This is a genomic window from Marinobacter sp. SS8-8 (genome assembly GCF_030540945.1).
GTDB lineage: Bacteria > Pseudomonadota > Gammaproteobacteria > Pseudomonadales > Oleiphilaceae > Marinobacter.
In genome coordinates this window covers 55,427-101,009 of record NZ_JASSVN010000015.1, presented here as the reverse complement: position 1 = coordinate 101,009, position 45,583 = coordinate 55,427, and the positions used below count along the sequence as shown (strand labels likewise).

General features: G+C 59.2%; 42 protein-coding genes (1 of these 42 only partly in view). 25 read left to right on the top strand and 17 right to left on the bottom strand.

Features of this window, described 5'->3' with window-relative positions:
• Positions 1-382 precede the first annotated feature (382 nt).
• Positions 383-1,207, bottom strand: coding sequence for an IclR family transcriptional regulator (locus QPL96_RS14875; RefSeq protein ID WP_303288094.1), 825 nt, complete (start codon positions 1,205-1,207; stop codon positions 383-385).
• Between the two features lie 342 nt (positions 1,208-1,549).
• Between QPL96_RS14875 and QPL96_RS14870 the strand changes: the two genes are divergently transcribed.
• A complete protein-coding gene (locus tag QPL96_RS14870; protein ID WP_303288093.1) occupies positions 1,550-2,719 on the top strand; it encodes an acyl-CoA dehydrogenase in 1,170 nt (389 codons plus the stop codon).
• Here QPL96_RS14870 and QPL96_RS14865 read toward each other — a convergent pair.
• From QPL96_RS14865 to QPL96_RS14850, 4 genes are all read right to left on the bottom strand, one after another.
• On the bottom strand, positions 2,704-2,967 hold the full coding sequence (locus QPL96_RS14865; RefSeq protein ID WP_303288092.1) for a hypothetical protein: 264 nt from the start codon (positions 2,965-2,967) through the stop codon (positions 2,704-2,706). The genes QPL96_RS14870 and QPL96_RS14865 overlap by 16 nt on opposite strands.
• A gap of 144 nt (positions 2,968-3,111) precedes the next feature.
• Positions 3,112-3,711: a hypothetical protein gene (locus QPL96_RS14860; RefSeq protein ID WP_303288091.1), complete on the bottom strand. Its 600-nt coding sequence runs from the start codon at positions 3,709-3,711 to the stop codon at positions 3,112-3,114.
• Positions 3,712-3,794: 83 nt separating this feature from the next.
• Positions 3,795-4,121, bottom strand: coding sequence for a hypothetical protein (locus QPL96_RS14855; RefSeq protein WP_303288090.1), 327 nt, complete (start codon positions 4,119-4,121; stop codon positions 3,795-3,797).
• 294 nt (positions 4,122-4,415) lie between these two features.
• Positions 4,416-5,813 (bottom strand): sodium-dependent transporter, encoded by a 1,398-nt coding sequence (locus tag QPL96_RS14850; protein WP_303288089.1) that lies wholly within the window; start codon positions 5,811-5,813, stop codon positions 4,416-4,418.
• A gap of 269 nt (positions 5,814-6,082) precedes the next feature.
• Here QPL96_RS14850 and QPL96_RS14845 point away from each other — a divergent pair, with 269 nt between their 5' ends.
• Complete coding sequence (locus QPL96_RS14845) at positions 6,083-7,504, top strand: MATE family efflux transporter (RefSeq protein ID WP_303288088.1); 1,422 nt, start codon at positions 6,083-6,085, stop codon at positions 7,502-7,504.
• On the opposite strand, the gene QPL96_RS14840 is transcribed toward QPL96_RS14845, so the two are convergent.
• Positions 7,468-8,478, bottom strand: a complete 1,011-nt coding sequence (locus QPL96_RS14840) for a GGDEF domain-containing protein (protein ID WP_303288087.1) — start codon at positions 8,476-8,478, stop codon at positions 7,468-7,470. The two genes, QPL96_RS14845 and QPL96_RS14840, sit on opposite strands and share 37 nt — an antisense overlap.
• A gap of 268 nt (positions 8,479-8,746) precedes the next feature.
• On the opposite strand from QPL96_RS14840, the gene QPL96_RS14835 reads away from it, so the two are divergent.
• Positions 8,747-9,871, top strand: a complete 1,125-nt coding sequence (locus QPL96_RS14835) for an HD-GYP domain-containing protein (RefSeq protein ID WP_303288086.1) — start codon at positions 8,747-8,749, stop codon at positions 9,869-9,871.
• Here QPL96_RS14835 and fghA read toward each other — a convergent pair.
• Both fghA and QPL96_RS14825 read right to left on the bottom strand, forming a co-directional pair.
• Complete coding sequence (gene fghA, locus QPL96_RS14830; RefSeq protein ID WP_303288085.1) at positions 9,866-10,708, bottom strand: S-formylglutathione hydrolase; 843 nt, start codon at positions 10,706-10,708, stop codon at positions 9,866-9,868. The genes QPL96_RS14835 and fghA overlap by 6 nt on opposite strands.
• Positions 10,709-10,751: 43 nt before the next feature.
• Positions 10,752-11,183, bottom strand: a complete 432-nt coding sequence (locus QPL96_RS14825) for a CBS domain-containing protein (RefSeq protein ID WP_303288084.1) — start codon at positions 11,181-11,183, stop codon at positions 10,752-10,754.
• Between the two features lie 184 nt (positions 11,184-11,367).
• Between QPL96_RS14825 and QPL96_RS14820 the strand changes: the two genes are divergently transcribed.
• Both QPL96_RS14820 and QPL96_RS14815 read left to right on the top strand, forming a co-directional pair.
• Complete coding sequence (locus tag QPL96_RS14820) at positions 11,368-12,729, top strand: sodium:alanine symporter family protein (RefSeq protein WP_303288083.1); 1,362 nt, start codon at positions 11,368-11,370, stop codon at positions 12,727-12,729.
• Between the two features lie 124 nt (positions 12,730-12,853).
• On the top strand, positions 12,854-13,507 hold the full coding sequence (locus QPL96_RS14815) for a peroxiredoxin (RefSeq protein ID WP_303288082.1): 654 nt from the start codon (positions 12,854-12,856) through the stop codon (positions 13,505-13,507).
• Positions 13,508-13,595: 88 nt separating this feature from the next.
• Here QPL96_RS14815 and QPL96_RS14810 read toward each other — a convergent pair whose 3' ends face one another.
• From QPL96_RS14810 to QPL96_RS14800, 3 genes are all read right to left on the bottom strand, one after another.
• Positions 13,596-14,378, bottom strand: coding sequence for a MetQ/NlpA family ABC transporter substrate-binding protein (locus QPL96_RS14810; protein WP_303288081.1), 783 nt, complete (start codon positions 14,376-14,378; stop codon positions 13,596-13,598).
• A 178-nt stretch (positions 14,379-14,556) separates the two neighbouring features.
• A complete protein-coding gene (locus tag QPL96_RS14805) occupies positions 14,557-15,222 on the bottom strand; it encodes a methionine ABC transporter permease (protein WP_303288080.1) in 666 nt (221 codons plus the stop codon).
• On the bottom strand, positions 15,222-16,229 hold the full coding sequence (locus QPL96_RS14800; RefSeq protein ID WP_303288079.1) for a methionine ABC transporter ATP-binding protein: 1,008 nt from the start codon (positions 16,227-16,229) through the stop codon (positions 15,222-15,224). The genes QPL96_RS14805 and QPL96_RS14800 overlap by 1 nt, the downstream gene beginning before the upstream one ends.
• Before the next feature lie 203 nt (positions 16,230-16,432).
• On the opposite strand from QPL96_RS14800, the gene QPL96_RS14795 reads away from it, so the two are divergent.
• Positions 16,433-17,851 (top strand): HDOD domain-containing protein, encoded by a 1,419-nt coding sequence (locus QPL96_RS14795; protein WP_303288078.1) that lies wholly within the window; start codon positions 16,433-16,435, stop codon positions 17,849-17,851.
• A 37-nt stretch (positions 17,852-17,888) separates the two neighbouring features.
• On the opposite strand, the gene QPL96_RS14790 is transcribed toward QPL96_RS14795, so the two are convergent.
• Positions 17,889-18,515: a hypothetical protein gene (locus QPL96_RS14790; RefSeq protein ID WP_303288077.1), complete on the bottom strand. Its 627-nt coding sequence runs from the start codon at positions 18,513-18,515 to the stop codon at positions 17,889-17,891.
• A 129-nt stretch (positions 18,516-18,644) separates the two neighbouring features.
• Entirely contained in the window at positions 18,645-20,132 is a 1,488-nt protein-coding gene (locus QPL96_RS14785) for an amidase (protein WP_303288076.1), read from the bottom strand.
• Between the two features lie 52 nt (positions 20,133-20,184).
• Here QPL96_RS14785 and QPL96_RS14780 point away from each other — a divergent pair, with 52 nt between their 5' ends.
• The gene (locus QPL96_RS14780) at positions 20,185-21,312 is read left to right on the top strand and encodes a hypothetical protein (RefSeq protein ID WP_303288075.1); all 1,128 of its coding nucleotides are present in this window, start codon (positions 20,185-20,187) and stop codon (positions 21,310-21,312) included.
• Positions 21,303-22,067 carry a sulfite exporter TauE/SafE family protein gene (locus QPL96_RS14775; RefSeq protein ID WP_303288074.1) on the top strand — a complete coding sequence of 255 codons (765 nt, stop codon included), beginning with the start codon at positions 21,303-21,305 and terminating at the stop codon, positions 22,065-22,067. The genes QPL96_RS14780 and QPL96_RS14775 overlap by 10 nt, the downstream gene beginning before the upstream one ends.
• Here QPL96_RS14775 and QPL96_RS14770 read toward each other — a convergent pair.
• The gene (locus QPL96_RS14770) at positions 22,050-24,398 is read right to left on the bottom strand and encodes a GGDEF domain-containing protein (protein ID WP_303288073.1); all 2,349 of its coding nucleotides are present in this window, start codon (positions 24,396-24,398) and stop codon (positions 22,050-22,052) included. The two genes, QPL96_RS14775 and QPL96_RS14770, sit on opposite strands and share 18 nt — an antisense overlap.
• Positions 24,399-24,594: 196 nt before the next feature.
• Here QPL96_RS14770 and QPL96_RS14765 point away from each other — a divergent pair, with 196 nt between their 5' ends.
• The 8 genes from QPL96_RS14765 to QPL96_RS14730 all read left to right on the top strand — a co-directional run bounded on the left by QPL96_RS14765 (position 24,595) and on the right by QPL96_RS14730 (position 31,021).
• Positions 24,595-25,383 carry a MotA/TolQ/ExbB proton channel family protein gene (locus QPL96_RS14765; RefSeq protein WP_303288072.1) on the top strand — a complete coding sequence of 263 codons (789 nt, stop codon included), beginning with the start codon at positions 24,595-24,597 and terminating at the stop codon, positions 25,381-25,383.
• Positions 25,370-25,765 (top strand): biopolymer transporter ExbD, encoded by a 396-nt coding sequence (locus tag QPL96_RS14760; RefSeq protein WP_303288071.1) that lies wholly within the window; start codon positions 25,370-25,372, stop codon positions 25,763-25,765. The genes QPL96_RS14765 and QPL96_RS14760 overlap by 14 nt, the downstream gene beginning before the upstream one ends.
• A complete protein-coding gene (locus tag QPL96_RS14755; protein ID WP_303288070.1) occupies positions 25,762-26,172 on the top strand; it encodes a biopolymer transporter ExbD in 411 nt (136 codons plus the stop codon). Before QPL96_RS14760 ends, QPL96_RS14755 begins: the two co-directional genes overlap by 4 nt.
• The gene (locus tag QPL96_RS14750; RefSeq protein WP_303288069.1) at positions 26,169-26,882 is read left to right on the top strand and encodes an energy transducer TonB; all 714 of its coding nucleotides are present in this window, start codon (positions 26,169-26,171) and stop codon (positions 26,880-26,882) included. Before QPL96_RS14755 ends, QPL96_RS14750 begins: the two co-directional genes overlap by 4 nt.
• Before the next feature lie 340 nt (positions 26,883-27,222).
• Positions 27,223-28,071: a formate/nitrite transporter family protein gene (locus tag QPL96_RS14745; RefSeq protein ID WP_117619109.1), complete on the top strand. Its 849-nt coding sequence runs from the start codon at positions 27,223-27,225 to the stop codon at positions 28,069-28,071.
• 77 nt (positions 28,072-28,148) lie between these two features.
• Complete coding sequence (locus tag QPL96_RS14740; RefSeq protein WP_303288068.1) at positions 28,149-29,876, top strand: bifunctional protein-serine/threonine kinase/phosphatase; 1,728 nt, start codon at positions 28,149-28,151, stop codon at positions 29,874-29,876.
• 337 nt (positions 29,877-30,213) lie between these two features.
• The gene (locus tag QPL96_RS14735; RefSeq protein WP_303288067.1) at positions 30,214-30,564 is read left to right on the top strand and encodes a hypothetical protein; all 351 of its coding nucleotides are present in this window, start codon (positions 30,214-30,216) and stop codon (positions 30,562-30,564) included.
• Positions 30,565-30,583: 19 nt separating this feature from the next.
• On the top strand, positions 30,584-31,021 hold the full coding sequence (locus QPL96_RS14730) for a hypothetical protein (protein WP_303288066.1): 438 nt from the start codon (positions 30,584-30,586) through the stop codon (positions 31,019-31,021).
• Between the two features lie 214 nt (positions 31,022-31,235).
• On the opposite strand, the gene QPL96_RS14725 is transcribed toward QPL96_RS14730, so the two are convergent.
• On the bottom strand, positions 31,236-31,508 hold the full coding sequence (locus QPL96_RS14725) for a CopG family transcriptional regulator (protein ID WP_303288065.1): 273 nt from the start codon (positions 31,506-31,508) through the stop codon (positions 31,236-31,238).
• Between the two features lie 454 nt (positions 31,509-31,962).
• On the opposite strand from QPL96_RS14725, the gene QPL96_RS14720 reads away from it, so the two are divergent.
• The 4 genes from QPL96_RS14720 (at position 31,963) to QPL96_RS14705 (ending at position 34,892) form a co-directional block, all read left to right on the top strand.
• Positions 31,963-32,481, top strand: a complete 519-nt coding sequence (locus QPL96_RS14720) for an Hcp family type VI secretion system effector (RefSeq protein WP_288944555.1) — start codon at positions 31,963-31,965, stop codon at positions 32,479-32,481.
• Positions 32,482-32,535: 54 nt separating this feature from the next.
• Positions 32,536-32,883, top strand: a complete 348-nt coding sequence (locus QPL96_RS14715) for a hypothetical protein (RefSeq protein WP_303288064.1) — start codon at positions 32,536-32,538, stop codon at positions 32,881-32,883.
• Positions 32,884-33,416: 533 nt separating this feature from the next.
• The gene (locus tag QPL96_RS14710; RefSeq protein ID WP_303288063.1) at positions 33,417-33,863 is read left to right on the top strand and encodes a hypothetical protein; all 447 of its coding nucleotides are present in this window, start codon (positions 33,417-33,419) and stop codon (positions 33,861-33,863) included.
• 363 nt (positions 33,864-34,226) lie between these two features.
• On the top strand, positions 34,227-34,892 hold the full coding sequence (locus QPL96_RS14705; protein ID WP_303288097.1) for a hypothetical protein: 666 nt from the start codon (positions 34,227-34,229) through the stop codon (positions 34,890-34,892).
• Here the strand turns inward: QPL96_RS14705 and QPL96_RS14700 are convergent.
• Positions 34,876-37,521: a nitrate reductase gene (locus tag QPL96_RS14700; protein WP_303288062.1), complete on the bottom strand. Its 2,646-nt coding sequence runs from the start codon at positions 37,519-37,521 to the stop codon at positions 34,876-34,878. The two genes, QPL96_RS14705 and QPL96_RS14700, sit on opposite strands and share 17 nt — an antisense overlap.
• Positions 37,522-38,015: 494 nt before the next feature.
• On the opposite strand from QPL96_RS14700, the gene QPL96_RS14695 reads away from it, so the two are divergent.
• The 3 genes from QPL96_RS14695 (at position 38,016) to QPL96_RS14685 (ending at position 41,454) form a co-directional block, all read left to right on the top strand.
• Positions 38,016-39,398 (top strand): CmpA/NrtA family ABC transporter substrate-binding protein, encoded by a 1,383-nt coding sequence (locus QPL96_RS14695; RefSeq protein WP_303288061.1) that lies wholly within the window; start codon positions 38,016-38,018, stop codon positions 39,396-39,398.
• A gap of 27 nt (positions 39,399-39,425) precedes the next feature.
• The gene (locus QPL96_RS14690; RefSeq protein WP_303288060.1) at positions 39,426-40,433 is read left to right on the top strand and encodes an ABC transporter permease; all 1,008 of its coding nucleotides are present in this window, start codon (positions 39,426-39,428) and stop codon (positions 40,431-40,433) included.
• 154 nt (positions 40,434-40,587) lie between these two features.
• On the top strand, positions 40,588-41,454 hold the full coding sequence (locus QPL96_RS14685) for an ABC transporter ATP-binding protein (RefSeq protein ID WP_303288059.1): 867 nt from the start codon (positions 40,588-40,590) through the stop codon (positions 41,452-41,454).
• Between the two features lie 10 nt (positions 41,455-41,464).
• On the opposite strand, the gene QPL96_RS14680 is transcribed toward QPL96_RS14685, so the two are convergent.
• Positions 41,465-42,760 carry a nitrate- and nitrite sensing domain-containing protein gene (locus QPL96_RS14680; protein ID WP_303288058.1) on the bottom strand — a complete coding sequence of 432 codons (1,296 nt, stop codon included), beginning with the start codon at positions 42,758-42,760 and terminating at the stop codon, positions 41,465-41,467.
• A 395-nt stretch (positions 42,761-43,155) separates the two neighbouring features.
• Here QPL96_RS14680 and QPL96_RS14675 point away from each other — a divergent pair, with 395 nt between their 5' ends.
• Both QPL96_RS14675 and nirB read left to right on the top strand, forming a co-directional pair.
• Positions 43,156-44,388, top strand: a complete 1,233-nt coding sequence (locus QPL96_RS14675) for an NAD(P)/FAD-dependent oxidoreductase (protein WP_303288057.1) — start codon at positions 43,156-43,158, stop codon at positions 44,386-44,388.
• A 48-nt stretch (positions 44,389-44,436) separates the two neighbouring features.
• On the top strand, positions 44,437-45,583 hold the start of the coding sequence (gene nirB / locus QPL96_RS14670) for a nitrite reductase large subunit NirB (protein ID WP_303288056.1). Its footprint extends 1,361 nt past the window's final position; only the first 1,147 of its 2,508 coding nucleotides appear in the window; the start codon lies at positions 44,437-44,439; its stop codon lies beyond the right edge, outside the window.

Here is a 45,583-nt window from a genome sequence, read left to right as displayed (position 1 = left end):
CGGGTTGACAGGCGACTTGAGCGCCCCTTTACCGCAACGTCCCGGGCGCGGCCGAAATTCCCGGGATTTGAGAAAAAACCTTGTCAAGCACTTTTTGAGAAAAAGTGAGCTGAATAGTTACATATGGTTTTAACTAGCGAAACATTCGTACGATTTAATACAAGTTCCATTACCGTTTCAACCACCCATGAAACTACAGGACTAAGAAACCGCAGGGTTTCCTCTGCGGTTTCTTGGCTAGGAGTCCGTCGGAAGGCGGCGGGAAGGTTCTTCCGGAACACGCTGTGAATACATCCCCGTATGCTCGGCTCCGCCATTCATGGCTCCGCACGGTTTCGGAAGAACCTTCCCGCTGCCTTCCTTCGATACTTAGCAGTTACTCTCAGACGCCCAGGGATTCGATATCGCCTGCCAGCATTACCAACTGGTGGGCAATCGAGTCGCGGAGCTTTTCAGCCGGTACCAGGTAGGACGGCGCGGCACAGGTCAGGGCCATGATGGTGCCGTCCTGCAGGTGAATGGGTACGCCGGCGGAGTTGATGTTCCGGTCCCACTCGCCGGCGGACAGGCAGAAACCGTGTTCCTTGTAATCCTTCATGGCCTGATCGAGGCCTGCCTTTTTCTCCGCCCAGTCGTCACCGTATTTGGCAGCCATGGCATCGTCGATGACGAGGCGGGCCTTGTCGCTGATCGCGCAGTAGTAGGCACGTCCGGCGGAGGTGATGGCCATGGGCAGCTTCAGGCCGATGTCCATGCGCAACAGGGAGGCTTCAGGTGGCAACCGGTTTTCCACGTAGATCATGTGCAATCGGTCCCGGCAGGTGAGACCGACCGACATGTTGGTCTGGCGGGCAAACTCATCCATGTACGGCTTGGCCAGTTGGCGTACCTTGAGGTTGGAAACATAGGCATAGCCCAGCGCCAGCACCCCGGAACTCAGCTGGTATTTTTCCAACTGGGTGTTGTAGCTGAGGTAACCGAGCTTGGTGAGGGTGTAGGTCATCCGTGATATCGTCGGCTTGGGCAGCCCCGTGATGCGAGCAATGTCCTGGTTGCCCAGAATAACCGGTCCCTGGCTGAAGGCGCGGAGCACATCCAGGCCACGGGACAGGGCTTCGACGAACTTGCGGTCTTTCTCCGGCTTCACCGGTTCACCGTCACTGGATGCCACTTTCAGTTCCGGTGAACTCTGCTTTGTTCCTGCCATAATGGGACGTCCTCCAGCCGCGTCGCCTGCTCCGGTGCCCGGGGAATTAATCAGATGAATAACCAAAGATGCATTATTTTAATTGCTGAAGAATTCAAGTACCAGAAAGTCTTTTAAAAATCCGTACCGAATATGAAACTCACTACACCTATATTTAAAAATAAAAATCGCAGGGCGGTATCTGGCACCGCTTGTATTTCCATGATACCCGGATTAGTCTTTTAAAAATAAATCACAAAACTGTGTTTCGCTTAACGAAACTATGCTAGTGCGCAATTAGCACAGCTTGCTCGGGAATCCCCATGATCGAGTTTCCCGATAATCGCTTTCAGGAGAATACAAATGGCTTCCGCACCCTGGAATGATCTGTTGGGTTTCGACACGCAACTGGACAATACCGAGCGTCAGGTCCGCGACAGCATCCGCAGCTTCTGCGAGCAGCGGCTGATGCCTGGCATCGTCGAGGCCAACCGGCATGAGAAGTTCGACCGGAACATCTTCAACGAGATGGGCGAGCTGGGCATGCTGGGCGCCACCCTGCCGGAAGAGTATGGTGGCCCGGGCCTGAACCACGTCTGCTACGGCCTGATTGCCCGGGAAGTGGAACGGGTGGATTCCGCCTACCGTTCGGCACTGAGCGTACAGTCCTCTCTGGTGATGCACCCCATCCATGCCTTCGGCCAGGAAGCCCTGAAAAAACGCGCCCTGCCAAAACTGGCGTCCGGTGAGATGGTGGGCTGTTTCGGCCTGACCGAGCCCAACCATGGCTCCGACCCCGGTGGCATGGAAACCCGCGCCAAAAAGGTCGACGGCGGTTACCTGCTGAGTGGCTCGAAAACCTGGATTACCAACTCCCCGATCGCGGACATCTGCGTGGTCTGGGCCAAGCTCGACGGCAAGGTCAACGGCTTTGTGATCGAACGCGAAGGCGCAGAAGGTCTGGGCACGCCGAAGATCGAGGGCAAATTCTCCCTGCGGGCGTCTGAGACCGGCTCCATCTTTATGGACGACGTGTTTGTGCCGGACGAAAACAGGCTGGAGGTTGAAGGTTTGAAGGGTCCGTTCAGTTGCCTGAACAAGGCCCGTTTCGGCATTAGCTGGGGCTCACTGGGTGCGGCCGAATTCTGCTGGCACGCCGCCCGCAACTACACCCTGGAGCGCAAGCAGTTCGGCAGGCCCCTGGCCGCCAATCAGTTGATCCAGAAAAAACTGGTGGATATGCAAACCGAGATCACCCTCGGCCTGCAAGCGGTACTGCAGCTGGGGCGTATGATGGATGACGAAACCGCCACTCCGGATGCGATCTCACTGCTAAAACGCAATAACTGCGGCAAGGCCCTGGACATCGCCCGGGTTGCCCGGGACATGCACGGCGGTAATGGCATTGCCGATGAGTACCACGTGATCCGCCACGCCATGAATCTGGAGGCGGTGAACACCTACGAGGGCACCCACGATGTGCACGCCCTGATTCTTGGCCGGGGCCAGACAGGGATTCAGGCATTCAACTGATTTGCCCGGCATGCTGATGGTGACATGGCCTTTCTTGGTATCACTCGCACGGCCACCCCCCCCTTGCCGCCAGCCTGGTGTTCATCACCTTCCGAGGCCAGGTGGATTTCCTCGGGCACGCCATCCACGGTCATGCAGGAGCGCCGGCGCATTTTCAGCAGAATGGGTGAGCAATGAGACCAGGCCCAGTGCCAGACTGATAACGAGGCGCAGCACCTGAACCCGGCAATTTTGGTGGCGCCCTGCATGGGCGTCCTTTTGAGGTGACTAACGTCGTAGTGGGTGTCACGCGATTACCGCTTCGGTTCAATACGGTTTTTTGGGCGTTAAACATCGAATTTTACGATTTATGACAGCTTCGGCACCGCATGGGCACCGAAGCCGTTGCCGATCTAGAAACTTCCTTTTACCACATGGACAATTTCGTAGAACTTGGTTGCCCGGCGCTCCAGATCGATGGCCAGGTCAAGCCGCTGCACCAACTCCCGGGCACATACCAGGCCTCTGAGATAGGAACGGGATGGCTGTCGCCGGTCATCATCCAGCACCAACAGGTACTCCTCACGGACCTCACGGAAGGTGCTAACCAGATCTCCGACCGTTGCCGCCCTCAAATCACGGTAATGAATGGCCGGCAAATCGCTGATGGAGCGCATGATATCTCGCACCCGCAAGTCCTTTAGGGCAACACCCTGTCGGTTGGCCACACTCATCGGCTTCTCGCCGTTCACATCCTCGATGGCCAGAATTCCGAGGCAGTCACCCGCCTGGTTTTCCACGACCTTGAAGGGAGTGTCGGCCAGCTTCATCCAGAGTCTCGCCTCGGAGACGGACATATCGGAATTCAGCTCCGACAGCCTCCGCTCGGAAAAGTCGGTGAGCAGGTGAACGGCCGAATCTTCGCTACCGATGTGCGACAGCGGCTTGGCGGTCGGTAACGCGCCGGTGCGCGCCAGATCCCGCACTGGCAATGCATTGAATACACTGTTCATGATAAACCTCGTGAATCTGAATTCAGGTTGGAACGCCCTGCGCAGGCAGGAGCAATCCTGTGTTTGTGAGACTGTTGCCAGAATCAGGCGAGGCGGGGTGGCCCTTGAGGCAGTACCGGGTAGCTCAGCAGCCTCAATGGCGGCCGAATGAAATCAAGGCTGGCGGAGAAGACGGCCCGAAACTCCCCTTCCGGGAACAGAAGAGACGACGTGATGAGGGCGGAAGTATCCGGCGACGAGGAATCCCCGGCCCCATCAACCGAAATCAGTGTCGGGGTAAAGTGATCATCAATCTGGGGGTCAATTGCCGGGTGGGACGTTCCGTTGAGGAACAACACAAGCAGACCGGTGACCAGCAGTGCCAGGAGGCTGAGCTTCAGGCTGCTTCTGTTGATGGAACAACTCGGCATATGGAGGGTCTGCTGTCGTTATTTGAACGGATCGCCTGCTACAAACATAGAGCCTTTCTGGCCCAATGCAAGGTCTGTTTAAGGTTACAAATGCGCAATGGGTCACAGCTGCCGGCGGATATTGCCGCCAAGGTAAAGGAGTTCCGTCACCCGTGCAAAGAAGACCTCAACGCTACGCAGCCCCGCTTCAGGTAAGCTGGCAGTTGAGCGAGGAATAACGTTCAGGATTCCCTGAATAACAAATAGCCCGGCGAGAAAGCTCGCCGGGCTATTTTTCGCCAGCTTTTCCTGTAGTCACGCCATCAGGTTGTAAACGAATACGACAGCAACCGCGATGGGTGTGACAAACCGGATCAGGTTGTACCACAGCGTGAAGGCACCGCCTTCCAGGGCCAGATCGGTTTTAAGCGACTCCTTCGCCACAAACCAGCCGACGAATAGCGCCGTCAGCAGGCCGGAAAGCGGCAGCAGCACGTTGGCGGTAAAGAAATCCAGCAGATCGAAGATGGTCTTGCCCTCAAACCGCTCGAACATGGCCAGCGGAGTGACATCGGCCCAGACGTTGAGCGACAGAATCGAGGCAATACCCAGCGCCCAGCAGAGCACGCCCACCAGGATGGCACTGCCCGTGCGGGCCAGGTTGGTCTTTTCCTCCACCCACTCAACCACCGGCTCCAGCAGGGAAATGCCGGAGGTCCAGGCCGCGAACAGCAGCAGTATGAAGAACAGGGTGCCGAACAGGCCGCCCAGGGGCATGTTGCCGAAGGCCAGCGGCAGGGTCTGGAAGATCAGGCCGGGGCCGGCACCCGCTTCCAGGCCATTGGCAAACACCACCGGAAAGATAGCCAGGCCAGCCAGCAGTGCCACCACGGTATCCATGAGGGCGACACTGACCGCTGTGCGGCCGATGGAAACATCGCTGCCAAGATAGGACCCGTAGGCCATCATGATGGCCATACCCAGGCTCAGGGTGAAGAAGGCATGGCCCAGGGCGATCAGAATCCCGTTAATCGTCAGGGCACCAAAATCCGGCGTGAAAAGGAAGCTGACAGCTTCGCCAAAATGGCCAGTGGTGGCCGCATAGCCAACCACCAGCAGCAGCAGAATAAACAGGGCCGGCATCAGGATAGTGACAGCCCGCTCCAGGCCACCTTTCAGTCCCCGGGAAACCACCAGGATAACCAGCGCCATGAAGATGGTATGCCACAAAAGCAACTGGCCGGGACTGGCCAGCAGGCCGCCAAACAGCTCGCCGATGGAGTCCGCGGTGCCACCGGTAAAGTCGCCCATGGCGGCGTGGCCGACATACGAAGCGGACCAGCCACCAATCACCGAATAGAAAGAGAGGATAACGAACGCGGCAATCATCCCGATGATCGCGGAGATCCGCCAGCCCGGGGAGCTGAGGTTGCGTTCGGCGACCAGGCGCATGCTGGTAATGGGATTGTGCCGGCCGTTCCGGCCGATGAACACTTCCGCCATCATGATGGGAATACCGATAACCGCGATGCACAGCAGATAAACCAGCACAAAGGCGCCACCGCCATTCTCGCCGGTGACATACGGGAATTTCCAGATGTTGCCAAGACCAACGGCAGAACCGGTTGCCGCCAGAATAAACGCCAGCCGGGAGGACCAGAGACCACGAGCGGCCCCTGCATCGTTACCCGAAACCGAGTCGGACTGAGTCATGTTGTGTTCCTGTGCTTTTGGCTGAGGAAGGTTATTAACAGGGCACAGCCGGGGCTGTTGTTGCAGGATTTTGCCAGCACTGGCGCTGCGATGCCAGCGCTGGCGGCAGGGCCAATGAACAAGGCGCGTACTTTAACGGTTTTGGGAGAAGCGGGCAGCAGGACAAACCCCGATGCCCTGACATGGGCCAAATCGGGTAGGATGCTCGGTCTGTGCGGCGCTGCCGGCGCGCATCCAGGAATCTGAAGGAACACGGGACCCCACGCCCTATGGATGAACGACACCAGCCATTACCGGAAGCACGTCAGACGCTGTTCGCCCGGACACTCACGGAATGGCGGACCCTGGCCATTCTCGGTGGGCCAATCCTGATCGCCCAGGTTGCCCAGATGGCCAATGGCGTGATTGATACGGTGATGGCCGGGCACGCCAGTGCCAAAGATCTGGCGGCCGTTGGCATCGGCAGCAGCCTGTGGATGCCGCTGTTTCTGTTCTTTATGGGCATGCTGGGCGCGCTGCAACCCATTATTTCCGGCTACAACGGCGCCCGGGCCTTCGGGAAGATCATGCCGGCCACCTGGCAGGGCCTGTACCTGGCGGGGGCCGGGTCCGTCATCATGATCCTGTTGCTCACCCACGTGCACCCGGTGCTGGCGATTCTGAACCTGGAAGCCAACACCGCACGTATTACCCAGGGCTATCTGGACGCCTTCGCCTGGGGTGTACCGGCGTTGCTGCTGATCACGGCACTGAGGGGGCTCACCGATGGTCTGGGTCATACCCGGGTAATCATGGCGTTCTCCGTGCTCAGCACGCTGATCAACCTGCCCATGAATTACATTTTCATTTACGGCAAGCTTGGGCTGCCAGCCATGGGAGGCATCGGCTGCGGCTGGGCTACTTCCATCTCCAATGGCGTCGCGGCCCTTGCGTTGCTGGTGTATCTGAACCGCAGCCGTGTCTATCGGCATTTCCATCTGATGTCAGACTGGGTGAAGCCGGATTTGCCGGGCATTCGGTATATCCTGGGAATCGGTGTACCCATCGGCTTCACTATTTTTGTCGAGGCCAGCATGTTTTCGGTGATCGCCCTGTTTCTGGCCCCCCTTGGGCCGGTGGTCGTGGCGGGACATCAGATTGCCCTGAACGTTGTGTCGCTGTTATTCATGCTGCCGCTCAGTATCGGTATGGCACTGACGCTCAGGGTCAGTTTTCTGGTGGGTGCCGGGGCACCGGACACAGCACGCCTGATTTCCCGCAGCTCCCTGATACTGGCTGCGGCGACGGCGCTGGTCTTCGCGCTGATGCTATGGGCTTTCTCCCGCGAGATCTCGGCACTCTACACCCGTGATACCGACGTTCGGGACGTGACCGTCAGGCTGCTGATGTTCGCATCGATATTCCAGATTGCCGATGTCATTCAGGTAACCTGCATCAGCGCATTACGGGGTTACAAGGATACCCGGATTCCAATGTTCATCATGCTGTTTTCATTCTGGGGACTGGGCCTCCCACTGGGCTACCTGCTGACCTTCACGGACTGGCTGGTACCGGCGATGGGGGCGGCCGGCTTCTGGGTCGGGCTGACCGGCGGGCTGGCTTCTGCCGGCATCCTGCTTGGATGGAGACTCTTCCTCTATGCGCCCGGCGGTGGTCAGGTCGTGGCCGTGACCAGTTCCGGTGATGAGTGACCATCCGCAAACACGAACTGGTCACGGCCGGTGTCCTTGGCCTCATAAAGCGCGGCATCCGCCCGGGCCAGCCAGCTGTCCACGCCCTCACCATGTTCGAGCAGCGCCACACCAAATGAGACAGTGACCGTACCTCCCGGATGCTTCAGATACTTGCGCAAGATCTGCTGCAGATTGCTCATCACCGCCTTCAGACTTACGCCGTCAACCCCGGGCAACAGCAGCACAAACTCCTCACCACCATAGCGGAACAGCTGGTCCGACTTGCGGGTGCTCTGCTGCAGCAAAGCGACGAGATCGATAAGGACATTGTCACCCACCCCATGGCCGTGCTCGTCGTTGATCTTCTTGAAATGATCGATATCCAGAAGAACCACCGCATAGGGCAGCCCGGTGCGTTCAGAGTTTGCCACCGCCAGGTCCAGTTCCTGATCCATCGAGCGACGGTTCTTGATTCCGGTCAGGGGATCAACCGTCGCCAGATGCTCAAGCCGCTGCCGCTGATCACGATTCCGGTGCGCAAACACGTAGGCACAGGCGCTGACCACAAACGCTGTGGCGGAAAAAGACCACATCTGGATATCAGACCGGAAGGCGCCGCCATGCACCATCAGGGCCACCACGGAGGCAACGTTAAGGACAACGGCCACCCTGGGATTGACAAGAAAGAAAGTAGTGACCAGGGCAGGGTACAGCCAGAACAATCCAGGCTCTCCCACCAGGATCCCCACAACCACCGCACCACCGCAGGCAGTGCTCGCCACTACCAGCCCGCTTCTGCGCGTATCACCCGTTACCCAGGCGTAGACCAGCGCTGAACCGATAGTAAGGAGGATGGCTGTGTCAACCAGCCCCGCCAGCAGATTGCCCTGCAGAAAACGCATCACGGCGAAGGGGGTCACTCCCAGAAATGCGCTTACGCCGAGCAGGGTAATAATCGACAACCTGAAATCGGTCTTGAGGCGCTGGAGCATACAGAGTGATCGTCCGACAATAAGAGTTATTCAGGGGTCCAGAGTAGCGCAAGTCATGTGAGCGGTGGTTGTTTCGCAACGATTCTTTACATATTCTCTCTCTATTTCCACAAATTGAGAGTGAACGCTCAGCTTCCAAGCCCCCAAACCCTGTCAAATCAGGTAAAACCCGGGAATAGAGCAACAACCCTTACCGTCCTGAGTGGAGAGAAGCTGTTATTCAGGGTTACACTCGACCCATGATGAACCTGCACCCGAGACACCTGTTTTGATCGAGCTTGTCCGAATTGCTCCCGGCGCCCTCACCATTGGCCGGCCGTTACCGTGGAACGTCTACGACGCCGACGGCAATGTGTTGTTGCGCCAGGGCTATGTGATTCAGACCAACTCCCAGTTGGAGCAGTTGTTCGAGCGGGGCCGGTTCAGACCCCGCAAGATTAAACGTCCGCAGGAGGAAATCGTCGAGGACAACCGGGAACGCAACCCCTTCGCGGACTACCCGGACCTGCTGCATACCCTGGAAGCCACACTGAATGCCATTACCGGGGCCGACCCTTCCGCACAAAAGCGTCTGCTTGGCCTGGCACGAATGATTGAACGCACTTGTACCGAGTCACCTGACGCAAGTCTGGCGCTGATCCATCTATACTCCATCGGTCCGGTTATTCGTGAACAGATTCTGTTTCACGCAATCCTTTGCCAGTTCATTGGCCGGCAGTTCGGGCTGGAAGAAAAGCGCATCGGTGTTCTCACAACCGCGGCACTCACCGCAAACCTTGCGCTCGTTCCGATAGCAGACAAACTTAACGCGTCAAGCAAAGTACTCAGCAATGAGCAGCGAGGTGTCATCCGCAAGCACCCGGAGCGCAGCATTCAGGCCCTCAGGTCGGCGGGCATTAACAACAAACTGCTGCTGACCATCATTGCCCAGCACCATGAACAGGCCGACGGCAGTGGCTACCCGGAGGGGCTCAGCGGCACCGACGTCCGGCCAGAGGCGGAAATTCTGGCCCTGGCCGAGCGCTATACCGCCATGATTACCAAGCGCGCCTACCGCGACCGGATGGATGTCGCAAACGCCCGAAAACTCATTGCCAATCTGGCCGACGGGAAATTCCGGCCGGCGATACCGAAAGCTCTGTTGCAGGTTCTTGGCGAATTCCCGCCGGGCATTCTGGTGCGCCTCGAAAACAATGAGGTGGGCGTAGTCACCGGGCGACCAGTGAGGGCAAGAGGGCCTTTCGTCAAGGCGATCTTCGGCCCCCGGGGCAACCGTTATGCCGGAACTTTCGAACGCGATACCAGCCTTCCGGAATTCAACATCCGGGCGCTCGAGCAGCCCGAGATCATGCCATCCATAGACTTCGGCCTGGTCTGGGGCCTGAACTCATAAACCCAGCGCATCGGCGTGGTGGTCCAGGTGATCATCAATAAACGAGGCAATAAAAAAATAACTGTGGTCGTAACCCCGATGCATACGCAAATTGATGTGATGGTGAAACTTCTCGCAGGCATCAGCCAGGGCATCAGGGTTAAGCTGACTACCGAGGAACTCGTCCGCGGTGCCCTGATCCACCAGTAATGGCAGACGCTCCCGGGCCGTCGGGATCAGTAGGGTCGCATCCCATTCCTCCCAGTTGCGGGTATTGTCGCCGAGGTACCCTGCGAAAGCTTTCTGCCCCCAGGGGCATTCGGTCGGGTTGGCAATGGGCGCGAAGGCCGACACCGACGAATAGCGGCCCGGGTTTTTCAGGGCACAGATCAACGCGCCGTGACCTCCCATGGAATGGCCACTGATCGCCCGGCTATCGGTTACCGGCAATTCACTCTCGATCAACTGCGGCAACTCCTTAACGACGTAGTCGTACATCCGGTAATGGGGTGCCCAGGGCTGCCGGGTGGCGTTGATGTAAAAGCCGGCCCCGGTTCCAAAATCATAACTGTCATCCTCGCCGGGCAGGTTTAGCCCACGGGGGCTTGTATCGGGGCAAACGATTGCCATGCCCAGCTTCGCGGCCCGCTTCTGGGCACCGGCTTTTTGCATGAAGTTCTGGTCGGTGCAGGTCAGCCCGGAGAGCCAGTACAGGACCGGCACTTTTTCCCGGTTCGAGCCCACGGCCGCTGGCGGCAGATACACCGCGAATTCCATGTTGCATCCGAGGGTAGCGGAGGCATGCCGGTAACGGCGATGCTCCCCTTCGAAACTGACGTTCGTGGATAAGAGTTCCATAGCGTCCTCGACCTTTGACCTCGACCTTTGAGAGGGCTGTGGATCAGTCCTCGGCGCTGGCGTATTTGGGCAGCTCAAGCCCGAAACCGGTGCGCGCCAGTTCTGCCAGGATGGCTGTACGCGTAACAATACCAATGAGTTTGTCGTGATCCACAACAGCGTACACCTTTGGCTTGCCTGCACCGAGGTTCTGGGCGAGATCCACAACCGCCATCTCCGGCGAAACTGTCAGCGGCTTCCGGAACATGACATCGTCCACGATCGGCTCCCCCTCGCTGTGATAGCTGCTCACCAGCAGGGCATGAATGCAATCCTGCTCGGACACAAACCCAAGCACATGGCGGTGCTCATCAACCACCGGCAAACCGGTTACATGATTGTGCAGCAGGGTTTTCACGACTTTGGTGAGCGGCACACCACACCGGATCGGCTCGATGTGATTCCACATAACATCTGAAACTTTGAGTGAACGCATGGACACAACCCCTCCTGTTTTTGTGGATGCTCGCCTCTGCTATGAGCATAGGCAATCACACCCGAATCAACCACTTTTAGCCATCGATCAGTTTACACGGGAATATAACTGACTAAACTCAGTCGGTTATACCCTCTTTGGGCCAAACAGTAAATCCAATACATGGCACGCACAGGGAGAACCCATGGAAACCATTGGACAATTTGTCAAAGATGTAAACGGACTGGTCTGGGGTCCCCCCATGCTGGTTCTGATTCTGGGGGTCGGGCTGTTCCTCAGCCTGGGCCTCAGATTGATGCCGGTGCTCAAACTTGGCGCCGGTTTCAAACTGATGTGGAGTGGCCGCACCGCCGCGGGCGCTGAGTCCGAAGGCGAAATCCCTCCTTTCCAGGCCCTGATGACGGCTCTGTCCGCCACTGTCGGCACCGGTAATATCGCGGGTGTTGCCACGGCCGTATTCCTCGGTGGGCCGGGCGCCCTGTTCTGGATGTGGCTCACGGCCCTGGTCGGCATGGCCACAAAATATTCCGAGGCGGTCCTCGCGGTCCGTTTCCGGGAGGTAGACGAACGCGGCGCCCACGTCGGTGGGCCCATGTACTACATCCGCAACGGACTGGGTCGCAAATGGACCTGGCTCGGCGTCCTGTTTGCCATTTTTGCCGCCATTGCCGGATTCGGTATCGGTAATACGGTACAGGCCAACTCGGTGGCCGATGTGATGCAGACAAGTTTTGGTCTGCCGCACTGGGTAACCGGTCTGATCCTGATGGTTCTCGTCGGCATGGTGCTGATCGGCGGTATCCGCCGGATCGGCCACGTCGCCAGTACCCTGGTGCCATTGATGGCGGTTTCCTACCTGATCGCTGGGCTGGTGGTTCTGGCCATCAATGCCGCGGACATTCCCGCGGCATTTGCCCTGGTGCTCGGGCACGCCTTCAGCCCCATTGCCGCAGAAGGCGGCTTTGCCGGTGCTGCCGTCTGGGCGGCAATCCGGTTCGGTGTTGCCCGGGGCATTTTCTCCAACGAAGCGGGGCTGGGGTCCGCACCCATTGCCCACGCCGCCGCGCAAACCAGAAATCCCGTCAATCAGGGCATGGTGGCCATGCTCGGCACCTTCATCGACACCATTATTATCTGCACCATTACCGGCCTGGTCATCATCACCTCCGGTATCTGGACGTCCGGGGAGTCCGGCGCAGCCCTCACTTCCATGGCTTTCGAGGGCGCGCTGCCCGGTGTCGGCAACTACCTTGTGGCCATTACGCTTGCGGTTTTCGCCTTCACCACCATTCTCGGCTGGTCGTTCTATGGTGAGCGCAGTGTCGAATTCCTGTTCGGCGTGAGGGCCATCATGCCCTACCGGGTCGCCTGGATTCTCGCCATACCGGTGGGGGCCACCGTAAACCTGGGATTTGTCTGGCTGCTGGCAGACACGTTGAATGCCATGATGGCACTGCCAAACCTGATCGCCTTGTTGTTGCTCAGTCCGGTGGTATTCAAGCTGACCCGGGAGCACTTTGAAAAAGAGAAGGCAATGGGGCCCTGAGCCCCTTGTAATTGTCTCACCCGGCACCAAGGTCTGTCTTATTACACCCGGAATGCAATCCCGGTCACTGTTAAGCCGGAATGGCAAACGAAATCGTCACAACCATGATCACAGGAGAGTAAACATGTCTTTACGTCTCGGAGACACTGCACCGGATTTTGAGCAGGAGTCCAGTGAAGGAAAAATTTCGTTTTATGACTGGCTGGGCGACAGCTGGGGCGTTCTGTTCTCGCACCCGGCCGACTTCACGCCCGTGTGCACCACTGAGCTGGGCCTGACCGCCAAACTCAAGGACGAGTTTGCCAAACGCAACGTCAAAGCCATCGCCCTGAGCGTGGATCCGGTGGACTCCCACAAGGAGTGGATCAAGGACATCAACGAAACCCAGGGCTGCGCGGTGAACTTCCCGATCATCGCAGATCAGGATCGCAAAGTGTCCGAGCTGTACGACATGATTCATCCCAATGCCGACAGCAGCCTGACCGTACGCTCCCTGTTCGTGATTGATCCGGACAAGAAGGTTCGGCTGATGATCACCTACCCCGCCAGCACCGGCCGTAACTTTAACGAAGTGCTGCGGGTTATCGACTCGCTGCAACTGACCGATGAACATAAGGTTGCCACCCCGGGTAACTGGGAACATGGCGGCGATGTGGTCATCGTGCCGTCCCTGCAGGATGAGGAAGAGATCAAAGAGCGCTTCCCGAAAGGCTACAAGGCCGTGAAGTCCTACCTGCGGATGACACCGGATCCGAAAGTGAACTGGAGCGGTGATTGATCGGATGACTGAAATTGCATGAAATCGGGGTCAGATGAAAGCTTTCATCTGACCCCGGGCTTCCGGGCTTCTCCGACCTTCCCGGTTATCAGAATGCCGGAACCACGGCACCTTCGTACTGTTCCATGATGAATTCTCGAACAGCCTCAGAGTTCAGCGCGGCCGCAAGCTTCTGCATTGCGTCGCTGTCCCTGTTGTCCGGACGGGCAACCAGGATGTTCACATAGGGTGACTCGGAACCTTCAATCACCAGCGCATCGTCAGACGGGTTAAGGCCCGCTTCCAGCGCGTAGTTGGTGTTAATCAGTGCCAGGTCAACCTGGTCCAGGATGCGCGGCAAAGTGGCGGCCTCAAGCTCTTTGAAATCGAGATCTTTCGGGTTCTCGGCAATATCACGAGGGGTTGCTGTAATCTTGCTGGCATCCTCAAGCCTGATCAGGCCGGCCTTCTGCAGAAGCAGCAGTGCACGGCCACCGTTGGTGGGGTCGTTCGGAATAGCGACCACAGCGCCCTCTTTGAGGTCATCCAGCGAATCAATCTTGCTGGAGTAGGCGCCGAACGGCTCAACGTGAACGCCGGTCACGGTCACCAGACTGGTACCACGACCGGCATTGAACTCATCCAGATACGGCTGGTGCTGGAAGAAGTTCGCATCCATCCGCTTCTGGTCCACCTGGATGTTCGGCTGGATGTAGTCGGTGAATACCTTAACGTCCAGTTCCACACCCTGTTCAGCCAGCTGCGGCTTCACAAATTCCAGGATCTCCGCGTGGGGTACGGGAGTTGCGGCTACAGACAGCTCCCCGGCAGCAACTGCGCCAGAGAAAGTAGCGGCCGCAGCCAGTGCTGCGAATGTTTTCTTCAGATTCATACGTCTGTTCTCCTTTGAGAAATTACGAACAATGAAATCAGTCCGGGAGTACGGCCCACGGCCGGAAACCCCTTCCGAAAAACGCCCGTAAATACATCCAAGTAGGGCTCGGTCGCCATCCCTGGCGCTCCACGTTTTCGGAAGGGGTTTCCGACCGCGTGCCTATATCTGGCTGTACCTATTTGCGGCTGAAATACAAAACCAGACGGTCGCCGACCATCTGCAGGACCTGGACGAAAATGACCAATAGGGCCACAGTAATGACCATAACATCGGTCTGGAATCGTTGGTAACCGAAGCGGATGGCCAGGTCACCAAGGCCGCCGCCGCCGATGACACCAGACATGGCGGCGTAAGATACCAACGTGATGGCGGTCACCGTAATGCCCGCGATAATGCCAGGAAGCGCCTCTGGCAGCAGGGCGCCGAAGATGATCTGGCGCACATTGGCGCCCATGGCCTGGGTGGCTTCGATGATGCCCCGGTCCACCTCCCGAAGGGACGTTTCCACCAGCCGGGCAAAGAACGGCGCACCACCGGCCACCAGCGGCGGAATCGCACCGGCAACGCCGAGAGACGTTCCGATCAACATGACGGTGAAGGGAATCATCACGATCAACAGGATGATAAAAGGCACTGAGCGCAGCACGTTCACCACGAACGACAGCACCGCGTAGGCAACGGGCTGCTCCAGCAACTGGCGCTTGCCAAACAGGAACAACAGCACACCGGTGGGCAGGCCAATCAGCACGCTGAACAACAGCGACACGCCGACCATGACCAGGGTATCCCAGCTGGCCCAGCCGATCTCACTCCAGTCTACATTGCTCAACAGGGCTTCCATCAGCGCAGCACCTCCACATGAACGTCGGCGGCATCCAGCGCCTGCATGGCAACGCGCAGGTCACCGCCCACCAGGGACAGTGTAAGCTGGCCATAAGGGGTGTCCTTGATGTGGTCAATACGCCCGGACAGAATGCTGAAATCCACGCCGGATTCCCGGGCCACGCTGCCCAGTAAGGGCTTGTAGGTTGATTCACCCTTGAACGTCAGCCGCAGGATCCGGCCATCGGCCTTGCTCAGGTCCTGCCGCAGTTCGTCCCGGTCAACACTTTCACTCTCGAACACAAAATCCCGGGTGGTCGGGTGCCTGGGATGCAGGAATACCTCGCTGACCGGTCCCATTTCCACCACCTGGCCGGCGTCCATTACCGCTACCCGGTCGCAGACACGGCGGACCACGTCCATTTCGTGGGTGATCAGTACAATGGTCAGGCCCAGTTCCCGGTTGATATCCGCCAGCAGCTTCAGGACCGACTGGGTGGTTTGCGGGTCCAGGGCGCTGGTAGCTTCGTCGCAGAGCAGGATCGTGGGCCGGCAAGCCAGAGCCCGGGCAATGCCTACCCGCTGTTTCTGGCCACCGGAGAGCTGTGACGGGTATTTGCTGGCATGGTCAGTGAGGCTGACGCGGGCCAGCAATTCCCGGACCCGCTCCCGGATGTCCGTTTTCGGGTAGATGCCCGCCAGCTTCATGGGGAAGGCAATGTTGTCGGCCACGGTTTTCGAAGACAGCAGGTTAAAATGCTGGAAAATCATTCCGACTTTACGGCGGAAGGCCCGCAGTTCGGCGGCGTCATAATCGGTAATATTCTCATCGTCGATCAGAATGCGGCCGCCGGTGGGTGGTTCCAGCAGGTTGATCAGACGCACCAGCGTCGATTTGCCCGCGCCGGAGTGGCCAACGATGCCGAATACCTCGCCGGTTTCTATGGTCATATCGGTGGGGTGTAGCGCGGGGATCGCCCGGCCGCCTACCTGATACGACTTCTGTACCTGGTCAAATACAATCACGGTCAGCGCCTTGTGGGTGCAGCGTTAAAACCGGCGATTATAGCCGATACGGCGGGCAAACCCGAATTCCGGCAGAAGTCGCCGGGTGGGTAGATATCCCTACACAAACGGTTACCTGACACCGGACACCCGCCTGAACTAGACTGTGGGCCAAAGCATAACCTTCCATTTCCCAGAGGCGCGCTGCCCAGAGACTCACTAACGTGACCAACGAAAAACAATCAACGCCCCCAAGGATGAACTCCACCCAGGCATGGGTCACCTATCTCAGCAAAGTCGAGCTACCGGTACTGGCAAATACGCTCCGGCGCATCAACGAACTGACGGACAGCCGGAACAGCACCGTCAACGAACTGGCCAACGTTATCCTCAATGATGCCCAACTGACCTCCCAGGTGCTGCGGCTGTCCAATACCGTATTCTACAACCAGACCCGCACCCAGGTGAGCACCGTCAGCCGGGCCATTACCCTGATCGGTTTCGACGCCGTGAAATCCATGGCGATTTCCTCACTGATCGTAGACACGCTTTTGCAGCGCAATGACCGCCCCCATTTGCTGCGCTGCCTGGCCCGGGCAATTCATGCGGCCGTGCAGGCCCGGAGCCTGATGTCCAAAAGGAATGAAACCGCGCTGGAGGAAGTGTTCATCGGGGCGTTGCTGATGAATATTGGCGAGTTGGCATTCTGGTCCTGCGAAACTCAGCAGGCCACCGAACTGGAGGAACGACTGCGGCTGGATGAGCCCCCGGTGGAAGCGCAAAAGTCGGTATTGCATACAACGTTTACCGAAATTACCCGCGGTCTGGTAGAGGCCTGGTCGTTGGGGCCGTTCATCCGGGATGTCGTTTCCCCGGGCCAGGCCAATTCCGCGGCGTCCAGCCTGGTGCGCAATTCCGCAGAGATGGCCAGGCTGTCCGAGCAGGGCTGGAGCGGCCCGGAAATGAACAAGGTTCTGGAGCAGCTTGGCAGGGACATCGGAGAAAGCCCGGCCGTGGTCCGGGATCAGCTCAAGGTAAACGCCTCGGAAGCGACTCGCGTCGCGGTCTCCCTGGGCATTCCCCAGGTCACGGCCATGATGCCGGGCGCGGAACGAGGCTCAGGTGATGCCGCGCGGGCACCGGACATGGACGCCGAACTGCAGTTGGAAATCCTGCGGGAGTTAAGCCAGTGCCTCACGGAAAAACCGGACATCAACGAGGTGTGCCAGCTTGTGATCGAAGGTATCCACAGGTCAATCGGCATGCAGCGGGTGGCCCTTTTGATGAGCGACCGGACCGGTAACGAACTGGTGCCGCGGAAACTGGGCGGGCGCGGAACTGAGGAATGGCGCGGGAATCTGGTCATTCAGAAAGATGGAACGGGGCCCCTGGGCTCACTTCTACCCCTTGCCCACTGCACCATTTATGAACCCGAACCGGCATCGGAGGGCGTGCCTTATGATCGGTGGCTTGGCAAGGTGCCGGCGCTGACCGGCCCGATCACAGCTAACGGTCGGCTGGTAGGCTTGTTCTACGCGGACAACGCAGCCTGCGCCTATGTGCCCTCGAAGGAGCAGCTGGCAGCATTCGGTCATTTTATCCGGAACGCCCAGCTTTGCCTTACATTGCTCTCCAGCCGCTGATATCCGGGGCCCTTGCCCCGGACAAAGGGCGTGCCTGTCAATGCAGGGCCCGCATCTGCCTTGGGTAGAGCGCAGCACTCACTTCGGGCTCCTCCAGAAGATCCGCCAGTTCGCGGTCCACATCGGTCTCCGCGCCTTCTTCCGGCAGCGGCTCAAACAGCGTACTCAGCCACGACGCAACCGAAGGCGCTTCATCACGCTTGTAGTCGGTGGACAACGCCTTGATCCGGCGGAAGCCGATAATGCGCTGGTGTTTGGGGTCCCGGATCTGTTCAAAACCCCGCCAGTAAACATGGTCCCGGGTGTGCAACTGCACGAACAGGGTATCGATAGGCCCGCCTGAGTCGTCAGAGTCGTCAGGGCCATCGGACTCGTCCGGCACCTCCCCGGAGGCCGCTTCGGCTTCCACTCCCGGTTTCTTATGGCGGATGGTCGTCCAGGCCGGATAGAGCACGGCCACGGCATCCGCCTCAACATGCTCGCGGGCGGCGCGGAGGATTAACCCCCAGCGGGCCTTGTCGGCATCGGTTTCAAGGGAATTAATGGGCAAGTCATAGCTTTGTTCGCTGGACAGGACAATGGCCATCATCGGGGCGTCAAGCTCCCCCATGGCCTCGGCCTGTGCTACTGATACCAGTTCGTCGATTGCCATCGGTTGGTTCATAATACGCTCGCCTCCTCGATGCCATCAGGATCTGTCAGGAAGAAGGGCCTTCCTGTCTGACAGCATAGCCTGTTCCGCGTGCAAAGATAAACGTGGAGTTTCACCAGCCGGATCACAACCCCTGTTGCCTCAGAACGCATCCTCAAGCTTTTCGTAGTTGCTGAACCAGGGGTTTGCCTCTTCCAGCTGGGCCGCCAACTGAAGCAAAACCGCTTCGGCCCCGTGGCGCGCACCGAACTGGACACCAACCGGCAAACCTCCGGAAGTCCAGTGCATGGGGACAGACATGGCCGGTGTTCCGGTGAGGTTCGCCAACTGAGTGAATGGCGTACGGGCCAGACTTTCCAGGGCCATCTGGTCTACCTGGCCGGATCGGTGCACCAGTTTGCCTGCATTGAGCCTGAGCATCAGCCGGGCCGCCAGTTTCAGATGGGGCGGTGTCTCCAGCTCCCCGATCACCGCCGGCAGTTGCCCGGTGGTGGGACTGAGATAGAGATCATAGCTGCCAAAAAAGGCCCCCAGGGCCCGGGCAAATTCATTCCACTGCTGGCGACGGCGGACATACTCCGACAGCGGCATGGTTTGGCCCAGCATGCCGATCAGGCGGGTATCCAGCTCAAAATCACGGTCACTGGCGCCGAATTGCTCTTTCGCCTTCGCCATCAGCGCCGACACTTCGCCGAAGTACAGGGCCAGATAACAGCGCGCCAGGGCCATGCCGTCGAATTCCGGCGCAGCATACTCGACCCTGTGGCCCAGGTTCTCCAGGACCCGCGCCGTTTCTTCAACCGCCGCAACGCACTCGGGGGCCACCTCGGTGTTGTAGGGAGAGGAGGTGAACACGCCGATTCGCAGGCTGCCCGGCGACTTCTGCATCAGATCAGCATAGGCCGAGGCCGGCGACGGAATTACAAAAGGATCACCCGGAGCAGGGCCACTGAGTACATCCAGCATGGCCGCGCTGTCTCTCACTGTCCGGCTGACCACATGATCGGTGGACGCGCCGGTCCAGGCTTCCCCCATGAAGGGGCCCACGGAAATGCGGCCACGGGACGGCTTCAGGCCGAACAGGCCGTTGTAGGCAGCCGGTATCCGGATGGAACCGCCGCCATCGTTGGCACCGGCCATGGGCACGATACCGGCTGCGACGGCGGCACCTGAGCCGCCACTTGAACCGCCAGGCGTCCGCTCCGTGTTCCAGGGGTTGCGGGTCGGGCCCCACAGCTCGGACTCTGTCACTGCTTTTAAACCAAACTCGGGGGTTGCGGTTCGTCCCAGAAAGACCAACCCGCCATTGCGGGCCCTGCGGACAAATTCCGAGTCCTGGGGCGCGACGTTCCTTTTCAATCCCCGGCTGCCATAGGTACATGGGTGCCCCGCCTGCTCCTGGGCCAGGTCCTTGAGCAGCAGGGGCACGCCGGCAAACACGGCGTGCCCGGGGAAGTTCTGGCCGAGCGCGCCGGAGAACTGAGGGTAACAAATGGCGTTGAGGGTACCGTTCACGCGGGTTGCCCGTTCCACGGCCGCCTCGCATACTTCCCTGGAGCTTACCTCGCCCCGGCGGACCAGATCAGCCAGTGCAGTTGCGTCGTAACGAAGGTATTCGGATTGCTTCATGGCAGGTTCCATTTGTTATTGTATTCTGGGGAAGGTCACGGACATAACACTTATGATCAGATTTCTCAATAGCTTACGCCAACTGGTCTGGATTTTCATCCTGACTGCAACAACAGCCACCCTGGCCCAGGAGGGTGAGGATATCCCGGCCGGCGACAGCGACTGGACCCGAATTGTCCGGGCATCGCCCTATTGGGTCAGCCAGGGAGTATTCGAAAACATTCTGACCATCCGGCGCTGGGTGCTGAAGGAATCCGGCTACTGTTCAAGCTCCGGCCGCCACATCCTATTCGACATGCGTGGCCAGTTCCTGGCCTGGATCAGTGACGGGGATGACCGCGAAGCCACCCAGCGCCGTCTCAACGAAACCCGGCAGTCCCTGTACGGCAAGGGCCGCGTGGAAACCTGGGTGCCGGGCGATGCCGGACAAACCGGCTACCCCTTTGCCCTGTCCTGTGACCAGCCACACGTGAATATCAATGAGGCCATTGCCCGCTACCTCGGGACGCTGCCCGGCGACCGGATCTGGGGCACCTGGGATGACCTTTCCTTCGCCACCAGTGGGGCGCCGGGCACGCTTCATGATGCCCTGCTTTATGTTTCACAGTACCGGAACAGCCAGAACCGCCTCTCTCTGCCCGAAACCCTGCCCCGGTATCTGGCCGGCCAGATTCTGATCGAGAGCGGGGCACAGGCCCGGGCCCATTCCCGGGCTGACGCCCGGGGCATACTGCAATTGTCGCCCGCTGCCCTGGGTGACTGTGAGATCTCACCGAAAAACACCTGGCACCGGCTGGCCCAGATTGACTGCGCCCTGCGCCTGATGAACCAGAACGCTCGCAACCTTGAGCCGGTATTCCAGCAACGTTTCGGCGATCTGCCCGACAGCAAACGAAACCGCCTGTTCAGCCTCTTGCTGATCCAGGCTTATCACGGCGGCGTTGGACGGGTTCAGGCCCTGCTCGAAGACCCTGTTCTGTCACAGCCGTCAGAATACTTTGCCGACAACCATGACCGTTTTACCGCGGGCGACATTGCCTTCGGCCTGATCTTCCACAATCTGGGCCGCGATAGACTGGGGCTGGCTTCACTTTACTATGTTGCCGATGTGCAACTGGCTACCGAAGCGCTGTGCTGCACACCGCGCCTGAAACCAACGGAATTCTGTGAATGGAAATAGCGTTTATTCCCGAAAGCCTGAGCCTTCCCGTCGCGCTTTTCCTGCTTGCCAGCTCCACCATCACCTCCATGATTACCGCCAGCCTGGGCGCTGGCGGAGGCGTACTGTTGCTGGTACTGATGGCTACCTGGATGCCACCCGCGGCGATTATTCCCGTGCACGGCATGATCCAGCTGGGTTCCAATCTTGGCCGGGCCACACTGACCTGGCGCCATGTGGACTGGCGGGTCATCGCCGCCTTCGCCCCCGGAGTTCTCGTTGGCGCGGCTCTGGGCGCCTGGTTGCTGGTGAATCTTCCGGCCCATATCTGGCAGCTCACCATCGCCCTGTTTGTGCTTTACCTTTGCTGGGGGCCGGCTTTGCCCAAGGGCGCTTTCGGAGCACCAGGGGTTTTTCTGGCCTCGGCACTGACCAGCTTCGTGAGTTTATTCGTGGGCGCCACCGGGCCACTGGTTGCCGCCTTTATCAAGCAGATTCACGCCGACCGGTTCAAAACCGTTGCCACCTTTGCCACTGCCATGACGTTACAGCATGCACCCAAGGCACTGGTGTTTGGAATGGCAGGGTTTGTGTTCCTGGAATGGCTGCCATTCATTCTCGCCATGATTGCCTGCGGGTTTGCCGGCACCTGGCTCGGGTTGCGTGTGCTGAAATCCCTGAGCAACCGCTGGTTCAGCCTGGTCTTCAACCTCGTGTTAACCGCGCTGGCGGTTCGCCTTCTGTGGCAGGCCAGCGCCTCAGCCGGCTGGTGGTGACGGCACCACAACAACCGCGTTACGGCCGCGGGACTTGGCAAGATAGCAACCCTCATCGGCCCGGCCCATGGCCTCCCTGGGACCGCTGTCATCCGGCGCCAGCTCGGTCAGGCCAATACAGGCAGTAACACCAAACGACCGACCGTCGTGTTCTATGCGCAGATCTTCAACATTCGCCCGTATCTTCTCGGCAAGCGCCTCGGCTCTGGCAAGTCCACAGGCCGGCAGAATAACGCCGAATTCATCTCCACCCAGCCTCGCTACGGTATCGGACTGGCGGACGGATTCCTTGAACAGGTCCGCGAGCCGGCGTAACAGGTCATCTCCGAGCAGGTGCCCACCCTCATCGTTTACCGGTTTGAAGTGATCCAGGTCTATCAGCATCAGCACTGAGCGCACGTCCTGGCGGCCGGCCTCGCCCATGCACCTGATCAGGGCGGCATTGAATGCCCGGCGATTAAGCAGTTGGGTGAGGCTGTCGTGGGTCGCCTCCCAGGACAGCCGCTCCTCTTGCCGGCGGCGATCACGGTCATCACGCAACACGAAGACCAGGCGTTCATCCTCGCGGCCCCGGCGAATGTGGAGCAGGGTGAGGTCGATATCGAAGGTTTCACCGGCCGGGTTCAACAGCGTTACATACCGGCTGCCCAGATCCTCGCCAGTGAGAAACTCCTGCCGTGTCAATTCGCGGTCGCGGTCCCTGATTGTTACCAACTGGAAAAAATTGCGAAGCAGGCATTCGCCTTCTGCACCCAGAAAACGGCAGGCTGCGTCGTTGGCGTAACGAATGACACCCTCGGTGTCGACCATCAGAACCCCTTCCTGAAGCACACCGAGGAGGGTCTCGGCCCGCTGCTGCTCATCCCGAAGAGCCTCTTCCACCTCCAGTTCATGGGAAATGTCCCTGACAACGGTAACCGTACCCAGTGCTTTCTCCGGCGTTCGGATAGCTGCAATCATCACGTCTCCCCAGATCAGCCGGTCAGGCTCTCGGGGCGCGAGACGGAACCGGCCCCGGAACACACTCTGGTTACGGATCGCATGTTTCCAGCCGGCAATGGCAGCGTCACGGTCTGCCTCGTGCACGCGACCTGCAAGGTAGGTTTGAGTCAGGTCTTCCGAGGGATGGCCGATAACGGCTTCAAAAGCAGGATTGGCAAATTCGATGCGGCCCAGAATGTCGGTCTGGACAATGCCGATAGGCGCACTCTGAGTGAGTGAACGAAAGAACGCTTCGCGCTCAGCGAGCGAGACCAGCACTTCATCCCGCTCATCCATGACGGTATTGAAAATCTCCGCCACTTGTCGGATCTCGGTACCCCCAGATACATCGACCGGGTCAGACCGCATCCCGAGATGACGCTCACGAATCTGATTGCCCAGCGTCTCCAGCGGCGCCATCAGCCGGCGGAACCGCCACAGGGCAATGGGCGCTATCAATACAATCACCAGCAGCAGTATCCAGATAAAGGCATCCGCGGTGCGGGTTATCGGCGCATAGGCCTCACGGGATGGCCAGACCGCAGCCACGAACCAGGGTACCTGGGTCATCTGCCGTACCGACATAATCGTGGCCTCACCATCGCCATTCCGGGTTTGCAGCGTGCCCTCAAAACCTTCCATCGCATCCCGCAAAACCGGATTGGCAACCCGCACCGGTGCCATTGGCCGGCCAGAACGACCGTGAGCAACCGTCACCCCGCTTCGGGTCGCAACGCCAAGGTAGCCGGTTTCACCGATCCGGAGGTTAATGAACTCTTTCATAAAGTTGTCGCCATCCAGCCGGATGGCACCGCCAATCATTCCGATAAAACGCTGGCGATGATCAAAAATCGGCGTCGCCACCATAACCGCGGGTTTGTCCTGATAGTTTGATATATACGGCTCACTGATCACCGGTGCCAGGGTCGAGGAGACTCGCCGGAAATATTCGCGGTCACTGACATTCAGCCCGGTTTGCTGGAAGGATTCCGGGTACTCCGCCAGGACCTGGCCCGACTCATTGATCAGGTAAATGCCATCAAACAGGTACTGCAGTGCCGTCTGGCGCCGGACCAGCAAACGGGCGCGGGCATCCAGAGAGTGTGCAGACATGGTAAGGCCCTGGGCGACCTGGTTCAGGGTTTCAAGCCTCAGCGCCAGCTTGTCATTCAGTTCCCCCGCCACCAGTGCGGCAATGGTATCAACCTGGCCAAGGGCCTGCCGCTCCAGCTCTGCCCGGCTGAGAAGGGCGCCAGCAACAGTGACCAACAGTGCCGAGAGAACAATTACCACAACCACCAGGGCAACCGCCCGGTTAACCAGACTGCCAAACCAACGCCTGATCAACACAACAACCACACGTTCGGGTAGGCCCGACGAACAGTGATGATCTTTACCCCCGATTCCAATACCATAACCATACTTTTGCTTCTTACTTCTGACCGAATTCTAACAAAGGCATCACCGGCGTCAGGGTTGCACCCTTGCAAATTAAATAATAATCTTTATTATTTAGATCCACTCCATTGTGCCTGAGAGTCATGCCATGACAGATATTTTCCCGCCTCTTAGCAACGGCCTGTTGGCTCAACTGACCGAGATGGGCGGGCCCGTGATGGTCGTGCTTCTGGTGATCGCTCTCCTTGGCGCCGTCACCTTTATCTACCTGATGTTGCTGGGGACACTATACGCGCCCCGCTTGCCGGGCAGCCTTAAAAAAACCGTAATCCGCTGGCAACAAAACCCCGGATCTGTGTCGCCCGGCGCCATTCGTGAGCAGGCTGGTCGCTGGGGCAGGCTGAATCCGTTGCTGCACCTGGTTACCAACACCATTGAAGCACTGAACAGCCAGCAGGATGAGCGCCAGATTCGCGAAACCGCGGCACGGGACGCACAGCAGTCACTGGAGCCGTTCGAGGCGCCCCTGAAAATCATTGAAGTAATTGCGGCTCTGGCACCCTTGCTGGGACTTCTGGGAACCGTGCTGGGCATGATGGACGCCTTCAGCGCCATGGCAGCTACCGAAGGGCGCGCCAACGCCAGCCAATTGAGTGGCGGTATTTATGAGGCGCTGACCACCACTGCAGCCGGCCTGGTTGTCGCCATACCCTTTGCAGCACTGGCCGCCTGGGTGGAATTCCGCTTACGCCGCATTCACAAAACCATTAATAGTACCCTGGTTTCAATCCTGAACGTAACCGTTGACCGCGATGCCGAAGCCCGGGCTGATGCCCTGCAGGCAGTGGCAAGCCGCGAGTGTGCTTCAACCCCGCCCGCGGCCGATCTCTCCCACGACAGCGCCGGCAGCCGGCGATTCGCCCATGCAACTGGTTGAACCCAGGCCGAATCGCCCGATACCAATCCGCATCACGCCGCTGATTGATGTGGTGTTCATTCTACTGGTGTTCTTTATGCTCACCAGCCGCCTGCTGCCGGTGGATTATCTGGAACTGGCCAACAATCCCTCCGCCCGGAGTCCGGCGACTGGCGAACCGCTTCCGGAGCTGACCCTTACCGCAAACGGCCAGATTCAGTGGCAGGACATGACAATGCCACTGGAGCACCTCCTCCCTGAACTTGCACGTGCCGGGATAACCGAGGTCAACCTCGCCACGACGAATGACGCCAGCCTCGGCGCCTTCACCCTGGCGCTCAGCCAACTGACCAATAATGGCATCGATACTCACTGGAAGCGGGAAAACGACAAAGCACCATGACCGACCTGGTTCCACCGCCGTTTACGTCTGGCAAATCCCTGATGGAGCGAGTGGAAGATGCGCTTCTGCCGCTGATCAACCTGGTGTTCCTGCTGCTGATGTTTTTCATCGTGGCAGGCCAGCTTGCAGACGACCCACTGCCCGAGCTCCCCGCTACAACGCAGATCCGGGAGCAGCGGCCACCCGACGCCGATCTGACAGTGGATGCCGGGGGCAGGTGGCGGATTGCCGGAGAGACCCTTGATGAAGAATCCCTCCTATCAACCCTACCTGTCCCAAGTGAGCTGCACCCCCTGAGAATCGCTGCGGCACAAACGATCACCATGGCGGATCTGGAAACCCTGTTCCGGGTGCTTGAGAAGGGTGGCTACACGGATATTCTGCTGCTGACGGAGCCGGGTGAATGACTCTGCAACCCCAACCCTCGCGCTTTGTTTTACTGGTGCTTGCAGCGGCAATTACAGCCGGCGCCCTGGTCGTGGCCGCGCCCGAGAAAACCCTGGAACTCAATTCGCTGGGCGAGGCTGCCATCAACACCGCACCGGCTATCCGCATCAAGCTTGCCGCGGAACCTGCGCCCGAGCCGGACGTTACGCGCGGGCCCACCCCGGAACCCGAAGCGAAGCCAGAGCCAGAGCCAGAGCCAGAGCCAGAGCCAGAGCCAGAAATGGTGGCGGAGGTAGCGGAGCCGGAATCAACCCCCGTAGAGCCTGAGCCTGCCCAGTCTGTGGCAGAGACAGAATCTTCCACTTCCCAACCGGCGGACAGTGAGGTGGAGGAAGCCGGGTCCCGCGCCACCATTCCACTGCAAAACGCAGGCGAGCGCTCCGAGGTCGATCACTATCTGAGCCGACTCAGGCGCCACCTGGCCCGTTTTTACGACTACCCCCGGCGGGCCAGGCGACTGGGGCAGGAAGGCACACCGGTGATCGTCTTTGAATTCCGGCGAGATGGTTCTCTGGTCGCACACAGCCTGCAAACCGGCTCTGGCTACTCGTTGCTGGACGACTCCGCCCTGGCCATGCTGGAACAGGCCGCGCCGCTGCCGGCCGTGCCCGGGGAGATCTCAGGGAATCGTTTCCGCTACGCGCTGCCGGTGCGCTTCAGCCTGCGCTGACAGCTTGCCCCGCTGATTGCGCCAGCCTGTAGCATCAGGGGCCGGCCACGCACCGAACAGGTGCGCAGGCTCGGGGAACGCAGTTACCATGACGACCACCACAAACCCGCCACCGACCTTACCTCATTGAAATCAGTGCGGTCTAGCAAACCATAATCACTCTGGCACGGTCTCTGCAAACTCTCCTGCTAACGGAACCAATGTGGGCTCTGTTCACGGCAACAGCTTTATTCAGACGACGGCGTCTACTTGCACCTGCGAAATGCAGGCGGCGGGTAGCGCCGTTTTTTTTGGCCAGTCCATCGGGTTGGTTATCAGGTTAAGGTCAGAGGAACACACTATGTCTTACATCGCGCCTTCAGAGTTTGTCACTAAAATGGTCGACGCAGGCGAATCCAAAATCTACATGTCCACCCGGGACACCCTGATCCGGGCCTTCATGGCCGGGGCCATCCTGGCCCTGGCGGCCGCTTTTGCCATCACCGTTGCGGTCCAGACCGGCGTTTTTCTGATCGGGGCAATCCTGTTTCCCATCGGGTTCTGCATGCTGTACCTTATGGGGTTTGATCTGCTCACCGGCGTGTTCATGCTGACACCGCTGGCGCTGCTCGACAAACGGCCCGGCGTGACCGTGCAAGGCATCCTGCGGAACTGGGGCTGGGTCTTTCTCGGCAACCTCGGTGGTGCGCTGACCGTTGCCTTCATGATGGCGTTTATCTTCACCTATGGTTTCAACACGGATCCTGGCGCGGTTGGCACCAAGATTGCCAGTATTGGTGAAGCCCGTACCCTGGGTTACGCTGAGTACGGCGCTGCCGGTTGGGCCACCATCTTCATCCGCGGCATGCTGTGCAACTGGATGGTTTCCATGGGGGTGGTTGGCGCCATGATCTCCACCAACGTCAGCGGCAAGATCCTGGCCATGTGGATGCCGATCATGCTGTTCTTCTTCATGGGTTTTGAGCATTCCATCGTCAACATGTTCCTGTTCCCGTCTGCGCTCATCATGGGAGGCGAGTTCTCGGTGATGGACTACCTGTGGTGGAACGAAATCCCGACCGTTCTTGGCAACCTGGTCGGGGGGATCGCGTTCACCGGTCTGACCCTTTACACCACCCACGTCCGCACAGCACCGAAACGTCAGGCTCCGGCCGCCCGTAACGCCGCCGCCCTGGCGCGGTCCACCTAAGCCCGGCACTCCCGCAACTCCGGTAGCCGCACCCGCCGGAGTTGCCTTTTCTTTTACAGTGGAAACCCTGCCTGACGATGACAGCTTTCCTTGCCATCTCTGCCGGCCAGCACTCAGAAGCCGGTAAAAAACCGGTCAACCAGGATTTTCACGGACTGCTGGTGCCGGACAATCATCAGTTGGTGACCAAAGGCATTGCCGTTGCCATCGCCGACGGCGTCAGCTCCAGCAATGTCAGCCAGATCGCCAGCGAATCCGCGGTCGCCGGTTTTCTCAGTGATTATTTTTCAACGCCAGACAGCTGGTCCGTCAAGCAGTCTGCCCAACGTGTTTTGCGGGCAACGAATGCCTGGCTGTATGCCCAGACCAGGCAAAGCCAGTACCGCTACGACCGGGACCGTGGCTATGTCTGCACCCTGAGCGTGATGGTGTTCAAATCCGCCACGGCACACCTGTTTCATATCGGTGATTCCCGCATCTACCGGGTTCACCCGGCTCAGCTTGAGCTCCTGACCACCGACCATCGGCTCTGGCTTTCCCGGGAGGACAGCTGCCTGACCCGGGCCATGGGCATCGGGGACCAGCTGGATATCGATTACCAGAGCCTGCCGATCCAGCCGGGCGACACCTTCCTGCTGGCAACGGACGGCATCCATGAGCACATTGATGAGCGCGGCATGGCGGCCATCATCCGTGAATCCGGAGACGATCTCGACGAAGCCGCCCGCCGCCTGTCGGCCGCCGCCCTTGAGCGGGGAAGCGATGACAACCTGACCGCACAGATTATCCGGGTTGACTCGGTGCCCTCGGAGCGCGGGAACGACGAGCTGTTCCGGCAGTTCGCGGGACTGCCCTTCGCACCCGAGCTTCGCCCCGGGCAAAGCCTTGATGGCTATCGGATTCTGAGGCAGATACATGCCAGCAGCCGCAGCCATGTTTACCTCGCTGCGGATGAAGCCACCGAAGCCCGCGTGGTACTGAAGCTGCCATCCATGGAGCAGCGGCATGACCCGGTGTACCTGGAGCAGTTTTTCACCGAGCAGTGGATTGCCCGGCGACTCAACAATGCCCATGTTGTGCGCCCGTTTGCGCCGGACCGGCAACCCGGGTTTCTGTACCTGGCCACGGAATTCGTGGACGGCTGCACACTCCGGCAATGGATGCTGGACAACCCGGCTCCGGACCTGGAAACCGTGCGCAATCTGGTAGAGCAGATCGCCCGGGGCCTGCGAGCCTTCCACCGGCTGGAAATGGTGCACCAGGACCTGAAACCGGACAATGTTCTGGTGGACGCCCACGGCACCATTACCCTGATTGATTTCGGCGCCACCCGGGTCGCCGGCCTGGAGGAGTCCGAAACCCCGGAAGAGCAGCCCGGGCCACGGGGTGCCGCCCTGTTCAGTGCTCCCGAGACCTTCCTCGGAGAACCCGGTGGTCCCGAATCCGACCTGTTCTCCCTCGGGGTGATCACCTACCAGCTGCTTACCGGCCGCTTGCCTTATGGAGCCGAAGTTCCGAAACTGCATAGCCGCAGCCAGCTGCGCCGACTCAATTACCAATCGGCCCGGATGTTCCGGGAGGATGTGCCCGGCTGGTTCGATGAGGCCATCGGAAAGGCGGTTCATCCACAGGCCCACAAACGCTACCCGGCACTCTCGGAGTACCTGTACGACCTCCGCCACCCTGCAAGGGACTGGCACAGGCGGCAGCGTCCGCCGCTGATCGAGCGACATCCCATCGTCTTCTGGCAAGGTGTATCCGCCTTGCTATTGCTGGCTTTACTGACCTCTCTCGCTTTCGGTTAAAGCCAGCGCCACTCGAGCAATTTCTGGCCTCGCCAGCAATTCGTCGCCCGTCAGGCGGGCGCGGGATTGCCCGCCCGAGGGGAACGCAATACCGGAAATTCGGCAACCATCTGTTTTAACTGGCTTTAACTGAATTGGCACAGGCTTTGTTGTATCAGTAACCGTCCAGGGAACAACCCGGGGACGTTACTCATTCACCCGTCCTGGGAGCACGCCGTTGCCGGTACTTCCGGTGCCGACGACTGGCGCTCGCCGATCAAGGCGTAAGCCCAGCGTCCATTATGGAAAGGGAGCGGCAATTGCCCTCCTTTTCCAAACTGTCAAAAGGAGATTGATAGTGAGCGACATTAACCTCACCGAGGAGGAGGTTGCTTCCGTGCAAGCAATCGTCACGGCCTTTTACGGTGAACGGTTTGCAAACCGTTATCATGCCGGGAGCATTACCGCTGAGACACTGGGACTTACGGCACAACTCATTACCGGAACCGAAGTTTGCAGTAAATGGATTGACGCTGTTCCAAACCCCAAGGACCTTCTGACTCCAACAAATGGCATCCGTAAGTGGGCAATTCGTGTAATCAGAGCTGCCGGCGAGCCATTTCTACGTGGTAACATCGAAATCAATTACACCTGCAAGGTTACTCGCGGACTACAGTTTAGAGGCCTGTTAGAAGCATCTTTACGGTAAAGATGGACGTGTCAATACAATGAAATTCATCATATCAATCATTTTTGCTCTGATCCTGACTGGCTGCGCCTCTACATCGTCAGTCCAGTTCTCACCGAGCCAGGATTACGCTGTATCTGTCCAGTCAAACTTATTCGATGCTGTCCGTATTGCCAACAATGACATAACGCTGTTCAACGACGGAAAGGCTCTCGGATTCATTCGCTTGGAGCCAATTCCCTCCGATGCCCCGTCGATATCTGAGTTCATTAACACCCTCAGATTGGTATCAGAGTCGGAATCCGTCGAAACCGAAGCGCTTGGGCTTTATCCCGGTTTTCAAGGGTTTTCAGCTAAGGTTCGTGGCTATCAGACGGGTTACCTTATAAATGGAGAAAACCCGAGTTCCATACTTATATTCAGCTTTCCAGAGGGCACGTTTGAAAACGTAGCGAAGACAATTTCTTCTGGTATCTGAGTCGCTCTCGAGAGCCATGAGGTGGACCCCACCAGTTGGACAGCTTGAAGGTACTGTTAAGCTCTGATCCTTTTGTAATCCCAGCTCAAGCTGCCAGGGTCATGGGTTGTTGGCAGTACACCTCATCCGGGGTTTGATTAGCACCGCTGATGGCTTTTTCGACGACGTTTTATCCACATCAGCGGTTCACTAAATGCACCAATAATATTCGCCGTTAATGTGCACCGCCTGAATTGTCCTGGCCAAGTGGTTTAGTGGCGGCCTCAGCCTGCAGACGTTCAACCAGCCAGACCTTGATGATGGATTGACGGGTAACGCCAATACGTGCGGCCTCACGGTCCAGAGACTCTGCGACCCAGCCCGGAAAATCTACGTTGATTCGCTTTTGTTCCTGATTCACACGCCGGGCGGAAGACAGATCGAGATCTTCCACAATGTTCTCCTGGCCCTCGTCCGGCAGTTGGTTAAGCGGGACCGGCTGATACATTATGCCAGAATCCCGCTCAGTCAAAGTTGACCGTCAAGCTGGCATAGTAGGGCCTGGAGCTGTGTTCGAGAACCCCGACGCACTCATAATTGAGGAATCATGACACCCTGCAAGGGACTGGCACAGGCGGCAGCGTCCGCCGCTGATCGAGCGACATCCCATCGTCTTCTGGCAAGGTGTATCCGCCTTGCTATTGCTGGCTTTACTGACCTCTCTCGCTTTCGGTTAAAGCCAGCGCCACTCGAGCAATTTCTGGCCTCGCCAGCAATTCGTCGCCCGTCAGGCGGGCGCGGGATTGCCCGCCCGAGGGGAACGCAATACCGGAAATTCGGCAACCATCTGTTTTAACTGGTTTTAACTGGCTTTAACTGAATTGGCACAGGCTTTGTTGTATCAGTAACCGTCCAGGGAACAACCCGGGGACGTTACTCATTCACCCGTCATGGAGCAGACTATGCCAACTCCTTGTTATATCGCCATCGAAGGCCAGACCCAGGGCAACATCACCGCCGGCGCATTCACGTCCGATTCCGTAGGCAACATCTACGTCGAAGGCCACGAAGACGAAGTACTGGTCCAGGAATTCAGCCACGTTGTCACCGTACCGACCGACCCACAGTCCGGTCAGCCTTCCGGCCAGCGCGTTCATAAGCCGTTCAAGTTCACCTCTGCCCTGAACAAAGCCACCCCGCTGATGTACAACGCCCTGGCGTCCGGCGAGATGCTGCCGAAGGTCGAGCTGAAGTGGTACCGCACCTCCGTTGAGGGCAAGCAGGAGCACTTCTTCTCCACCATCCTCGAAGATGCCACCATCATCGACATCAACTGCAACATGCCCCACTGCCAGGACGCCGGCAACGCCGACTTCACTCAGCTGGTCACCGTTTCCCTGTCCTACCGCAAGGTTACCTGGGAGCACGCCGTTGCCGGTACTTCCGGTGCTGACGATTGGCGTTCGCCGATCGAGGCGTAATGACTCCACGAGGGCTCCTGCGGGAGCCCTCGTGCTTTATTCAAGGATGAAACTATGGAAGGCAAACTATCCGCTGAAGACATTGATAAAGTCAGAGCTATCATGAAGGCATTCTACGGCCATTCCGTCGCCTCGGGATTCAGTGAAAGCAGCGTAACCGAAGAAACCGTGCGCGCTATCGCACATATGCTTGTGGAAACCGTTGATTGCAGTCGGTGGGTTGATGCGGGTCCCTCTCCGCAGGATCTTTTGCGGCCAACCCGAAAGATCACGAAATGGGCTTTACGCCTAATTCGCGAGGCGGGGAAACCTTTTCTGCAGAACGAAGTGAAGGTAAGCTGGCTTTGCCGGACTGTTCGTTCTGGACAGTTTAGAATCTCTATCGAAACGACATTGAGATGAGACTCCCACCATGCCAAGGATAGGTCTAGCGCTAGCATTTGTACTTCTTTTTTCCGGCTGCGCATCCCACTCTTCATTGGTCATTCAGCCATACAGCGATTTATCCATAGAAGTACCCGAAAAGATGTTCTCCTCTGTGAAGGTGAGGGATGGCGAGCTCCTATTTATGAGGAACAACCGGATTGTAGGTTTTGTCAAATCAGAGGGGATCCCGAGCACAGTAAGATCGAGTTCAGCGATCAACACCTCAACGACGCTTTTTGAGAATGCCAATCAGGGGGCAAGCAAACCAGTCTGGATGGAACAAATTCACGAAGCTCGGGTATTTGGAGTAATTCAGGGGGATTTTAGAACCGTATTTATTGTACCGAACAGCCAAGCTCAATCACTCATCACCTTCCAAGGGCCAGTTGAAAGCTCAACGTCATTGCGGATAAATGGTGCGAAGATCTCAGAATAATGCGTACCTGCCATTCACACGGTTCCCGGGTTCCGCAGCCTGCTAGCAGCTCTACATCCAAATACAACCGGTAATGAGAAGATCCATAATTTTAAGGATAGTTCTGGCCAGCCTGATCTCGGGTTGTGCTTCTCTCAATCAACAAGCCATCGAGTTTCGCATTTCCAATGGCATTGCGTTCGAGTTCAATAGCGGACAATTTGATACTGTCGATATCCAACCTTCTGAAACACAGATTTGGCGCAGCTCGGAATTAGTGGGCTCTGTAGCGACGATGGAAACCAACGCTGACTTTTCAACGGCAGTAGAAGAGGTCAGACAGGGTTTTAGGGAAGCACGGAAATCCTCTGGTGACGTGACAGAACTGGATTTGGGCGAAGGAGTCTATGGGTTCTCTGCGACTATAAACGGCTACACCACTGCCTTTATCGCCACGTCGAACCACCCGTCATCATGGGTTACGATTAGCACCGCTGATGACGTTTTCTACCAAGTCTTATCCACATTAGCGGTTCACTAGAGGCACCAATAATAATTGCCGTTAGTGGGCACCACTGGCATTGTCTTGATTGAGCGGCTTATTGGCGGCCTCTGCCTGCAACCGTTCAACCACTTCAGTTGGTTAAGCGGGACCGGCTGATACATTATGCCAGAATCCCGCTCAGTCAAAGTTGACCGTCAAGCTGGCATGGCAGGGCCTGGAGCTGTGTTCGAGAACCCCGACGCACTCATAATTGAGGAATCATGAAGAGCCAGGCCATAGCAAACCGCAATTCCCGGCGTTAAGCTTGGAGAATCAAACGTATCGCGGATGATGACAAGGTATTGAAGTTTGCTGAAAACGCCCCTATCCACCGAAACCGCCGTTGGCCTTGGCGAACTGATGTGTTCCGTGACCCGGGACTGTCTCTGGCAACCCGCCGAGCAATGGGTCCGGGAACGCAGCCCGGGCAGTTTCCTGCATTGCCGCGTGGGTTCGGGCCAGGCGACCTACCACCGCTTTGATCCCCGTGACCGGCAGCACCTGATTACCTATGGGGTTCGCATGATTGCCGCCAAGCACCAGCCGGACACGGCCAGCGGCTGGCTGTCCGGGCGGGAGATCCGGAAACGGGGTTACTTTGGCGGGGAGCTGAGCACCCTGAACCTGCTGGCCCATACCTGCTGCCATGAGTTTGCCCATCTGCTTCAGCAAAGCGCCGGGCAACGGTTCCGGGGTTCGGTGCACAACCGGCACTTCTACACCATTCTGGATGAGTTACACGAAAGCGGTGCTGCAGGAGTCACTCGGGATGCGCTTGCAGACCAGGCCCGGAAACAGGAGCTGGCGTTACCGGACACATCCTTTGAACCAGTGGACACCCGGCAGCATCTGGCCCGCTGGCAGGTGGGCGATACCGTGCGCTTCGGCACCGGCCAGCGAGAGCTGCACGGGCAGATTATCCGGGTCAATCGCAAGACCTGTACCGTGGATGGCATCGGGCCTTCGAAAGGTGCCCGTTACCGGGTACCGGTACAGATGCTGAGTCCGCTTACACCGCCTCGGTAACGGACACCAGCAAGCTGCGGATCTCCGGCAAACAGGATCCGCAGTTGGTGCCGCACTGTAACTCCCGACCCAGTGCGTCCACGCTGTCCACACCCCGTGCAATCGCCTGCTGTATTTGCCGGTCACCAACCTGGAAGCAGCTACAAACCAAGTTGCCAGCGTCATCGCCGTCCACCGCCCTTGCCGCCAGCAAGCCACGACGGGTGGTCTCATCGAGTTCCGTCTGGCTGAAGCAACTGGCCAGCCAGTCCATGGATGGCAGTGCGTCTGGTTCACGATCCACCATTAATACTGCCTCCAGCTGACCCTTGCGCAACCAGGCCGCTCTGAAACGGCCCTCGCGGCCATCTTCCATAACCAGTTGCGGCTGGCCGCCCAGCCAGTCGGCGACTGTCGTCTTCCAGTCCACCTCAGACTTTCCGGCCACAGTCCAGCTGTCGCAATCAGGCAATGGCTGGCGGGCCCAATAGTCTGCATTCCAGCATTTTGATCGGCCCCGTCGCACCAGCAATCGACCGTGCCAGCAGGCCGGCCAGTGGGTCAGGGTGGCGCGACCATGCTTGGCCTCGGGTTGCCCGGATATCGGGTCCACCACGCTGTCGGTCAATGCCGTGGCCAGGCCCTGCCCGGTATACTGGTCGTTCCAGTGAATCGGCACAAACACCTCACCCCGTCGCTGATCCGGTGTCGCCCGGACCCGGCCGACAAAGTGTCCATGGGCGCTATTGAGTGTCGCCAATGCCCCGGGCCTCAGCGAAAGCGCCCGGATATCCCCGGGATGCACCTCGATAAACGGCTCTGGCCGGTGCGCCAGCAAACGGCTGGACCGGGCGGTCCGGGTCATGGTGTGCCACTGGTCGCGGATGCGGCCGGTATTCACAATCACCGGGAATGCATCCGTCGGCGGCCGGGCCGGGAGCCGAGAGGCTATCGGAATCAGACGTGCCCTGCCGTTGCCGGTGGCGAACCGGCCATCGGTAAACAGACGCCGGGAATCAGAGCCAGAGCCGTTAACCGGCCACTGCACGGGCTCAAGGGTGTCGTACTGATCGTCACTGAGCCCGGCCAGCCCGGAAATATCAAAGAAACGCTGACCGGCATTCTCAAAACCCGACAAGCGGGCGTGTTCCCGGAAAATGTCGGCCGGCCCCTCATAGTCAAAGCCAACGCCGTGCCCGAGGGCCCGGGCGACTTCCTTGAGTATCCACCAGTCCGGCCGGGCCTCACCGGCCAGCGGCAGGAAGCGGCGCTGGCGGGAAATACAGCGTTCGGAGTTGGTGACCGTGCCGTCCTTCTCGCCCCAGCCCGCCGCCGGAAGCAGGATGTCCGCATAGCGGGCGGTGTCCGTATCGCTGACGCAATCCGAAACAATAACCGTCGGGCACCGGGCCAGGGCCCGGCGGATACTATCCGTTTCCGGCAAACTGACCGCGGGATTGGTGGCCATGATCCACAACACCTTGATATCACCCTGCTCGACCGCGTCGAACAGGTCAACGGCTTTCATTCCCGGCCCGTCCGCCACTGCGTCGGTACCCCAGAAACGGGCCACCCGGTCCCGGGCACCCGGGCTGTCATAATCCATGTGGGCAGCGAGGGTGTTGGCGAGCCCGCCTACTTCCCGGCCACCCATGGCATTGGGCTGCCCGGTCAGCGAAAACGGACTGGCGCCGGGTTTGCCAACCCGGCCGGTTGCCAGGTGGCAATTGATAATCGCGTTGCCCTTGTCGGTGCCGGCGGAGGACTGGTTGATGCCCTGTGAGAAGGCGGTCACCGTGCGCGGCTGTTCCCTGAACCAACGGTAGAAGGTGGTGACGCTCTCAACGGGCAGGTCGCAGAGTCGGGCCACCGCCTCGGGGGAGGGCGCCGCAGATCTCGCGGCCCTCAGGGTGTCTTCGAACCCTTCGCAGTGTTCCGTCAGGTAACGGCGGTCAAGAGCCTCCTGGTCCGCCAGCCAAACCAGCAGGCCATTGAACAACACAGTATCGGTCCCGGGGCGCAAGGCCAGATGCAAGTCCGCAAGATCGCTTGTGGCGGTTTTACGGGGATCAATCACCACCACCCGGCGGCCGGGCCGGGCCGAGGCCTGCATTCTCTGGTAGAGCACCGGATGGGCCCAGGCGGCATTGCTGCCGGCCAGCACCAGCAGGTCAGCCAGTTCCAGATCCTGGTAACAGGCGGGCACCAGGTCGCCCCCAAAAGCCCGTTTGTGAGCGGCGACGGCAGAGGACATACACAGCCGCGAGTTGGTATCCACATGGGGAGTGCGGATAAACCCCTTGGCCAACTTGTTGGCCACGTAATAGTCCTCCGTCAATAACTGACCGGAAAGATAGAAGGCGACGGATCCGGGACCATGGCCCGCGATTGACTCGCCGATCACCCGGGCGACTTCCGTTACTGCCCGGGGCCAGGTACTTTCCCGCCCGTGGACACTCGGCTTTAACAGTCGCCCGTCCGGGGTCAGGGTCTCGTGCAGGGCGGAGCCCTTCACGCACAGGCGGCCCCGATTCGCCGGATGGGTCTCATCCCCCTGCGTGGCGGATGGCGCCGCATTCACACCACAACCTACACCGCAATAGGGGCAGGTGGTTTGAACCGTCGCCGGTCGATTGTCGGTACCGGTCACAGTACATCCTCTTGTTTCAGAAACAAAAAACCCGCCAATCCGGGTGCCGTAGAGGGCCATCCGGGGCGGGCTTCATTGCCAATGGGATCAGGTTGTCTTGAACAGATAGGTACGCGGCTGCAATAACAGGGCCACTCCGGCCGGAATTGACTTTGATCCCTGCCAAGGCCCGTACATGGCGGCTCCGGACCTGCCGGGCTGCAGCGTGGTCTCGGGTCAGCGACCAAACCCAGTATCAAATTGGTGCAGATTTGACCGGCGGCGCACTAAAACCACCCGGATACCCACGCCCTTTCCCTGGCGCTCATGGGCGTGAGCCACCTAACTCACTGTTTTATAAAAGCCCGGAGATATGGCACGGCGCGTGCAGTACCCTAGCCAGAGACGCGCATTAACCACTCAACAGAAAACCGATCCCCAGGCACAGGCGCCTGCTTTCCGGCAACGGAGAGCAGGCGTTTTTGCGTTTGGGCCAAACAGAATGAGGGACACCCATGCAGATACTCACACGACAAACCGCCCGATGGCTGACTCGAATCCTCCTGGTAGCCAGCTTCTGGACCGGTAGCGCCCAGGCCCAGGCGGAAATTGGCCCGGCCGAAAAGCCGGACCTCAAGCTCGGCTTTATCAAACTGACGGACATGGCACCGCTGGCGGTTGCCTGGGAGCAGGGCTTCTTCATGGACGAGGGCCTGTTCGTGGAGCTCGAGGCACAGGCAAACTGGAAAGTGCTTCTGGACCGGGTCATCACCGGGGAGCTGGACGGCGCTCACATGCTGGCCGGCCAGCCTCTGGGCGCCTCCATCGGCTACGGCACCCGGGCCGATATCATTACCGCTTTCAGCATGGACCTGAACGGTAATGGTATTACTGTCTCCAATGATGTCTGGGACACCATGAGCCAGCACATCCCCGGCAATGCAGACGGCAAGCCCGAACACCCGATCAGTGCCCGCGCCCTGTTACCCGTGGTTGAAGCTGCCCGGGACCGGGGAGAACGGTTTCGCATGGGCATGGTGTTTCCGGTGTCCACCCACAACTATGAGCTGCGCTACTGGCTTGCGGCCGGCGGCCTGAACCCCGGCTACTACGCGCCCCAGCGCGGCGACACCAGCGGCACCCTGGAAGCGGACGTACACCTCTCGGTAACCCCACCGCCGCAGATGCCCGCCACCATGGAAGCCGGCACCATCCAGGGTTACTGCGTGGGCGAGCCCTGGAATCAGCAGGCTGTATTCATGGGCATCGGTGTGCCGGTCATCACCGATTACGAGATCTGGCCGAACAATCCGGAAAAAGTCTTCGGCGTGACCCGCCAATGGGCCGAGGACTACCCCAACACCCATCTGCGCCTGCTGCGGGCCCTGATCCGCGCGGCTCACTGGCTGGATGAGAACAACAACGCCAACCGGGGGGAAGCCGTGAAAATCCTCGCGCGCTCCAACTATGTCGGTGCCGATGAGGCGGTGATCGCCAACTCCATGACCGGTACCTTCGAGTATGAGAAGGGCGATGTCCGCGAAGTGCCGGATTTCAACGTCTTCTTCCGGTACCACGCCACCTACCCCTACCCGTCCGATGCCATCTGGTATCTCACCCAGATGCGCCGCTGGGGCCAGATTCCCGAGGCCAGGCCGGACGACTGGTACATGGAAACCGCAGCCCGGGTCTACCGCGCCGATATCTATGAGCAGGCTGCCCGGTCACTGATTGCGGACGGCACCCTGGAGGCTTCGGATTTTCCGGATTTCGACGCCGAAAATTTCCAGCGCCCGCAGCAGGGTGAGCTGATTGACGGTGTCGCTTTCACTCCCCGGACACCCAACGCCTATATCGACAGTTTCGACATCGGCCTGAAAGGCACGCAAACACCGTAAGCGGGTTTGCAAGGAGGTTTTATCACCATGACTACAATCACTTCCGCCAACAGAAGCTCTCAGCCACCACACTGGCTGGCACGCAGGCTCCGGGGCCTGGGCGATTCCCTGGCACCCGATCAGCTGGCTGCTACCGGCCGGCAATTGTTGCTGCCACTGATGGGTATTCTGATATTCGTCGGTTTCTGGCACCTCGCTGCGCCTCAGGTGGACACTTCCCTGGGCAGCTTTCCCGGCCCGGCCCAGGTCTGGGAACAATCGGGCCAGCTCTGGCAGGAGCATGTCAACCAGCGCGAGCGGGCTGACAGGTTCATTACCATGCAGGAGGAGCGGAACGCCCGGATTCTGGCGGACAATCCGGAGGCCGAAGTAAAAATCCGGAACTATCCCGGCGCGCCCACCTTTCCGGACCAGATCGTAACGAGTCTGATCACGGTTCTGGCTGGATTTGTTTTGGCGACGGCAATCGCGGTGCCGCTTGGCATCGTGGTGGGCCTGAACCGGCACTTCCAGGCCGCGGTCAATCCGCTGATACAGATCTTCAAGCCGGTATCACCACTGGCCTGGCTGCCCCTGGTTACCATGGTGGTGTCGGCCACCTACGTGAGCGATGACCCGGTGTTCGAAAAATCGTTCCTGACCTCGATGATCACAGTGACCCTGTGCAGCCTCTGGCCCACGCTGATCAATACCAGTGTGGGCGTGGCGGCGGTTCATCCGGACCTGCTGAATGTGTCCAGGGTACTCCGCCTGTCGTTCTGGACCCATGTCCGCAAGGTGGTGTTGCCTTGCTCTGTGCCGATGATTTTTACCGGGCTGCGGGTGTCACTGGGGATTGCCTGGATGGTGCTGATCGCGGCCGAGATGCTGGCCCAGAGCCCGGGGCTGGGAAAGTTCGTGTGGGATGAATTCCAGAACGGCAGCAGTGAGTCGCTGAGCCGGATTATGGTGGCGGTGCTGGCCATCGGGTTTATCGGGTTTGTGCTGGATCGGGTGATGCTTTTGATTCAGCGCCGGGTTGCCTGGAACGAGTAACCGGTTGCTCTGGAGCATGCCGCACCGGGTGGGTCACGCCTCCCGAAACACGCGGCGAGTACATCCCTGTACGCTCCGCAAAAACATCCATGTTTTTGAGGGTTTCGGGAGGCGTGACCCACCCGGCGCTCCGTTTAACTAAGAGGTGCTTTCCATGACCAAGTCACATCTTGAATTAACCGGCGTTGAGATGGCGTTTGATACGCCGAAGGGGCCGTTTGTGGCACTCGACAACATTAATCTGAAGATCAAGAAGGGCGAGTTTGTTTCCCTGATTGGCCACTCCGGTTGTGGCAAATCCACGGTGTTGAACATTGTCGCGGGGTTGCTTCAGGCCACCAAAGGCGGCTGTGTGCTGGATGGCCATGAGGTAAATTCGCCGGGGCCGGAGCGGGCGGTGGTGTTCCAGAACCATGCGCTGATGCCCTGGCTGACGGTGTATGAGAACGTGGAACTGGCGGTACAGCAAGTGTTTCGAAAATCCATGGGCAAGCAGGAAAGACGCGACTGGATTCACCACAACCTGGAGCTGGTGAATATGGCCCATGCGGCCGACAAGCGTCCGGGAGAGGTCTCCGGCGGTATGGCCCAGCGGGTGGGCATTGCCCGGGCCCTGGCCATGAAACCCAGTGTGCTGCTGATGGACGAGCCCTTCGGCGCCCTGGATGCCCTGACCCGGGCTCACCTGCAGGATTCACTGATGGAGATTCAGCAGGAGCTGAACAATACGGTGATCATGATTACCCACGACGTGGACGAAGCGGTGTTGCTGTCTGACCGGATCATCATGATGACCAACGGCCCGGCGGCCACCGTAGGCGAGGATCTGTACATTGATCTGCCCCGGCCCCGCAACCGGGTGACCCTGGCGGATAACCCGGGGTACGTGCATTACCGGCAGGAGGTATTGCGCTTCCTGTACGAGAAGCAGCGCAAGCTGGAGCAAATAGCGCCGCGCCGTTCCGGAAAACCCGACACCTCTGAGGCAGAGGCATCTGAGTCCCGGGCGGCCAGGGCCTGAGCCGGCCCAATCACTTCAGTACATCCGCCATGGACACCAGGGCCCGGGCCACTTCGGGCAGTTTCCGACCCTGGTCCATGGCCAGTTTTCGTAGCGCCCGGTGTGCTTCGTCGTTGCTGATCCTGCGATGGCCCATCAGCAGCAGCACCGCCTTTTCCTGGGTTTTCCGGTCTTCCAGGGCTTCCCTGGCACTCTGCAGTTCATCGGTCATCTGTTGCAGGCGCAGGGCCTGCTCCTGAACCAGGTCGAAGATGGAGCGGCCAAACTGTTCGCCTGCTCCGTCACTGGCCCAGGTCTCCACCGCCCTGTTTTCATTGCCTGAGTCACACAACACCAGCATGGGCTGAGACAGAGGCTCCCGGGCTCCAAGGGAGGCAATCAGGGTCTCCTGGTGGGCAAGGGAGTTCCGGGCGTCGGCAAAACGCTCGATACAGCGGGCATGAAAGCAGCCTTCCACGGAGTCCTCCACCTTTTTAAGTTCGTCCATGCGTTCGGACATAAGACCAAACCACCGGTCCGCCAGCGAAGGGTCCAGAGGTTTGTAGCGGCCGACGGAGGTGCCCAGTTGCCGCAGCTTTTCAATTTCGGCCTCCCGGCCGTGGCCTCGAAGTGCCTGCCACAACGCCAGCGAGTCTTCGTCGGCGAAGCTGATAAACACCTCGAAACACCGTTCCTGCGCCTCATTCAGGTGCGCCATGCGCTGGCACAGTGCGCGATCAAACTGGCCACTGGAAAACCCGGCGGACCCCACCGCCCGTTCCTGGCCGCAGAGTTCCTTGCCGTTCATCAGGTGCACCATGGCCACCAGAAGCCCGGCAATGGTGGGGTCAACAGCGGTATCCGCAGCCTCAAACACCACCGCAATCAAGTTGTGAACCAGGCAGCTGTAATCCTCGGTGGCGGAGGCCGCCGTCACTTTCCGGGCAGCCACACAACGCCGCAGTTCCGGCAGCCCCTCCAGGCCATGAAGCGCAGTGGCCAACTGGTTCAGCAGCCGGCTGCTCACCGGGTGGGCTGTCAGTTCCCGATGGATCTCCGCCAGGGCCTGGTCGAACTCTCCACACAGCCGATCAGACGCCGCGACCATGGCTTGTCGCTCGCGGGTAAATTTCCCGCCGGCGGAGCCCAGAAACACATTGGACGCACCCCGTTCGCACTGCAGCGCATGCACCAGGTTGCTGATGCACTGGACCAGTTTGCCCATCTGCAGAAAATACTTGAGGTTCACTAACTCGCAGTTCTTTGAGGCGATCAGGTAGTCGCCGGCAGTAGGCGGCTTGTGACCAGCGGCGCGTTTCGTGTTCATGACAGACTCCGGAGGCACGACAGCCTCGATTTCAAAGATCAATGTTCAATTCCGTTCAGCCCACCCACGGAACCAACCTCTGGACAGTTATGAGCAATTACCGCGCCACCGCATTCTGGCCCCAAAGCCGTGCAAACTGCCCCGTGGCAGGGCAGATTTTTTAAGCCTGCCCGGTCAACGTACAGACAATAAACACCCACCTCATTGATTTTAATTAATTATTTAAATTGGCACGAATATCGCTGCAATTTAACCAAGGACGAACTTCCCGGCCAGGGATCAGGCCGAACCATCAGATCATTGTTGTTGGCATTGGCGCCGGACCATCGACTTCCCTCGGGAATAGATGCTCCGGCTTTTTTTTGCCAGAAACGAAACGGACGGGCGCGAAGGCGATGACTAAACAGAGCGAATCGACACTGGTGATCTGCGGGCATGGGATGGTTTCCCAGCGCCTGCTGGAAGCCCTTTGCCGTGGGCCGGGGCGGCCGTTTACCCGCATTGTCGTGTTCAATGGCGAAATAACGCCTGCCTATAACCGAGTACAGCTCTCGTCGCTGCTCGCTGGCGAAACCGACGAACGCTCCCTTGCCTTGCAGCCCGGCGACTGGTTCCGGGACAACGCCATAGAAGTACACGACGGCGAACCGGTTACGGCCATCAACCGGCAGGACCGCAAGGTCACCACCGAAACCGGCCGGGTCCAGTCCTACACGCACCTGGTTCTGGCCACCGGCTCACAGCCCGTAAAACCGGGGGTGCCGGGTGAGGATCTCCCGGGCGTCATGACATTCCGGGATCTGAACGACACCCGGACCCTGATTGAGGCCACCCGGCGCCACTGCCGGGCGGTGGTGATCGGCGGAGGCTTTCTCGGCCTGGAGGCTGCCGAAGGTCTCCGGCAACGTGGTATGGCCGTCACCCTTCTGCATCGAAGTGGCCACTTGCTGAACCGGCAACTGGATAGGGTCGGCGGTCAGCTACTGCAGCGGCACATGGAAGACCGGGGCGTGAACGTACGCACTGGAGCGTCGCCCAAAGCCATGCTCGGGCGCTCCATGGTACGGACGGTGCAACTGGAGGACGAAACCCTGATCAGCACCGATCTGGTGGTGATTGCTGCCGGGATCTCACCCTCGATCAGATTGGCCCGGGACGCCGGTCTCGCCTGCGACCGCGGCATCCTGGTGGATGGCCGGCTGCGAACCACAGACCCGGCAATTTCTGCACTGGGTGAATGTTGCCAAATGGGAGACACCACCTTCGGCCTGGTGGAACCGGGTTACCAGCAGGCCGAAGTACTTGCGAGCGTGCTCGGTGGCAGAGCCCCGAAGGCCAAATACCAGCCGGTGAACACACCGACCCGACTGAAAATCAGCGGTGTCCCCATTTTTTCCTGCGGCCAGGTCAGCCCCGGCCCGGACACCGAATCGGTGGTCTGGCAGGACCACGAACAGAATCACTATTGCCGGCTGCTGATCAAGAACCAGCGCCTGACCGGCGCCGTGCTGCTGGGTGATACCCGTGACGGCCCCTGGTACAGCCAGCGCATCCAGCAGCAGGACGACATTTCCCGGTACCGGGATCACATTGCATTCGGCAAGAACTACTGCGAAGCGGCGGCCTGAGCCTTCAGCCCATAAAGCGCCATCCGCCCGAAGAAAGAGGACAACCCCATGAGCAAGAAAACCCTGATAGTCGTCGGCAATGGCATGGTCGGCCACCATTTCCTGGAGCAATTCTGCGCCAGCCCGGCTGCCGCCGATTTCGAAATCATCGTTTTTGGCGAGGAAAAGCAACTGGCCTATGACCGGGTCCACCTGTCGGAGTATTTCGGCGGTTCCACCCACGCGGATCTGGCCATGGGTACGCTGGAGTGGTACGCCGGGCAGGGCATTCAGCTGCACCTGAATGAACAGGTAACCAGCTTCAACCGGGAAAGCCGCACCCTGGAAACGCCCCGTGGCAGTTACCGGTACGACGAACTGGTGCTGGCCACCGGCTCCTATCCGTTCGTGCCACCAATCGACGGCAATGACCGCCCCCACTGCCTGGTCTACCGCACCCTGGACGACCTGGATGCCATTCGCGCCAGCTCGGAAGGCGCCCGCACCGGCGTGGTTGTCGGCGGCGGCCTTCTTGGCCTTGAGGCCGCCAACGCCCTGAAGTGCCTTGGCCTTGAAGCCCACGTCGTGGAGTTCGCACCGCGGCTGATGCCGGTTCAGCTTGATGCCGACGGCGGCGCCCTGCTGCGCAAAAAGATTGAGGAACTGGGCGTTCAGGTGCATACCGAGAAGGCGACCACGGCCATTACCGAGGGCCAGGATGCGCGCCTGCGCATGAACTTCAGCGATGAATCCTTCCTGGAGACCGACCTGATTGTGTTCTCCGCGGGCATCCGCCCCCAGGATGCCCTGGCCCGGGCAAGCGGCCTGGAAATCGGCGAGCGCGGTGGCATTGTCATCGACAACCACTGCACCACCTCGGACCCGCACGTCCATGCCATCGGCGAGTGCGCCCTCTGGGAACAGAAGATTTTCGGTCTGGTGGCACCGGGCTACACCATGGCCCGTACTTTGTCCGCAGATTTGAACGGCGACCGTGAGACCGCGTTCACCGGGGCCGACATGAGCACCAAGCTGAAACTGCTGGGGGTGGATGTGGGCTCCATCGGCGACGCCCATGCCCAGACGCCGGGCGCCCGCAACATCCGCTTTAACGATGAACAGGCCGGCCACTACCGCCGAATGGTGATCAGTGAGGACGGCAAGACCCTGCTCGGCGCCATTCTGGTAGGGGACAACAGCCACTACGATACCCTGC

Excerpts from the sequence above, each read along its gene's own strand:
- QPL96_RS14820 (WP_303288083.1), top strand. The coding sequence starts at position 11,368 with ATGGAAACCATTGGACAATTTGTCAAAGATGTAAACGGACTGGTCTGG.
- QPL96_RS14780 (WP_303288075.1), top strand. The coding sequence starts at position 20,185 with ATGATCAGATTTCTCAATAGCTTACGCCAACTGGTCTGGATTTTCATC.
- QPL96_RS14785 (WP_303288076.1), bottom strand. The coding sequence starts at position 20,132 with ATGAAGCAATCCGAATACCTTCGTTACGACGCAACTGCACTGGCTGAT.
- QPL96_RS14745 (WP_117619109.1), top strand. The coding sequence starts at position 27,223 with ATGTCTTACATCGCGCCTTCAGAGTTTGTCACTAAAATGGTCGACGCA.
- QPL96_RS14750 (WP_303288069.1), top strand. The coding sequence starts at position 26,169 with ATGACTCTGCAACCCCAACCCTCGCGCTTTGTTTTACTGGTGCTTGCA.
- QPL96_RS14815 (WP_303288082.1), top strand. The coding sequence starts at position 12,854 with ATGTCTTTACGTCTCGGAGACACTGCACCGGATTTTGAGCAGGAGTCC.
- QPL96_RS14695 (WP_303288061.1), top strand. The coding sequence starts at position 38,016 with ATGCAGATACTCACACGACAAACCGCCCGATGGCTGACTCGAATCCTC.
- QPL96_RS14790 (WP_303288077.1), bottom strand. The coding sequence starts at position 18,515 with ATGAACCAACCGATGGCAATCGACGAACTGGTATCAGTAGCACAGGCC.
- QPL96_RS14675 (WP_303288057.1), top strand. The coding sequence starts at position 43,156 with ATGACTAAACAGAGCGAATCGACACTGGTGATCTGCGGGCATGGGATG.
- QPL96_RS14805 (WP_303288080.1), bottom strand. The coding sequence starts at position 15,222 with ATGGAAGCCCTGTTGAGCAATGTAGACTGGAGTGAGATCGGCTGGGCC.
- QPL96_RS14865 (WP_303288092.1), bottom strand. The coding sequence starts at position 2,967 with ATGCAGGGCGCCACCAAAATTGCCGGGTTCAGGTGCTGCGCCTCGTTA.
- QPL96_RS14825 (WP_303288084.1), bottom strand. The coding sequence starts at position 11,183 with ATGCGTTCACTCAAAGTTTCAGATGTTATGTGGAATCACATCGAGCCG.
- QPL96_RS14850 (WP_303288089.1), bottom strand. The coding sequence starts at position 5,813 with ATGACTCAGTCCGACTCGGTTTCGGGTAACGATGCAGGGGCCGCTCGT.
- QPL96_RS14860 (WP_303288091.1), bottom strand. The coding sequence starts at position 3,711 with ATGAACAGTGTATTCAATGCATTGCCAGTGCGGGATCTGGCGCGCACC.
- QPL96_RS14740 (WP_303288068.1), top strand. The coding sequence starts at position 28,149 with ATGACAGCTTTCCTTGCCATCTCTGCCGGCCAGCACTCAGAAGCCGGT.
- QPL96_RS14775 (WP_303288074.1), top strand. The coding sequence starts at position 21,303 with ATGGAAATAGCGTTTATTCCCGAAAGCCTGAGCCTTCCCGTCGCGCTT.
- QPL96_RS14710 (WP_303288063.1), top strand. The coding sequence starts at position 33,417 with ATGAGAAGATCCATAATTTTAAGGATAGTTCTGGCCAGCCTGATCTCG.
- QPL96_RS14875 (WP_303288094.1), bottom strand. The coding sequence starts at position 1,207 with ATGGCAGGAACAAAGCAGAGTTCACCGGAACTGAAAGTGGCATCCAGT.
- QPL96_RS14760 (WP_303288071.1), top strand. The coding sequence starts at position 25,370 with ATGCAACTGGTTGAACCCAGGCCGAATCGCCCGATACCAATCCGCATC.
- QPL96_RS14870 (WP_303288093.1), top strand. The coding sequence starts at position 1,550 with ATGGCTTCCGCACCCTGGAATGATCTGTTGGGTTTCGACACGCAACTG.
- QPL96_RS14715 (WP_303288064.1), top strand. The coding sequence starts at position 32,536 with ATGGAAGGCAAACTATCCGCTGAAGACATTGATAAAGTCAGAGCTATC.
- QPL96_RS14765 (WP_303288072.1), top strand. The coding sequence starts at position 24,595 with ATGACAGATATTTTCCCGCCTCTTAGCAACGGCCTGTTGGCTCAACTG.
- QPL96_RS14755 (WP_303288070.1), top strand. The coding sequence starts at position 25,762 with ATGACCGACCTGGTTCCACCGCCGTTTACGTCTGGCAAATCCCTGATG.
- fghA (WP_303288085.1), bottom strand. The coding sequence starts at position 10,708 with ATGGAACTCTTATCCACGAACGTCAGTTTCGAAGGGGAGCATCGCCGT.
- QPL96_RS14680 (WP_303288058.1), bottom strand. The coding sequence starts at position 42,760 with ATGAACACGAAACGCGCCGCTGGTCACAAGCCGCCTACTGCCGGCGAC.
- QPL96_RS14810 (WP_303288081.1), bottom strand. The coding sequence starts at position 14,378 with ATGAATCTGAAGAAAACATTCGCAGCACTGGCTGCGGCCGCTACTTTC.
- QPL96_RS14690 (WP_303288060.1), top strand. The coding sequence starts at position 39,426 with ATGACTACAATCACTTCCGCCAACAGAAGCTCTCAGCCACCACACTGG.
- QPL96_RS14725 (WP_303288065.1), bottom strand. The coding sequence starts at position 31,508 with ATGTATCAGCCGGTCCCGCTTAACCAACTGCCGGACGAGGGCCAGGAG.
- QPL96_RS14705 (WP_303288097.1), top strand. The coding sequence starts at position 34,227 with ATGTGTTCCGTGACCCGGGACTGTCTCTGGCAACCCGCCGAGCAATGG.
- QPL96_RS14685 (WP_303288059.1), top strand. The coding sequence starts at position 40,588 with ATGACCAAGTCACATCTTGAATTAACCGGCGTTGAGATGGCGTTTGAT.
- QPL96_RS14845 (WP_303288088.1), top strand. The coding sequence starts at position 6,083 with ATGGATGAACGACACCAGCCATTACCGGAAGCACGTCAGACGCTGTTC.
- QPL96_RS14855 (WP_303288090.1), bottom strand. The coding sequence starts at position 4,121 with ATGCCGAGTTGTTCCATCAACAGAAGCAGCCTGAAGCTCAGCCTCCTG.
- QPL96_RS14840 (WP_303288087.1), bottom strand. The coding sequence starts at position 8,478 with ATGCTCCAGCGCCTCAAGACCGATTTCAGGTTGTCGATTATTACCCTG.
- QPL96_RS14730 (WP_303288066.1), top strand. The coding sequence starts at position 30,584 with ATGAAATTCATCATATCAATCATTTTTGCTCTGATCCTGACTGGCTGC.
- QPL96_RS14720 (WP_288944555.1), top strand. The coding sequence starts at position 31,963 with ATGCCAACTCCTTGTTATATCGCCATCGAAGGCCAGACCCAGGGCAAC.